At 60.5% G+C, this 57,671-nt stretch carries 46 protein-coding genes and 5 pseudogenes (2 of these 51 cut by a window edge); 37 read left to right on the forward strand and 14 right to left on the reverse strand.

The features are described 5' to 3' along the window. The 3 genes in view from FFS13_RS13615 to FFS13_RS13625 are tightly spaced (at most 16 nt apart) and all read left to right on the forward strand, a layout consistent with a single transcriptional unit that may run on beyond the window. Positions 1–138, forward strand: partial view of a very short patch repair endonuclease gene (locus FFS13_RS13615; protein ID WP_256657895.1) — the 3' portion only. The gene continues 324 nt to the left of window position 1, outside the view; only the last 138 of its 462 coding nucleotides appear in the window; the start codon falls outside the window, past its left edge; its stop codon occupies positions 136–138. 16 nt (positions 139–154) lie between these two features. Further along, positions 155–3,136: an ATP-binding protein gene (locus FFS13_RS13620; RefSeq protein WP_137819624.1), complete on the forward strand. Its 2,982-nt coding sequence runs from the start codon at positions 155–157 to the stop codon at positions 3,134–3,136. 2 nt (positions 3,137–3,138) lie between these two features. Next, positions 3,139–4,869 carry a response regulator receiver domain gene (locus FFS13_RS13625; protein WP_137819625.1) on the forward strand — a complete coding sequence of 577 codons (1,731 nt, stop codon included), beginning with the start codon at positions 3,139–3,141 and terminating at the stop codon, positions 4,867–4,869. Positions 4,870–5,242: 373 nt separating this feature from the next. On the opposite strand, the pseudogene FFS13_RS20140 reads toward FFS13_RS13625, so the two are convergent. The 3 genes and pseudogenes from FFS13_RS20140 to FFS13_RS13645 all read right to left on the reverse strand — a co-directional run. After that, a pseudogene (locus FFS13_RS20140) lies at positions 5,243–5,620 on the reverse strand (site-specific integrase); the annotation flags it as partial. A 29-nt stretch (positions 5,621–5,649) separates the two neighbouring features. Continuing rightward, the gene (locus FFS13_RS13640) at positions 5,650–7,068 is read right to left on the reverse strand and encodes a site-specific integrase (RefSeq protein ID WP_137819626.1); all 1,419 of its coding nucleotides are present in this window, start codon (positions 7,066–7,068) and stop codon (positions 5,650–5,652) included. Positions 7,069–8,017: 949 nt separating this feature from the next. Continuing rightward, positions 8,018–8,494, reverse strand: coding sequence for an NUDIX hydrolase (locus FFS13_RS13645; protein ID WP_137819627.1), 477 nt, complete (start codon positions 8,492–8,494; stop codon positions 8,018–8,020). A gap of 273 nt (positions 8,495–8,767) precedes the next feature. Between FFS13_RS13645 and FFS13_RS13650 the strand changes: the two genes are divergently transcribed. Together FFS13_RS13650 and FFS13_RS13655 are read left to right on the forward strand one after the other, a co-directional pair. Further along, entirely contained in the window at positions 8,768–9,277 is a 510-nt protein-coding gene (locus FFS13_RS13650; RefSeq protein ID WP_137819628.1) for a GrpB family protein, read from the forward strand. Between the two features lie 172 nt (positions 9,278–9,449). Continuing rightward, on the forward strand, positions 9,450–9,851 hold the full coding sequence (locus FFS13_RS13655) for a GFA family protein (RefSeq protein WP_137819629.1): 402 nt from the start codon (positions 9,450–9,452) through the stop codon (positions 9,849–9,851). 46 nt (positions 9,852–9,897) lie between these two features. On the opposite strand, the gene FFS13_RS13660 is transcribed toward FFS13_RS13655, so the two are convergent. From FFS13_RS13660 to FFS13_RS13675, 4 genes are all read right to left on the reverse strand, one after another. Next, positions 9,898–10,458 carry a nucleotidyltransferase family protein gene (locus tag FFS13_RS13660; RefSeq protein WP_137819630.1) on the reverse strand — a complete coding sequence of 187 codons (561 nt, stop codon included), beginning with the start codon at positions 10,456–10,458 and terminating at the stop codon, positions 9,898–9,900. 224 nt (positions 10,459–10,682) lie between these two features. Then, positions 10,683–11,870 carry an NAD(P)/FAD-dependent oxidoreductase gene (locus FFS13_RS13665; protein ID WP_137819631.1) on the reverse strand — a complete coding sequence of 396 codons (1,188 nt, stop codon included), beginning with the start codon at positions 11,868–11,870 and terminating at the stop codon, positions 10,683–10,685. A 67-nt stretch (positions 11,871–11,937) separates the two neighbouring features. Then, positions 11,938–12,099 carry a rubredoxin gene (locus FFS13_RS13670; protein ID WP_137819632.1) on the reverse strand — a complete coding sequence of 54 codons (162 nt, stop codon included), beginning with the start codon at positions 12,097–12,099 and terminating at the stop codon, positions 11,938–11,940. Continuing rightward, positions 12,099–13,016, reverse strand: a complete 918-nt coding sequence (locus FFS13_RS13675) for a fatty acid desaturase (protein WP_137819633.1) — start codon at positions 13,014–13,016, stop codon at positions 12,099–12,101. Before FFS13_RS13675 ends, FFS13_RS13670 begins: the two co-directional genes overlap by 1 nt. A 147-nt stretch (positions 13,017–13,163) precedes the next feature. On the opposite strand from FFS13_RS13675, the gene FFS13_RS13680 reads away from it, so the two are divergent. From FFS13_RS13680 to FFS13_RS13700, 5 genes are all read left to right on the forward strand, one after another. Then, on the forward strand, positions 13,164–14,186 hold the full coding sequence (locus tag FFS13_RS13680) for an AraC family transcriptional regulator (protein ID WP_137819634.1): 1,023 nt from the start codon (positions 13,164–13,166) through the stop codon (positions 14,184–14,186). Positions 14,187–14,387: 201 nt separating this feature from the next. After that, positions 14,388–15,005 carry a TetR/AcrR family transcriptional regulator gene (locus FFS13_RS13685; protein WP_137819635.1) on the forward strand — a complete coding sequence of 206 codons (618 nt, stop codon included), beginning with the start codon at positions 14,388–14,390 and terminating at the stop codon, positions 15,003–15,005. Between the two features lie 81 nt (positions 15,006–15,086). After that, the gene (locus FFS13_RS13690; protein ID WP_137819636.1) at positions 15,087–16,205 is read left to right on the forward strand and encodes an efflux RND transporter periplasmic adaptor subunit; all 1,119 of its coding nucleotides are present in this window, start codon (positions 15,087–15,089) and stop codon (positions 16,203–16,205) included. Beyond that, on the forward strand, positions 16,202–19,288 hold the full coding sequence (locus FFS13_RS13695) for an efflux RND transporter permease subunit (RefSeq protein ID WP_137819637.1): 3,087 nt from the start codon (positions 16,202–16,204) through the stop codon (positions 19,286–19,288). Before FFS13_RS13690 ends, FFS13_RS13695 begins: the two co-directional genes overlap by 4 nt. A gap of 82 nt (positions 19,289–19,370) precedes the next feature. Then, positions 19,371–20,588: a multidrug effflux MFS transporter gene (locus FFS13_RS13700; protein ID WP_371922959.1), complete on the forward strand. Its 1,218-nt coding sequence runs from the start codon at positions 19,371–19,373 to the stop codon at positions 20,586–20,588. Positions 20,589–20,989: 401 nt separating this feature from the next. Here the strand turns inward: FFS13_RS13700 and FFS13_RS13705 are convergent, their stop codons facing one another. Beyond that, positions 20,990–21,505, reverse strand: a complete 516-nt coding sequence (locus tag FFS13_RS13705) for a DUF3732 domain-containing protein (protein WP_171006486.1) — start codon at positions 21,503–21,505, stop codon at positions 20,990–20,992. A gap of 8 nt (positions 21,506–21,513) precedes the next feature. Here FFS13_RS13705 and FFS13_RS13710 point away from each other — a divergent pair. From FFS13_RS13710 to FFS13_RS13735, 6 genes and pseudogenes are all read left to right on the forward strand, one after another. Continuing rightward, positions 21,514–22,023 (forward strand): annotated as a pseudogene (locus tag FFS13_RS13710) (amidase family protein); the annotation flags it as partial. A gap of 258 nt (positions 22,024–22,281) precedes the next feature. Beyond that, positions 22,282–22,448 (forward strand): annotated as a pseudogene (locus FFS13_RS13715) (SDR family NAD(P)-dependent oxidoreductase); the annotation flags it as partial. 607 nt (positions 22,449–23,055) lie between these two features. Further along, positions 23,056–23,886, forward strand: a complete 831-nt coding sequence (locus FFS13_RS13720) for a p-hydroxycinnamoyl CoA hydratase/lyase (RefSeq protein ID WP_137819640.1) — start codon at positions 23,056–23,058, stop codon at positions 23,884–23,886. A gap of 92 nt (positions 23,887–23,978) precedes the next feature. Next, on the forward strand, positions 23,979–25,427 hold the full coding sequence (locus FFS13_RS13725; RefSeq protein WP_137819641.1) for an aldehyde dehydrogenase: 1,449 nt from the start codon (positions 23,979–23,981) through the stop codon (positions 25,425–25,427). A gap of 232 nt (positions 25,428–25,659) precedes the next feature. Next, on the forward strand, positions 25,660–27,519 hold the full coding sequence (locus tag FFS13_RS13730) for a feruloyl-CoA synthase (RefSeq protein ID WP_371922961.1): 1,860 nt from the start codon (positions 25,660–25,662) through the stop codon (positions 27,517–27,519). Positions 27,520–27,521: 2 nt separating this feature from the next. Continuing rightward, a complete protein-coding gene (locus FFS13_RS13735; protein WP_137819642.1) occupies positions 27,522–28,769 on the forward strand; it encodes a thiolase family protein in 1,248 nt (415 codons plus the stop codon). A gap of 110 nt (positions 28,770–28,879) precedes the next feature. Here FFS13_RS13735 and FFS13_RS13740 read toward each other — a convergent pair whose 3' ends face one another. Then, positions 28,880–29,371 (reverse strand): MarR family winged helix-turn-helix transcriptional regulator, encoded by a 492-nt coding sequence (locus FFS13_RS13740; protein WP_137819643.1) that lies wholly within the window; start codon positions 29,369–29,371, stop codon positions 28,880–28,882. Between the two features lie 397 nt (positions 29,372–29,768). Between FFS13_RS13740 and FFS13_RS13745 the strand changes: the two genes are divergently transcribed. The 4 genes from FFS13_RS13745 (at position 29,769) to FFS13_RS13760 (ending at position 33,689) form a co-directional block, all read left to right on the forward strand. Then, positions 29,769–31,211, forward strand: coding sequence for a coniferyl aldehyde dehydrogenase (locus FFS13_RS13745; protein ID WP_137819644.1), 1,443 nt, complete (start codon positions 29,769–29,771; stop codon positions 31,209–31,211). Positions 31,212–31,231: 20 nt separating this feature from the next. After that, positions 31,232–32,167 carry an alpha/beta hydrolase gene (locus tag FFS13_RS13750; RefSeq protein WP_137819645.1) on the forward strand — a complete coding sequence of 312 codons (936 nt, stop codon included), beginning with the start codon at positions 31,232–31,234 and terminating at the stop codon, positions 32,165–32,167. Positions 32,168–32,246: 79 nt separating this feature from the next. After that, on the forward strand, positions 32,247–32,906 hold the full coding sequence (locus FFS13_RS13755) for a TetR/AcrR family transcriptional regulator (protein ID WP_137819646.1): 660 nt from the start codon (positions 32,247–32,249) through the stop codon (positions 32,904–32,906). A gap of 51 nt (positions 32,907–32,957) precedes the next feature. Next, a complete protein-coding gene (locus FFS13_RS13760) occupies positions 32,958–33,689 on the forward strand; it encodes a GntR family transcriptional regulator (RefSeq protein ID WP_137819647.1) in 732 nt (243 codons plus the stop codon). Positions 33,690–33,818: 129 nt separating this feature from the next. On the opposite strand, the gene FFS13_RS13765 is transcribed toward FFS13_RS13760, so the two are convergent. The 3 genes from FFS13_RS13765 to FFS13_RS13775 all read right to left on the reverse strand — a co-directional run bounded on the left by FFS13_RS13765 (position 33,819) and on the right by FFS13_RS13775 (position 38,037). After that, entirely contained in the window at positions 33,819–34,772 is a 954-nt protein-coding gene (locus tag FFS13_RS13765) for a PDR/VanB family oxidoreductase (RefSeq protein WP_137819648.1), read from the reverse strand. Between the two features lie 59 nt (positions 34,773–34,831). Beyond that, positions 34,832–35,893, reverse strand: a complete 1,062-nt coding sequence (locus tag FFS13_RS13770; protein ID WP_137819649.1) for an aromatic ring-hydroxylating dioxygenase subunit alpha — start codon at positions 35,891–35,893, stop codon at positions 34,832–34,834. A 317-nt stretch (positions 35,894–36,210) separates the two neighbouring features. Next, the gene (locus FFS13_RS13775) at positions 36,211–38,037 is read right to left on the reverse strand and encodes a sigma-54-dependent Fis family transcriptional regulator (RefSeq protein ID WP_137819650.1); all 1,827 of its coding nucleotides are present in this window, start codon (positions 38,035–38,037) and stop codon (positions 36,211–36,213) included. Between the two features lie 286 nt (positions 38,038–38,323). Between FFS13_RS13775 and FFS13_RS13780 the strand changes: the two genes are divergently transcribed. The 6 genes from FFS13_RS13780 to FFS13_RS13805 all read left to right on the forward strand — a co-directional run bounded on the left by FFS13_RS13780 (position 38,324) and on the right by FFS13_RS13805 (position 46,855). Beyond that, positions 38,324–39,091, forward strand: coding sequence for a coniferyl-alcohol dehydrogenase (locus tag FFS13_RS13780; protein WP_137819651.1), 768 nt, complete (start codon positions 38,324–38,326; stop codon positions 39,089–39,091). 207 nt (positions 39,092–39,298) lie between these two features. After that, entirely contained in the window at positions 39,299–40,945 is a 1,647-nt protein-coding gene (locus FFS13_RS13785) for a DUF1302 domain-containing protein (protein WP_137819652.1), read from the forward strand. 18 nt (positions 40,946–40,963) lie between these two features. Further along, complete coding sequence (locus tag FFS13_RS13790) at positions 40,964–42,325, forward strand: DUF1329 domain-containing protein (protein ID WP_137819653.1); 1,362 nt, start codon at positions 40,964–40,966, stop codon at positions 42,323–42,325. Between the two features lie 86 nt (positions 42,326–42,411). Beyond that, on the forward strand, positions 42,412–43,503 hold the full coding sequence (locus FFS13_RS13795; RefSeq protein WP_137819654.1) for a YCF48-related protein: 1,092 nt from the start codon (positions 42,412–42,414) through the stop codon (positions 43,501–43,503). Positions 43,504–43,562: 59 nt separating this feature from the next. Next, positions 43,563–45,989 (forward strand): RND family transporter, encoded by a 2,427-nt coding sequence (locus FFS13_RS13800; RefSeq protein ID WP_137819655.1) that lies wholly within the window; start codon positions 43,563–43,565, stop codon positions 45,987–45,989. 125 nt (positions 45,990–46,114) lie between these two features. Continuing rightward, the gene (locus tag FFS13_RS13805) at positions 46,115–46,855 is read left to right on the forward strand and encodes a hypothetical protein (RefSeq protein ID WP_137819656.1); all 741 of its coding nucleotides are present in this window, start codon (positions 46,115–46,117) and stop codon (positions 46,853–46,855) included. A 506-nt stretch (positions 46,856–47,361) separates the two neighbouring features. Here FFS13_RS13805 and FFS13_RS13810 read toward each other — a convergent pair. Beyond that, a complete protein-coding gene (locus tag FFS13_RS13810) occupies positions 47,362–48,243 on the reverse strand; it encodes a helix-turn-helix domain-containing protein (protein WP_137819657.1) in 882 nt (293 codons plus the stop codon). 259 nt (positions 48,244–48,502) lie between these two features. Between FFS13_RS13810 and FFS13_RS13815 the strand changes: the two genes are divergently transcribed. From FFS13_RS13815 to mhpT, 3 genes are all read left to right on the forward strand, one after another. Next, the gene (locus tag FFS13_RS13815) at positions 48,503–48,760 is read left to right on the forward strand and encodes a DUF3237 domain-containing protein (protein ID WP_137819658.1); all 258 of its coding nucleotides are present in this window, start codon (positions 48,503–48,505) and stop codon (positions 48,758–48,760) included. Between the two features lie 74 nt (positions 48,761–48,834). After that, positions 48,835–48,987, forward strand: a complete 153-nt coding sequence (locus FFS13_RS19785) for a hypothetical protein (protein ID WP_171006487.1) — start codon at positions 48,835–48,837, stop codon at positions 48,985–48,987. A gap of 120 nt (positions 48,988–49,107) precedes the next feature. Further along, positions 49,108–50,340 (forward strand): 3-(3-hydroxy-phenyl)propionate transporter MhpT, encoded by a 1,233-nt coding sequence (gene mhpT, locus FFS13_RS13820; protein ID WP_137819659.1) that lies wholly within the window; start codon positions 49,108–49,110, stop codon positions 50,338–50,340. A 299-nt stretch (positions 50,341–50,639) separates the two neighbouring features. Here mhpT and pobA read toward each other — a convergent pair whose 3' ends face one another. Beyond that, positions 50,640–51,824 (reverse strand): 4-hydroxybenzoate 3-monooxygenase, encoded by a 1,185-nt coding sequence (gene pobA / locus FFS13_RS13825; protein WP_137819660.1) that lies wholly within the window; start codon positions 51,822–51,824, stop codon positions 50,640–50,642. Between the two features lie 160 nt (positions 51,825–51,984). On the opposite strand from pobA, the gene FFS13_RS13830 reads away from it, so the two are divergent. From FFS13_RS13830 to FFS13_RS13860, 8 genes and pseudogenes are all read left to right on the forward strand, one after another. Then, on the forward strand, positions 51,985–52,854 hold the full coding sequence (locus FFS13_RS13830) for a helix-turn-helix domain-containing protein (protein WP_137819661.1): 870 nt from the start codon (positions 51,985–51,987) through the stop codon (positions 52,852–52,854). 32 nt (positions 52,855–52,886) lie between these two features. Continuing rightward, positions 52,887–53,816, forward strand: a complete 930-nt coding sequence (pcaQ, locus tag FFS13_RS13835) for a pca operon transcription factor PcaQ (RefSeq protein ID WP_137819662.1) — start codon at positions 52,887–52,889, stop codon at positions 53,814–53,816. Between the two features lie 117 nt (positions 53,817–53,933). Continuing rightward, positions 53,934–54,653 carry a protocatechuate 3,4-dioxygenase subunit beta gene (pcaH, locus tag FFS13_RS13840; protein ID WP_137819663.1) on the forward strand — a complete coding sequence of 240 codons (720 nt, stop codon included), beginning with the start codon at positions 53,934–53,936 and terminating at the stop codon, positions 54,651–54,653. Between the two features lie 12 nt (positions 54,654–54,665). Continuing rightward, on the forward strand, positions 54,666–55,274 hold the full coding sequence (pcaG, locus tag FFS13_RS13845; RefSeq protein WP_137819664.1) for a protocatechuate 3,4-dioxygenase subunit alpha: 609 nt from the start codon (positions 54,666–54,668) through the stop codon (positions 55,272–55,274). Between the two features lie 15 nt (positions 55,275–55,289). Further along, positions 55,290–55,532: pseudogene (zapE, locus tag FFS13_RS20370) on the forward strand (AFG1/ZapE family ATPase); the annotation flags it as partial. A gap of 19 nt (positions 55,533–55,551) precedes the next feature. Then, entirely contained in the window at positions 55,552–55,929 is a 378-nt protein-coding gene (gene zapE / locus FFS13_RS20375; protein ID WP_371922963.1) for an AFG1/ZapE family ATPase, read from the forward strand. A 225-nt stretch (positions 55,930–56,154) separates the two neighbouring features. Continuing rightward, positions 56,155–57,019: pseudogene (locus FFS13_RS13855) on the forward strand (IclR family transcriptional regulator C-terminal domain-containing protein). 308 nt (positions 57,020–57,327) lie between these two features. Further along, positions 57,328–57,671 carry the start of an AraC family transcriptional regulator gene (locus tag FFS13_RS13860; protein ID WP_137819666.1) on the forward strand. Its footprint extends 613 nt past the window's final position, so only the first 344 of its 957 coding nucleotides appear in the window; the start codon lies at positions 57,328–57,330; its stop codon lies off the right edge, out of view.

Consider the following 57,671-nt stretch of genomic DNA (forward strand, 5'->3'; position numbering starts at 1 on the left):
CGGGTAACAGCTGCACTCCGTGATGAGGGATGGACAGTGCTCCGCTTCTGGACACACGAAACACCGGAGTGCATAGCGGTCGCTGTAATGCAGGTGCTAGAACTGCTAAAAAACCAAAAAGAACCAGCTACTCCTTAAAGACCTAGGAGTCTTCATGACACAGCTCAGGGTACGAGCTAGAGCCGTCGACATGCTCGGCCGGCAACAAATTGCGGGGATTCCCACCGCGATCCACGAACTCTTCAAAAACGCACATGATGCCTACGCTGAACGGGTTGAAGTTGACTTCTTCCGGCGTAACCGTGTGCTCGTCCTTCGGGATGATGGCTATGGGATGACCCGGGATGACGTCGAAAATCGTTGGCTAACGTTGGGTACTGAGTCCCGGGTAAATGCCAACCGCGAAAAAATTGAGAAAGAGAAAAAGGAAGAGTGGCGAGGCCCGAAGAACCTCCCGAAACGGGTCATCATGGGGGAAAAGGGTATCGGTCGTTTGGCCATTGCCGTTATAGCCCCCATCACCATTCTGATGACTCGGGCCGTCCGTCCCGATGGCTTACAGGATCTTGTAGTCGCGCTGGTGCATTGGGGGCTTTTCGAGCAGCCTGGGCTGGATATCAGTGCCATCGATATTCCCGTTGAAGAGTTCCCCGGCGGAACGTTGCCAACCCGAGAAGACATCGGCCGTTTAGTGGATCGGGTCGCCAACAACTTGAAAAGCCTTGAACCGGACATCGATCCGAATGCCTTTAAGCAACTTAATGATGATCTTGAACGAGCCCGGGCTATAGGGCCTGACAATCTGGACAAGGCCCTGAATAAGGATCGAGAAAATCCCTTGAGCCTGTCTGGGGAAGGCTATGGCACACATTTCATCGTGCTACCCGTGGCACCTGAGTTGGATGATGACATCGACGGCGGGGCGGACAAAGAGTCCTCCAAGTTGGAGCGGAATCTACTCGGCTTCTCCAACAGTATGGTTACGGATGAGCCTGTGATTAAGACCGAGTTCAGGGATCATCACCTCGGAGCTATTGAAGGCCGTATCGGACCTAAAAGTTTTTTTACGGTGGATGACTTCACGACAACTGACCAGCTTTTTGAGGGCGATTTTAATGAATTCGGTCAGTTTGTTGGCACAGTTACGATTTACGGAAAGCCAAGGCCATTTGTTTGCAACTGGGCTGATGGTAAGGGGCGACAAACCCGATGTGGGAAGTTTTCTTTCCGTTATGGATATGTTCAGGGTGATCAAAAAGAAACAGGTTTGTCCTCAAGTGATTGGACATCAATAATTGAAAAAACCAATAGGCTTGGCGGTGTTTATATCTATAGGGATGGGATAAGGATATTGCCCTATGGAAATTCTGATTATGATTTCCTTGAGATAGAAAAGCGTAGGACAAAATCAGCCCAAGACTGGTTTTTTTCGTACAGACGAGGCTTTGGCTACGTATCTATTTCTCACGCTGAAAATGGTGCGTTAACTGAAAAAGCCGGGCGAGAGGGATTTCGAGAGAATCAGGCTTATCGTGACTTTCGTGCCATATTGATAAATTTCTTCCAACAATTGGCTCTTGAGTTTTTCCGAAGAACGTCTCCTCAAGGAGATGACTATTGGGAGGGGAAAGAGACGTATGCCCTCCAGGCCGAACTGCTAAAGAAGCAGAAGAAAAAGGCTGATGCCCGTAGAGGTGTTCTTGAGGCTGAGTTGGAGCAGTTTTCCTCGCGATATGAGAGTGGTTTTTTTGAGTCGGAGTCGGAGAGAATCTCTGCGCATCTGGAGGAAAAGCTAGAGTGCTTTGTTACGGAGCTTGACCTCGGGGATTTTGCATCACGAATTCGATTGCTTGAATTGGATGTGCGGCAGCAATTCAAGACGCTCTTTAATACAACGATAATTCTGTTGCCTCGTGGATTAGCACTTAACGGGAGTTTGAAAAAACAATGGCCTGTTTATGAGCAGATGTCTGCTCAGATACGGGGCTCGGTGCTAGAGCCACTCCGTCAGCGGATTGATGATGAGCTGCGTCAAGCAACTGAAGGGCGAATCGGAGATGTTGAACGTCGGGCGGTGGCGCTACAGGATATCGAGCGTGAGCGCGACTCTACAGTTAAAGAACTTATAGGTCTGCGTCGTGAGACCTCTCAAGCGTCTGACGAGATGCAGAAGTCTCTGAGGGAGGTACTTCAAGAAGAGTTTTCCAAACTTCGTGCCGATATCGAAGCGCTTGTTGCTGAATTCACTAAGCGTTCGGCAGAGAAGCCGGAAGAGCTTGATCATGTTAGGCATGAAATCGAACAGCGGATTGCCGAGCTGCGTCAGCGAGAGGCTGAGCTTTTCGATTCTTTCAAGCGGCAGATGATTGAGCTAGCTGAAGGGGTGAGGAGTCGGGAGACAATGGATGATCGATTTTCCGCTCTGGAGTCCCGAAACCAGATCCTTGAAGAGCAGATAGAGTTCTATTCTGATTTTGCTCAAATGGGAATGTCCGTCGGTATTCTTCAACATGAGTTCGAGAGCGCAGCTCGAGGTATTCGTGCGGCCATGGCTGAATTGAAACCTTGGGCAGATAGAAATCCTCCCCTTGCCTCCATAAATATAAAGCTACGTGAGCATATTGAACACCTTGATGGCTATTTGAAGGTGCTCGATCCCCTTGGCCGAAGAATGCATAGGTCCACTATTGAAGTATCGGGCGATGAGATTCTTAACGTTCTGCGTAGGGTGTTCAATGAACCACTTGAGTCGTCGTCTATAAAGCTGGAACCGACATATGCCTTCCGAGGTTTGATCGTGAGGTGTAAGTCATCAGCTCTGCTGGGCGCATTCATTAATATTGTGGATAACGCCATTTACTGGCTTAACAGTCGTGCTGAAGATGAAAAGAAAATAATTTTTGACGCCGATGATAAAGGATTCCTGATATCGAATAGCGGCCCAGGAATAGAGGAGAGGATGCGCAATCGCATATTCGACTTCGGTGAAACCCAGAAGCCTGGTGGCCGGGGCATGGGGCTGGCGATTAGCCGAGAAACATTGCGGCGCGAAGGGTTCGATATCGAACTGGTTAAAGCTGGGCTGGATGTGAGTCCGCAATTTCGGATTTCGCCCATGGATGAGCAAGGGGAGTAAGAATGAGTAGTTCTCAGCAAGTAGTAGCTCAAACTCCACAAGAAAGCTGGCTCTACCACATGCAGCGAGCTGTTAGGAGTTTTATTAAAACTGCTGTGGTCATTGATAATGAACCGTGGGTGGATTTGAAAGGGGCGCATGAGCAAGAGCTCACCGCATTCCCGGCGGAAGATTCGGGTCTCGGTGATGCTGTTGGTCCTCTAATTTCTCCCGCGCCTGAAGGTAAAGTGGATGTTGGATTAAATTTTCTGGATATCAGAAAAGTATCAGATACCTTTGCTGAGCAAGGGGTTGCTTGCGCATTCGTATTGCCTGAAGATAAAGATACTGAGATTAACCGAATAAAGTATCGAGTTGTTTGTGCTGCTAAGTCTGCCGATGTCGTCGTTATTGATTGGTATTTGCGCCCAAAAAACTCTTCTTTGACGCTTCAGCTCTTGAGGGAAATTGCAGAGTCTGATTCAAGTGAAAATGGAAGGATGCGATTAATCTGTATTTATACAGGGGAGCCGCTTGATAAAGCCATTTTGGATCAGGCTAAGGAGCAGCTCGCAATCAATGGCGTTGTTTTTGAGGATGCTGATGGGATTGCGCACTTTCCTTTTTGTTCAAAAAGCAGTCACTGCTTGATTGCTCTTGCGAACAAAGACGAAACTAAAGCTGATGTGTTGCCTGGCAGGCTTATTGACTTGTTCTCTCATCTTGCGGATGGGTTAATTCCCGCCTTTGCTTTGGCCGCAATTGGTGCCATCAGAAAAAACACTCATCATATGCTAACCCGATTTAGTAGCTCCCTTGATTCCGCTTATATTGCTAATAGGTTGATTACGAATCCTCCGGGGGATGTTGCAGAGTTAATGCGAGAGCTCCTTGTTGCAGAGTGTGACAACGCTCTTGGCCTTGACAGTGTTGCTGATGATTATCTGGAGCGAGAGTCGATATCTAAATGGCTTGATGTGAAGGAAACAGAATTTTCTCCGACTCAATATAAAGGTAAAGTGAATGGAGCGAATCAGAATATAGATATTAATAAAGCGTTTGTTAATGAGCTCTTATGTTCAGGTGTCGGGGATAGAGAATTTACGGATGGTGCGGGAAGAAAAATAGAGTTTTCTGAGTTTTCAAGGAATAAGGTCTCTGAAGTTTTGGCAGGAGGGCAGGCTCATGCACGTATTGCTGAAAATGAGTTCTCTCGTTTGGTTGCGTTTCGTAGGGAGGCTTTTGGTTCCTCGACATCTCTACTTAATCCAAGTTGGAGACCATCTTTAACAACTGGAACGGTGCTCAGATTCTTGGATGGGGAAAATACTCGATATTTGATGTGCTTTACACCGGCTTGTGATGCTTTGCGAATAGAAGAGCCCAGGCCTTTTGTTTTTCTGGAGGGTAGGGAGTGTACCAAGCCATACAACTTGGTGGTGAAGGAGGACGACGGTCGTTCAGTTGGTCTGTATTTTGATAAAAAATATCCTAGTGTTCTTACTTTCTTATTTTCAGCTGACCAGGAAACGCAGCGTGTGAGAGGCATTAAAAAAGCCTTCGAGGGTGATGGAGTTAACTTTGTTTTTAACTCTGCAGGAGAACTGTCTAAGGAATTTACATGGCTTGGCGAAATTCGTTACAGCCGAGCGGCGAGTGAAATGGCAAGTCTTGCCAATGTTTGGATGCGAATCGGGATAGTTGATTCTGAGTATCTGCGTTTGGCTGGTAAAGGGCGTTTTGACTTTGGCTAAATTTGAAAGGGGACCCTATCTGTGTAGGGTCCCCTTATTTTTATATCCTTCTGCGGGCATACCATCGCCTAGTCACCTCCTTGCTGATCGCTATCCCGCGTTTTGACGGGTCAAGTTTCGGTTGGCTGCATCGTAGTCTGGGCTGGTCTGGCCCATCTTAGGTGCGGCTTCGCCGCTGGCGATCCACCAGCGGTATTGGAGTAGGGGTTATTACGCTCTTTTAACTCAATCCTACTGACTCGAGCCTCTTTGCTGCAAGGCACTGTTTTCCATCGATTCGACCCAGTCGAGGTTTTCCTGAACAAGCTGATCTATGCCTGCCATAGATGCAGTGGTTCTAACACGACTCTAATCTGCACATTTTCGATTAGTACTACAGTGTGTTTTCTGTCCTATCGACAACGGTCAGAGACGCTAAATGTTGTCCAAGAACATGCCAAGATTCAGCCGTCTCTCGGGAATAGCTGTGTCTTTGGTAAATGCACTTAACCTTATTTTCTTCGGTGTGGTTAAGGTATCGCTCGGCAATTTCGGGTAGTACTCCTAGTGCCGTCATCATTGTGGCGCCAGTCCTGCGTAGGTCGTATGGCGTCCATTTACCGCCCAGGAGCAGCAGGGCCTGCGCTTTGGCGCTTCTGTTGCTCATGATCCCTTTGCCAGGTTCCTGCTGGCGATCGCCGAGCTGTTTAGTAACGGTCTTGGAGCAAACAGGGCCTGAGTCGTCCGTATTCGGATAGCACCAAGTGGATTTTCCATTTATCTGCTTGAGACGGTTGTCCGTCACCTTCTGACCTCTAGAAGCAGTGGCACGACGTTACTGGAATTCAGGATCGCCTCGACGCGCTCACCCAATAGCCTCCAGGCTTCGGTTTTCTCTTTTGCATAGTCGTGGTGCAGATAGTGCCGGCGCACCTTGGAACCGCCCAGTAGGTGGTTCTGGCAGCGGTCGATGATCTCCAGGGTGACACCCAGCTCCTGCATCATCGTCGCGCCAGTGCGACGTAGATCGTGCGGTGTCCACTCTCCCTTTGCGCCTTTGCCCAGTACAAGCGAGTCGTCATGATGGCGGCCAGTTAGGGGCTTGCTGCGATTTTTGAAGCAGCACTGTCGATCGCCTATAAGTTTGCTCACGGTCTTGGTGTCGACGTGGCTGCGCTCGTCCTTGCCAGGGAAACAGAAGGCTGTGTGCCCGGTTTCTGCGTGCAGCCGTTTGAATTGCGCCAGCGCGAACGGTGAGAGGAAAACGTGGTGGTCCTGGCGCTTGCCCTTATGCCCCTTGGTCGCTTCAGCCGGGATAAACCAGGTGCCTTTGTCCAGGTCCACATGGCGCCACTCGGCTTTGAGCAGTTCGCCGATGCGACAGAGGGTGCTCAGGCAGATCCACACGGCGCACTGTACGCGCGGGTTGACCGGACGGATGCCGGAGTATTTCTGGCCGGCGGGCAGGGCGTCATAGTCGCTCTCCAAGCGGGCGAATATGTCGCGCAATTCGCGGATTTCGTCAGGGGAGAGCAGGCGGTCGCGCTGTTCTTGGTAGTCGTGGTCGAGCAGTTTCTTCACGTCTACCAGGTCGGCTGGGTTTCCGTCGGCCATCAGGGTGCGCCATGGCTTGCGCTTTTCAGCCCAGCGCAGCATCTGGCCGATGTCTTTGCTGCGGATGACCATAGCGCGGTTCAGTCCACGGGATTTGACAGAGCGAAGGACCGCCAACAGGTCTTTCTCGGTCAGGTTGCGCAGAGGCTTCTTGCCGATGTGAGGCAGGACGTCCTTGGTGAAGCTGCGGCGCAGTTCGGCATTGCCATCTTGGCGCGATACGCCGTCTTGCAGCCACTCTTCGAATAGGTCGGACACTGTCTTGTTTTCTACCGCCTGGCGTTCGGCTTCGGCAATGGTGGCGGCGATGGCGGCTTGAGCCTCGATCTTGGCGGCTTTTCGAGCTGCGGTTGGATCGATGCCTTTGGATGCGGTTGCCTTCACTTCGTCACGTTCGGCACGTATCTGGGCCAGCGATTTCTTGGGCCAGGTGCCTAGTCGTTGGTCGCGCTTGATCCCGTCCAACTTGAACTCATAGCGAAATTGCACCGTGACACCACGAACACCCGCTCGGACTTTGGCAACAATTCCACCATCCTCACGCAGTGTTTTGCCGTCATCGGCAGAGGTGAGCGCTTCCAGTTGCTTTGCGGTTAGCTTCGCCACTTCCTACCCCTTGCATCGTCTGGGTCATCAGAATTTTGCCCCCACTTTTGCCCCACCGAATCGCTTGGCTGTCGGTAGACGCTGGTGGATCGTGTTGGAGGCTAAAATAGCCTGAAAGCCTCGTATTTACTAGGATGTAGGTGTTCCATTGGCGTCCGTGAGAGTCTATGGGAATCCATGAAATAAGCGCATGGGGTGCTAGGGGTCGAGTGTTCGAATCACTCCGTCCCGACCATATTTTTCAATGACTTAGCCCGGTTCGGCAACGACCGGGCTTTGTTGTTTCTGGGGTTTGGTGTTTTTGGTAGTGAATTGGTAGTGAATTGAGATTGGCTGGCGCAGCTACTCCTGATTGTTCAGATCTGCGGTCAGAAGCTGCTCATTCCTTTCTCGGGAATCTATTGGGTGTGCTAAGTGCTTCTGGCTTACAGCGGTAATCCCCACCCAGCTACGAGTCTATGTCGTGCAACAAGCGCCTCAGCTCCGCCAGGGTAAATCGCCAGCCATGGCGGCGGGCCTGTGCATCTTCTTGGGATTCGCCCTTGAGTTGGATGGGGTAGACGTTATATGGCAAGTCTCCCCTGTGGTCCTTGCTCTGGCAGGGGATGGCTGAATTGCGTGAATTTGCGTACCCGGTTTTGTCAGCCTGCCTCTATCTGATTGCCGGGCTTCCGGTTCGGCTATTGATAGTACAGGTTGGGGCGATTCTAGGTGCCTCTCACAGGTCTTGGGTTACCCCAGTACCAGCTTGCGTAATTGCACTAACTTGACCACCCGTTTGCACACCAACTGACCAGTCATTTGCATTCACGCTGACCAGCTGTTTGCAGTTGATCAGTGTCAGCGGGTGCCACTCAGGGGGAGTGCGTCAGCCAGGCACTGAAGGGCAGCAACCGACCCATAGCTGCCGCTCGCCTCTGGCCGCAACCAGCCAGAAACAGACTATTCCTTATCTCGCAGGATCAAGAGTCGCTTTTTCTCTAACTCCTGCTTTTTCAAGCATTTCTATAAGTGATTCTGGCCAAACTGTTTCCCTCGTTGCTTTCAGCGCACAGATAGACCACCAGCGATAATCGGCCATTACCTCGTTTTCGTGTGGTGTCCATTCCAAGCGGGATACTTTTTGACTGCCCGCTCGCACTATGAAATACCGTTCGATGGACATCACCATTTCACCGGAAGGCAAACGCATCGCGAACTCTCGATCTGCTATAGGCTCGCCTACTGAGGAGACAGTTATGCCTGTTTCTTCGCGCAGCTCACGTATCGCAGCGCATTGAAATGTTTCTCCATCTTCGAGTCCCCCACCAGGCGTTGCCCAGTATTCCTCACCCGCTAGCGCTCCATTTCTATGGCTGAACTTGAAAAGAAGCACTTTTTCAGAGGCACTAATAATCAGTAGTCTTGATGACCTTCGCTCGCGCACTTTATATATCCGAGAGGAAACGGGGCGGCATCATATCATCACGACCTTTGCCTGCCGTTAGGAAGCGTCTCGCCTTAAAAGGCTGCGTCCGGCAATAGACTGCTAAAAGAGCCAAAGCTCAGCCAAGTGCCCGGCCTCCCTGCGCACGTAGCAGCCGCGTGTGGGAGGCGCTAACATTCCACTTCGCATAAAGGTTGCCTCGAAGCACCTGTAGCGCGGACGCACAACATCTGCATCTCCGATGCCAAGCCAACGGTACATGGAGCAAGCACCATGGCGCTAACTAGCAAAATCTTGCCCTATGACAGTAGTTGGCCGGCACGCTTCCTTGCTGCCAAGCAGCAGATCGCCATAGCATTTGGCGCTGAGCTTATCGGCATCCACCATGTCGGAAGCACTGCCGTTCCAGGACTCGCAGCCAAACCAGAGATCGACATATTAGTCGAGGTTTCAGAGCACCTAAACGAACCCTCTCGCCAAAATGTCATGGGTGGACTCGGTTACGTACGCGGAAGCGATCTGTCGGAAGGACACCATTTTTATCGTCGAGATGTTGATGGCGTGCGAACACATAAGATCCACATCTGCATCACCGGCCACAGTCAGATCGGAAGAATGCTGCGCTTTCGTGAGCGGCTTAGGAGAGACCCAGCAATCCGCCAGCGTTATCAAGAGTTGAAACTTGAACTGGAAACAAGCAATACCGGCGGCATCGGCGAATACCTCGCTCGTAAGGCCCCTTTCATTGATGAGGTTATGGCGGAATCGACATCAAGCCCCTGAGATGGAGTCGCATTGGCGGTGGTTTTGGATCGTTGATTGAACGCCAAAGGTTCACAGTCAACCCACAAATCCGAAGACTCCCAAGGACTGACTTGATCCGAACGCTGTCGTTAGACAGCGCAGTCAGTCTGCGATTTAAATTGACCCCATGTTTCCAGGATGATCTTCCAAAATGATTGAATACTTTCAGGGCAGCTGCCTTTGCGGTGCCGTCAAATATGAAATCCGATCTCGCCCCAAAGCGCTGAGCCACTGCCATTGCAGCCAATGCCGTAAAGGTCATGGAGCCGCATTCGCCAGCTATGGCAGTGTATTGCGTAGTGACCTACACCTGGTTCAGGGCGCGGATGACGTCAAGTCCTACTCTTCCTCGGCAGCAGTGCTTCGCCAGTTCTGCGCCCACTGTGGGTCGTCGCTGTTTTGGTCTAAAAACCAAGGTGAATACGCCGACTGGATCTCGATAGCGCTCGGTACGCTGGACACTCCATTCGCGACGGAGAAGCAGAGGCACATTCAGGTGAGATCCAAGGCGCCATGGTATGAAATTCAGGATTCTTGGCCACAGTCCGACTGAACGCGCTGGGGCGAAAGCGGGAATGAAACGTCGTAGCCGAAGCGCTTCAGCCTATCGGGATAATCTTCAGGTTCGGCCAGGTTGCGAGCCAGTTCTTTGAGCGAAGGCGGTTCAGATAGATCTGTCGCTTATCTGCCTGGAACTTCGCCGTAGGTCGGACGACAAGGTTAAAGAGATCGTCTAGGCCGAGTGGTGCCGCGACCTCGATCATACCCTCTATTCCAAGCCGTACAGCTACGGCGGTGGCCGTTTCCGGCCAGTGGGTCATGGCATCGACCGCCGAGGTATAAGGTAGGTCAGCGTTGCGGAGGTGCATGCGCGCCTGGTTTTTTACAGACCAGTTGAGAGTACTGTCCATGCCCCGCAGAGTTGCTTCAATCTCAGCATCTACTTTTGCCGTAGCACGCTCGTTATCGAACCAAATGACATCGACATCCGGCGGTAGCGGTGAAGCGTTTCGCTGATGCAGGTGATCCCATATCGCGCTGCGCACGAAGCCCGCAGCAATCCAGCAATCGGGAAGCTCTAGCTCTTGCACCAGACGGAGTATCCGCCAACGTACCGGATCGGCAGCGATGATGGTCTGTACCTGCGAGAGCTGGATCATCGGCGTGGGCCTATATGTTCAAAGTCGGAACGAGAGACTACCAATCCGGCTGCGTTAATGTCCGCTTCTGGCCGTTTTCTGCCCGTTACCGACCCAAAGGGCCTGTGGAATTCGGCTGAAACCGGCCAGAAACAGTCATTGAATATCTACAAGTTTAGGGGCGACTCACACCTCAGTATGTCGTTCAGAAAAAACAGGTCGTCACCCGTTCGCGTTGATTCAACTCACGCCGGTAAACATTCAGTTATTGAAAGGTGGGGCAGGGCTGGCAACCAGTCCTTGATCTGTTTGGCAAGCAAAAGGCGATCTCTTATGGCGGTTTCTCCCATAAGTGCAAAGCCATGAAGCTCACCCCCCGTTGACCGATATTCACCACGCCAGCCATCGGGCAGCGTTTTGTTCAGCCATTGGCCATCGATACCTGAGGCTGGTGGACAGATAACGGTGGGGCAGGCGGGTGTTTTGACGGTCACTGGAAACGCCGGATAGTGCACAGGCGTGGGCTGGCCGCTGAGCGTGGCCGCGAGAGCGCGAGCCTGAGCCATCAGCGGCAACACAAACGGCAGCACCCAACCGTCAATTTGCACAACGTCACCGAGGGCATAAATGTCCGGGTGTGAGGTTTGCAGCATTTGATCGGTGACGATGCCGCGCTGCACTGCAAGGCCAGCAGCGGTGGCGAGTTCAGCCCTCGGCATCAGCCCGACAGCAGACAACACCATGTCAGCGTCCAGGACGCTGGCGTCATCGAGTGTGAGTTTCAATGAAGCTGCGCTTCGGTCGACGCGAGCGATGCTGCTGCCGAAACGAAAGCGCACCCCCGCTTGTTCAAGTTGTTTCTGCAAGGCGGCCCCACCCTCAACCGGGAGCAGGCGCCCCAGAGGGTGGGGCGCACAGTCGACCACCGTCACCGCAAAACCATGTCCCGCCAAATCGTTGGCAAACTCACAGCCGATCAGTCCGGCGCCCAGCAACACAACGCTTCGCTTGCCGATCAGAGCTTCTCTGAACGAGGCATAATCGAGTCTGTTGTTGACCGAGAGCACTTGATCGACAGCATCGCCAGCAAGAGGCAGGCGAACCGGATTTGCTCCGCAGGCCAGGACCAGTTTGCTCCAGGCAAGCGTCTGGCCATCGACCAACAGGGTGTTCGCCTGCGGATCGATCATGGACACACAAACGCCAGTGAGAATGGTTGCATTGAGCTGTTTGGCCATCTCATCGGCCGGCATTTGCAGCAGTTGATCGGCTGACTTGCCGTCCTTAAAGGCGTTCGACAGGCGAGGCTTGGAATAGAACGCGCCATCGTCGTCGGTCAGCAATACCAAAGGCGCATTCGGTTCACGTTTGCGGTACTCGCGCGCCAGGGTATAGCCCGCTAGCCCTGTACCAACAATTATCAGTGGCTTCATCTCAGATTTGCTCCGTACCCATTGTTGGAATGCACTTGGATGCCCTTCACTGATGGGAACTCAGGACTCACAGAAGGACGAAATCGCTTTTGGTGACGCCACAATCCGGGCATACCCAACTGTCCGGCACGTCCTCCCAGCGGGTCCCAGGCGCAATACCCTCTTGTGGCGCGCCCAGCGCTTCGTCATAGATGTGGCCGCAGATTTCACAGAGGTATTGGCGAAACATCAGGACGACTCCGTGGTGCGCAATTGGGCGTCTTCGCTTTCGACGTTGCGTCGGCTGAAAATACCGATCATGGGCGTACCGTGGGCACGCATGGCCGGCTCGATCCGGCGATGCAATGCGTGGTAGCGATAGAACGGCACCCGCGGGAACAGGTGGTGCACGGAGTGCAGGTTCTGGCCGAGCCAGAACCACTCCAACGGTTTCATCCACGTAGGCATGATCATGCTGTTGGTGTTCCGGTAACGAGTGGAGTCCTTGTACGGCAGGTGAGGACGATATGCGAACCAGTACGCGACGAAGAATGCACCGGCCAAGTAGCCGAATACCAGCAGCGCCCAGGTATGTTCTCGCGCAATCAGCGTAATGAACGCGACCCGCCAGCCGATCGCGAACAGCACTTCCGCAATGTAGGCTGCCTTTGCCCGCAGCGGAGCGGTCGGCCAATAGTCGCGGAACAGGAAGGTGTTCTGGATCCACAGAAAACGAAATCCGCAAACCAAGAAGGCGAAAAAACCACCGCGCATGCCGATAAGGACGTAGTCCGGATCCTTGTCTGGCTGGTTGGTGTAGCGATGGTGCGTGAAATGTTCAACCTTGTGAGTAGAGAACGGCACCATGATCAAAGGTGCCACTAGGTACCCGCAGAGATCATTGAGCCACTGCAGTCGATCGTGATCGCCATGAATGTTGCCATGCACGGCCTCATGCAGGGGTGTATAGGACATGTAGGTGACGACGGCATAGATCAGTATTGCAGGTATCAGCGACAACTGGCCTATCGCGAACAGGTAAAAGTCCACGATAAGCGATGCCCACACCAGTAGCACCAGTGCCATTGTCGGCCAGGCTAGCTCACTGGTGTATTCGCGTGCCGTGGCGATGGCCTGTTTATTCAGCTCGTTGAGGTCCGGATGCATGGTCGTCCTCCCGGGACGTTCTTGTTGTTTGTTGGTCGGTTGCGCAACCTTAGCGGGTAGTCGTGTACCCTTAGAAGGATATGGGAGGCCTTTTGCCATGCATTTCTGGCCAGGTCGTATCGCACCGTTGTTTCAGAAGATTTCGGCATGGGCATAGCAAAGCACGCGAGCTTCCAGCACCCCGTCGCCATCAGTCAGGTGATGGTGAACTTCGCTGCGCGCTACGGCGTCGATGTGCAGACCTGCCTGCTAGGTACCGGCATCCTCGAAGCGCAGCTGCGGGATGCGGATGCCCTGATCGCACGCGAGCAGGAGATGCGCCTGATTGAAAACCTGATGCTCGCCTTGCCGGATGTTCCCGCACTGGGCTTCGAGCTTGGCCTGCGCTACAACGTGGCGACCTTCGGCATCTGGGGGTTTGCGCTGCGAACCAGTCGTAACTTGCGCGAGGCCATTCAGTACGCGCTGCGCTATCTGCCGCTGAGCACGGCGTACTGCCGATTGGCGATATTCTGCGATCAGCACGAATACGGCACTAGCCTCGACGCCTCGGCGATCCCGCATCACCTGCGACAGTTCCTACTGGAGCGAGATATGGCGACAAGCATCCGTCTGTTCGACGAGCTTGCGCTGTCGGGACTGCACGTGCTGCGGCTCGAATTCCAGGGCAAGCCGCCGGCGCACGCGGACCGGATCGAAGCACTCAGCGGAATCGCGCCACACTACGAATGTTCGCGCAACGCCATCGTGCTGCGTCGGCAGGATGCGGAGTTGCCTCTGCCGATGTACGACGTACATCTGGTCCGGCTACTGGAAGAGCAGTGCCGCGCGCAACTGGAGAGACGGCAGGTCGGCGGCATCACCGGCCAGGTCCGACAGCTTCTCCTTGGGGCGACGGGACTGGCGGCCCCCTTCGAAGAGGTTGCGAGTCAGCTAGCGATGGCACCGCGCAGCCTGCATCGTAGGCTAACGGAGGAAGGCACCAGCTTCCGCAATCTCGTCGACGCGGAGCGTAAACAACTCGCGGGGCAACTGTTGGAAAACACTGAGATGAAACAGGAAGAGATGGCGTTTCAGCTTGGCTACGGTGATCCTACAGCTTTCGCGCGTGCGTTCCGGCGCTGGTTCGGACAGTCGCCGAGCGAGTATCGGAAAGTCTCAAGGCGGTGAGCGCACACCGTTTCACTGACCATCGAACTGGTTGCGCCGATGCAATGCAGCTCGCTTGCACATTGTTCAATCAGCTCGATCGAATTCAAGTGCAAGAGCCAGAAGGCATCACACCCGACTCTTTGCCTTCACGTTATAGTGACTATTGTCTTTGTGGGTCACTTGTTGTGCCGATTTCCAACTGGCAGTAAGCTGCCGCTCATGAACAAAACACTAACCCCAGCTGTTCCCGTACGCGGCCCCGCAGACCATGACGTGCGCGATCAGATCGTCGTCGCCGCTAAAGAGCATTTCAGCCTGTATGGCTACGAGAAGACCACCGTATCGGACTTGGCCAAAGCCATCGGTTTTTCCAAGGCCTATATCTACAAATTCTTCGAATCCAAGCAGGCCATCGGCGAAATAATCTGCGCCAATTGTCTAAGCCAAATCGAGGCTGAAGTTAGGGCTGCCGTTGCCGAGGTGGACCAGCCGCCAGAGCAGCTGAGGCGCCTGTTCAAGGTCATTGCCGTGGCCAGCCTTCGTTTGTTTTCCGATGACCGCAAGCTTTACGAAATCGCATCTTCAGCGTCCACCGAGCGCTGGCAGGCAACGCTGGCGTATGAAGAACGTATCCGTGAGTTGATCAAAACCATCCTACAAGCAGGGCGACAGAACGGTGACTTTGAGCGCAAAACGCCGCTCGATGAAACCGTGATGGCGATCTATCTGGTTCTCCGCCCGTTCCTTAATCCGCTGCTGTTGCAGCACGGCTTCGACTATATCGATGAGGCGCCGACGCACCTCTCTGGGTTGGTATTGCGTAGCCTCTCGCCTTAACAAAACCGCATTTGTGACTATTGACTAAATTGGTCACTCGATTCAGAGTGTGAGTCCTGATCCTTTCGTGATGAGACTCTCATGCTCTGGCGTCGCCTCGTTTTACCTGCCGTTTTCTGCGTAATGCCCTTTGTGCTCGTCGCGTGCGGCGAACCAACGCCAGCCGATCCACGTAGCGCTGCGCCGTTGGTACGTGTCGCTACTGTGAAAGCGGCGACCACGGCGCCCCGTGCTTTCACCGGAACGGTGGCGGCCCGTGTCGAAAGTGACCTGGGCTTTCGTGTCGCCGGCAAGGTGCTTGAGCGACTGGTAGACACCGGGCAAACCGTCAAACGTGGTCAGGCCCTTATGCGCCTTGACCCTGTCGATCTAAAGCTGGCTGCCAATGCTCAGCGCGAGGCCGTGACCGCTGCGCGAGCACGGGCGCAGCAAGCGGGTGACGATGAAGCCCGTTACCGTAGGTTGCGCGGAACCGGGGCGATATCGGCCTCGGCCTACGACCAGTACAAGGCAGCTGCCGATGCGGCCAAGGCCCAGCTCAGCGCGGCCCGGGCGCAGGCGGAAGTAGCGGTCAATGCCACGACTTACACCGAATTGCTGGCTGACGCCGATGGCGTTGTCATGGACACCCTGGTCGAGCCAGGCCAAGTCGTTAGCGCAGGCCAAGTGGTGGTGCGGGTGGCGCACGCCGGGCCGCGTGAAGCAGTTATTCAATTGCCGGAAACCCTGCGTCCGGTGCTCGGGTCTGCGGCCCAGGCCACGCTTTTTGGTTCACCTGGCGTTGGCGTTGCCACCCAGCTTAGGCAGCTCTCCGATGTGGCCGATCGGCAAACCAGGACGTTCGAAGCGCGCTATGTGCTGGAAGGCGAGCTGGCAAACGCACCGCTGGGCAGCACCATCACCTTGCAGATTGCAGACACGCTTTCGCGGGTGCCAGCAGGCAGCCTGTACGTGCCCATCGGTGCGCTGTACGACGCTGGCAACGGCCCAGGCGTTTGGGTGGTGAGCGGCGAGCCTGCGCAAGTTCATTGGCAAGCGGTGGTGGTGGAGCATCTAGATGATGCCGGCGCGAGCGTGAGTAGCCCGCTGAAGACCGGCGAGCGCATCGTCGCGCTGGGTGCGCACCTGCTGCGTGAAGGTCAGCAGGTGCGCGTGCCCGCTCCAGGTGATATCGCCGCGGTTGCGGGAGCCCGTCCATGAGCGAGGGTCGTTTCAACCTGTCAGCCCTCGCGGTTCGCGAGCACTCGGTCACCCTGTTTATGGTCCTGCTGATTTCACTGGCTGGGCTCATCGCCTTCTTCAAGCTGGGGCGTGCGGAAGACCCCGCCTTTACCGTCAAGGTCATGACCATCGTTACTGCCTGGCCTGGCGCGACGCCGCAGGAGATGCAGGATCAGGTCGCGGAGAAAATCGAGAAACGTCTGCAGGAGCTGCGCTGGTACGACCGCAGCGAAACCTATACCCGCCCTGGCCTGGCCTTCACCACCTTATCTCTGCTCGACACTACGCCGCCTTCGCAAGTGCCGGAGGAGTTCTATCAGGCGCGTAAAAAAGTCGCTGATGAAGCCAAGGAACTGCCGGCCGGCGTGATCGGGCCAATGGTCAACGACGAGTATTCGGATGTCACCTTCGCCCTGTTCGCGCTCAAGGCCAAAGGTGAGCCGCAGCGTGTCCTGGTGCGTGATGCGGAAACCCTGCGGCAACGCTTGCTGCATGTGCCGGGTGTGAAGAAGGTCAACATCATTGGTGAGCAACCTGAGCGCATCTATGTCGAGTTTTCCCATGAGCGCTTGGCCACCCTGGGCATTGGCCCACAAGAGGTGTTCGCCGCACTCAACGGACAAAACGCGCTGACCCCGGCGGGCTCGGTGGAAACCAAAGGCTCGCAGGTGTTCCTGCGACTGGACGGCGCGTTCGATCAACTCGAGAAAATCCGCGATACGCCTATCGTGGCGCAAGGCCGCACGTTGAAGCTGTCGGATGTCGCCACGGTCACCCGTGGCTATGAAGACCCGGCGACCTTTTTGATCCGCAATGGCGGCGAACCCACGCTACTGCTCGGCATCGTTATGCGTGACGGCTGGAACGGTCTGGACCTGGGTAAGGCGCTGGACGGCGAGGTCGGGGCAATCAATAGCGAGCTGCCGCTAGGCATGAACTTGACCAAGGTCACCGATCAGGCGGTCAACATCAGCTCGGCGGTGGACGAGTTCATGGTCAAGTTCTTCGTCGCGCTGCTGGTGGTCATGCTGGTGAGTTTTCTCAGCATGGGCTGGCGCGTGGGTGTGGTAGTCGCGGCGGCGGTGCCACTGACACTGGCAATCGTGTTTGTGGTGATGGCCGCGAGCGGTAAAAACTTCGACCGCATCACCTTGGGCTCGCTGATCTTGGCGCTGGGCTTACTGGTGGATGACGCGATCATCGCCATCGAGATGATGGTGGTGAAAATGGAGGAAGGCTACAGCCGCATCGCCGCGTCGGCTTATGCCTGGAGCCATACTGCCGCACCGATGTTGTCGGGCACTTTAGTGACCGCGGTCGGCTTTATGCCCAACGGCTTTGCCCGTTCCACAGCCGGTGAATACACCAGCAATATGTTCTGGATTGTCGGCACTGCTTTGATTGCCTCATGGTTGGTGGCTGTGGTGTTTACGCCGTATTTCGGCGTCAAGTTGCTGCCCAACGTCAAACCCGTGGAGGGCGGCCACGACACGCTGTACGACACACAGCGCTACAACCGTTTCCGTCATGTGCTGACGCGCATCATCGCTAACAAGTGGCTGGTGGCAGGGGCTGTAATTGGACTGTTTGTGGCAGCCATCGTTGGCATGGGATTCGTCAAAAAACAGTTTTTCCCCATCTCCGATCGCCCCGAAGTGTTGGTCGAAGTGCAGATGCCCTATGGCACCTCAATTGCCCAAACCAGCGCCGCGGCGGAAAAAGTGGAAGCCTGGCTGGCTAAGCAAGACGAAGCCAAGATTGTCACGGCTTATATCGGTCAGGGCGCCCCGCGTTTTTACATGGCAATGAGCCCGGAACTGCCGGACCCATCTTTCGCCAAAATTGTGATCCGCACTGGCAACGAAGCTGAACGCGAAACGCTGAAACACCGGCTACGCCAGGCAATTGCCGAGGGTCTGGCCGGTGAGGCACGTGTGCGAGTCACCCAGCTGGTGTTCGGCCCGTACTCGCCATTCCCGGTCGCCTATCGAGTGGCTGGCCCAGACCAGGACACGCTGCGTGGTATAGCTGACCAGGTGCAGAAGGTGATGGAGGCCAGCCCGATGATGCGCACGGTGAACACCGACTGGGGCTCGCGCACACCCACACTGCACTTCACCTTGCAGCAGGACCGGCTCCAGGCCGTGGGCCTGAGTTCTAGTGCCGTTGCGCAGCAGTTGCAGTTTCTCTTGAGCGGTGTGCCCATTACCGCCGTACGCGAGGACATCCGCACCGTTCAGGTGATTGCGCGTTCAGCCGGAGCCACACGCTTCGATCCTGCCAAGGTCATGGACTTCACCTTGGCAGGCGCCAACGGTCAGCGCATTTCGCTGTCGCAGGTTGGCGAGGTCGACGTGCGCATGGAAGAGCCGATCATGCGCCGGCGCGACCGGGTGCCGACCATTACCGTACGTGGAGACATCGCCGAGGGACTGCAACCGCCAGACGTATCAGCGGCAATCACCCAGAAGTTGCAGCCCCTCATGGAAAAATTGCCGAGCGGCTATCGCATCCAGGAGGCCGGCTCCATCGAAGAGTCCGGCAAGGCGATGGTGGCGATGTTGCCGTTGTTTCCGATCATGCTGGCGCTCACCCTGGTCATCCTGATTTTGCAGGTGCGCTCGATCTCGGCGATGGTCATGGTGTTTCTCACCAGCCCACTTGGGTTGATCGGCGTGGTGCCCACGCTGATTCTTTTCCAGCAGCCATTTGGCATCAACGCATTGGTCGGTCTGATCGCGCTGTCGGGCATCTTGATGCGCAATACGCTGATCTTGATTGGGCAAATACACCATAACGAACAAGCAGGATTGGAGCCGTTTCGGGCGGTGGTCGAAGCCACCGTTCAGCGTGCCAGACCGGTGGTTCTCACTGCATTGGCAGCCATCCTGGCGTTTATCCCGCTGACTCATTCGGTGTTCTGGGGAACGCTCGCTTACACGCTAATCGGCGGCACCTTGGCCGGCACTGTACTGACGCTGGTGTTCCTGCCAGCCATGTACTCCATCTGGTTCAAGATCAAGCCCGATAACCACCGCGCCCAAGAGGCGCAGCCTGCATAACTGGATAGTGCGGCGAAACTATTTCGCCCACTTCACTACAGCCATATCGAGAGAAACCGCTATGTCAAATCGGACAGTTGTTGTGGTCACTGGTGTGTCATCGGGTAGCGGCCACGCCGAAACGTCGCCATTGACGGGTAAGGTCATAGCACTGCTGGCTTGCCTGTCGGCCATCAGTATCCTGTCCACTAACATTATTCTTCCGGCGTTTCCGGCCATTGCAGCCCAGCTCGGTGTGACTTCTCGCGAGCTGGGTCTGACTTTTTCCAGTTTTTTCATTACCTTCGCACTCGCTCAATTGGTAGTTGGGCCTCTGGCAGATAGCTACGGGCGAAAGAAGCTTGTGCTGGGGGGGCTGTCGATATTTGTGGTGGGCACATTCGTGAGTGGTCTCGCCCACTCATTCGAAATGCTGATTACCGGGCGAGTCATACAGGCCTTAGGCATCTGCGCACCGGCCGTCCTAGCTCGCGCTATTGCGCGAGATTTATTTGAAGGCGAAGCGTTAGGACGTGCCTTGTCGCTGATTATGGTTGCCACCGCCGCTGCACCCGGTTTCTCGCCATTGCTTGGCAGTGTTTTGGCGATGACGTTGGGCTGGCGAGCGATATTCGCACTGGTAGCAATGGCCGCCATCGCTGTTGCCGTTTTTTATGTCCAGGGGCTAGGTGAAACCCACCCGGCCTCCCGCCGAGTCTCGCGCTCGGTTGCCGAAGTACTGCGGGCCTATGGCAAGCTGCTGCGGGATCGTCGATTCATCTTGCCCGGGCTGTCGATGAGCCTGCTGATGAGTGGTTTGTTTGCGTCGTTCGGTGCTGCGCCTGCCATTTTGATGAGTGGGATAGGCTTGTCTGCGCTCCAGGCTGGACTGTACTTCGCGGCAACGGTGTTCGTTGTGTTCATGGCCGGCATAGCAGCGCCTAAGCTTGCTCATCGCTTTGGGCCTAGGAGCATCACATTGGCAGGCCTCGGTATCGCGTTACTTGGCGGCAGCGTGTTGCTGTTGGGGCCAGTAGCTCCAGGCTTGGGGTGGTACACCCTGTCAATGGTAGTTTTCCTTCTGGGGATGGGCTTGGCCAATCCGTTGGGGACAGCAATAACCATGGGGCCTTATGGCTCAGAGGCTGGACTGGCCTCGGCAATGCTCGGTTTTCTCACCATGGGTGCGGCAGCAATCACAACGTGGCTAGGAACGGCACTGACGTTCCCCGAAGTCACAACGCTGGGCGGTATTCAGGTAACGGCATGCATCATCGCGCTAGGTCTTTTCATTTTAAGTCGAGAGGGCCGACGAGTTTGATTCATCAATTCAAATCTCAAGTCCGAACTGTATGTTCTGCTTGTAGTGTTGCAGGCCACTTTCGGTAGAGCTGTTGATACTTTTTCCGCGCAGTATATTGATTCAAACCAGCGACCTGTATGCCGACCTGCCCCACAAGGGGTTCATTCTGGTTCGTCGGAGCTGGCCGATAGCGGTAGTCCACGACCGGTTGAATCCACAGCCAAAAGCGGGCACTCAGAAACCACGTCTGGAAACGGACTTCGCAGCAGGAGTAGGTACTAGGCCGTCTGATCTTCGGTGTGTTGCAGGTACCGTTTGGGCGTGGTGTCTGCCCACTCTCAGAATGCCTTCACGAAGTTCGATGCATCGTTGAATACTGTTCGCCTAGCCTGTGCGCAGCTAGGCGGCTCCTGGCGCTATCAAGCTTCGAACCTTGGCGGTACGAGTTTCTCGCCATTGCGCCACTCTTCCGACAAGACCACACCATCAATCCCATCCCAGACCTCACTACCAGCATGGTCGAGGACAATGATTTGCAGGCAGCCCTTCGACCCGTTGACTGCCCTTGCAAGAACGTTGAAGACCTTCCGAACAGCGTCGCGATTTTCGTCGTCCAGGCTAGGCTCTTTTTTCCCATCGGCTTCATCCTCAGCGGTTTGTCTCGTCGCGCGCTTGATTGGAAAGTAAACCTGGCTAGGTTGGTCAAAAATCAGAAGGTGCGGTACCGCATGACTCTCGGACTTCAGGAAATAGAGCTGTAGAGCCAGAAGCATTGCAATGTGATACGCCAGCCAGTTCGCGCCGCTTCCGACTTCCCAAAGGAAATCATCTCTCCCATCGTGGCGAACCTTGATAGCCAGATCTTGAATTGAGAGTGCTATCTGGGCGTCTTCCCACTCAGCGTCCAGATGAATAGCACCTAGTTTTATAGACACATCCGAGCGGCGCCAGTACCCGTCACTACCTGGACATGCTTGGGCAGATACGCGGCGTCCCGGTGCGCGACGAGGAAATCGAGCCACGCACGCGCATCATCCTGCGCCACAAGGGTAACGTCAGCGGCGCCCAATACGCGGCGGCGGTAGAGTGGATCCACGCCCTCGGCCGACGCCTGGCGCTGTTCCTGCAAGATTACGACCTGATCCTCACCCCGACCCTCGCACGCCCACCGGTACCAATCGGCGAGCTCGATCTGCGCGACGACAGCCTGAGCCTCGATGAACTGTTGGAGAGCTACCACAGCTACTCGCCGTTCACCGCGCCGTTCAACGCCAGCGGCCAACCAGCGATGTCCGTGCCGCTGTACTGGAGCACCGACGGCCTGCCCATCGGCGCTCACTTCGTCGCTCGCTTTGGTGGGGAGAGCACACTGCTGGCGCTGGCCGCGCAACTGGAGCGCGCCCAGCCCTGGGCCAGCCGGGTGCCGCCGGTGAGTGCGCGCCGCCGCGCCTGAGCGATTGATCTCTTGCCCTTAGCCATGCTCCGGCGCGGGGCTTTTTTTGCAGTACTCAAGCTTCTGGTCGATAGGCGCCTCCTGGTGTAACGGCGGCCATCGATGCGCTTTCCACCGCAGGGATTTCTTTCCATGAGCACACAAATCGACTGGATCACCGTCGGCGCCCTGGCCGAGGGCTTCGCCCCGCAGCTTTAAGCTTGCCGAGCCTCGCCTATGGGGCATGGGAGTGGTTGGATGAACGTACGATTCGACTTCGGCGGCCGCACCGTGCTGGTCACTTCCTCGGTCACCGGGCCGCGAGTAGCCTACCCGGGGCTGAGCGACTACGCGGCCGCCAAGCTGGGGTCAACGGCTTCATTCGCGGCGCCGCGCTGGAGTTGGCGCGCCACGCTAACGCGCTGATGCAGCATGGAATGCGGCCGACGGGGTGGCGCAGGGCGGCCGGTCGATAGGCCGCCGGGCAAGCTGGCGAGGGTCGGCCCGAGCAGATGCGCCCGCAGATCGCCACCGTACCTAACAGCAGCGTGTGGTCGCCGGGACCATCGACGACAGCGTTGCCAACGTCCGCGTGCTAGCCATGCGCTGCTGCGAGGCGACCACCAGGCAGCCGCTGTCAGCGTCGAGCTGGCTGGCCTTGGTGCGCGCTTGCAAGCCGCAGTCGAGCGCTGCCGCGTCGGTAGCTTGTGCCAGTGGCTTCGTTTGAACACGCCCTGCTGGCATCCCGGAGGTCCTAAATAGCGCTGCGATGGCTGCCTGTCAGCTCGGGCAGGCGACGTCATAGGAGGCAAGGTTAAAAAGATGACGTTTGTTAATCGTTCTGCCTGAGGTTCGGTGCGTCCACGAGACATTGAACGCCAAGATTTGCTCTTTTGTTTTCAATTTTATAGGAAAAGTCCGGCTTATCACGTTCACTGAGCTGCTGGCTTGTCTTCCTTGGAAGGTTTTAAATATAAAAATAGTTAATTGACATAACTAGTTTGTCGGAATAGCTTTGTCTTACCGCAACACACAACAGACTGAGGGTGGGACATGAGCAGCTACGAAGGCCGTTGGCAAACCGTGAAAGTGGAAATCGAGGGCGGTATCGCCTGGGTCATCCTGAATCGTCCGGAAAAGCGCAACGCGATGAGCCCGACGCTCAATCGCGAGATGGTCGACGTACTTGAGACCCTGGAGCAGGATCCGGACGCCCGGGTGCTGGTATTGACCGGTGCCGGCGAGTCCTGGACCGCAGGCATGGACTTGAAAGAGTATTTCCGCGAAGTCGATGCCGGCCCAGAGATCCTGCAGGAGAAGATCCGCCGCGAGGCTTCGCAGTGGCAGTGGAAACTGCTGCGCATGTACACCAAGCCGACCATCGCCATGGTCAATGGCTGGTGCTTCGGTGGCGGCTTCAGCCCGCTGGTGGCCTGCGACCTGGCCATTTGCGCCGACGAGGCGACCTTCGGCCTGTCGGAAATCAACTGGGGCATCCCGCCGGGCAACCTGGTGAGCAAGGCCATGGCCGATACCGTGGGGCATCGCCAGTCGCTGTATTACATCATGACCGGTAAGACCTTCGGCGGTCAGAAAGCCGCCGAGATGGGCCTGGTCAATGAGAGCGTGCCGCTGGCGCAGCTGCGCGAGGTCACCCTCGAACTGGCCGAGAACCTGCTGGAGAAGAACCCGGTGGTGCTGCGTGCCGCGAAGATCGGCTTCAAGCGTTGCCGCGAGCTGACCTGGGAGCAGAACGAGGATTACCTGTACGCCAAGCTCGACCAGTCGCGTTTGCTCGATACGGAAGGTGGGCGTGAGCAAGGCATGAAGCAGTTCCTCGACGACAAAAGCATCAAGCCCGGCCTGCAGGCGTACAAGCGCTGAAGCCAGAAGGTTGGGGTGGCGACTGTTGTCGCCTACGGCCCCGACTGGACTGACCGCAATTCTAGAACAAGCACAATAACGAGGAATTTCCCATGTTCGACGTGCCCTTGCTGATTGGCGGTCAGTCGCGACCGGCTGCCGATGGTCGAGTTTTCGAGCGGCGCAACCCGCTGACCGGTGAAGTCGTCTCGCGGGTCGCCGCCGCTACCCTGGAGGACGCCGATGCTGCCGTGGCTGCGGCGCAAGCGGCGTTTCCCGCCTGGGCCGCGCTGGCACCCAGCGAACGGCGGGCTCGGTTGTTCAAGGCGGCCGAGTTGCTGGAGGATCGCTCTGCCGAGTTCATGACGGCGGCCGGCGAGACAGGCGCGGCAGCCAACTGGTATGGCTTCAATGTCCATCTGGCCTCCGGCATGCTGCGTGAAGCTGCGGCCATGACCACGCAGATCTACGGTGAAGTGATTCCCTCCGATCTGCCGGGCAGTTTCGCCATGGCCCTGCGCCAGCCCTGCGGCGTGGTGCTCGGGATCGCGCCGTGGAACGCGCCGGTGATTCTCGGTGTGCGTGCGCTGGCCATGCCGCTGGCCTGCGGCAATACCGTGGTGCTCAAGTCCTCCGAACTGAGCCCTGCGACCCATCGGCTGATCGGTCAGGTGTTGCAGGACGCCGGTCTCGGTGACGGGGTGGTCAACGTCATCAGCAATGCCCCGCAAGACGCCCCGGCCATAGTCGAACGGCTGATCGCCAACCCGGCGGTGCGCCGGGTCAACTTCACCGGTTCGACCCACGTCGGGCGCATCGTCGGCGAACTGGCGGCGCGGCACCTGAAGCCAGCAGTGCTGGAGTTGGGTGGCAAGGCGCCGTTGCTGGTACTGGACGACGCCGACCTGGACGCGGCGGTGGAGGCGGCGGCCTTCGGCGCCTACTTCAACCAGGGCCAGATCTGCATGTCCACCGAGCGCCTGATCGTCGATGCCAAGGTGGCCGATGCCTTCGTCGACAAACTGGCGAAGAAGGTGGCCAGCCTGCGTGCCGGCGACCCGAACGACGCCGCTTCGGTGCTCGGCTCCTTGATCGATGTTTCGGCGGGGCAGCGGATCAAGGCGCTGGTGGACGACGCGTTGGCCAAGGGCGCGCGCCTGATGGCGGGCGGCCAAGTGGAGGGCAGTATCATGCAGGCCACCCTGCTCGATGGCGTCGATGAATCGATGCGCCTGTACCGCGAGGAGTCCTTCGGCCCGGTGGCCGTGGTGGTGCGCGGCGAGGGTGACGAGGCGCTGCTGCGCCTGGCCAACGACTCCGAGTTTGGTCTGTCGGCGGCGATCTTCAGTCGCGACGTGTCGCGGGCCTTGCTGCTGGCGCAGCGGGTCGAGTCGGGCATCTGCCACATCAACGGCCCGACCGTGCACGACGAGGCGCAGATGCCCTTCGGCGGGGTCAAGGCCAGCGGCTATGGCAGTTTCGGCAGCAAGGCCTCGATCGAGCACTTCACCCAACTGCGCTGGGTGACCATCCAGAATGGGCCGCGCCACTACCCGATCTGAGAACGTGTTCAGGATCTGCTGCGCGTCGGCCATACGGCGTTGAAATTGGACTCGGACTGCTTATGTACAGCTGGTAAATTCCGCGTCCTCGCCCAATTTCGCCTTGTCTGGCTCTAGCTCACGAGATCCTGGCGCAAAACAGCAGTATAAGAACAATCGGCTCGGGCTCGCCCGCGCACCCTGGGGTGGGCGGCCGGAAGGCCCGGGAGCGCTTTGCGGAGGAGTTTCCGAAGTGAATAGTCAATCTCGCAGCCGAGTCAGTCCGGGCTATCGCCAGGTCTCGATCGGCATGCCGGCGGTGCAACTGCGCCGCGCCGGGCAGGCGCTGTATATGGAGGTGTTGGAGCCTCTGCAGGCCTATCCACAACGTCTGCTCGAACGCCTGGTGCGGTGGGCCGACGAGCGCCCCGCGCAGACCTTCATCGCGCGGCGGGGCAAGGATGGTGAGTGGCAGCGCATCGGTTATGCCGAGATGCTGCAGCGGGTGCGCTGTATCGCCCAGCGCCTGATGGATTTCGACCTGTCAGTTGAGCGTCCGCTGTTGATTCTCTCGGGTAACGATCTGGAGCATATGCAATTGGCCTGCGCCGCCATGTATGCGGGGATCCCCTATTGTCCGGTGTCGCCGGCCTATTCGTTGATCGCGCGGGACTACGACAAACTGCAGCACATCTGCACGTTGTTGCAGCCGGGGCTGGTTTTCGCCGCCGATGGCGAAGCCTTCGGGCGCGCCATCGAGGCCGTGGTGCCCAGTACCACGCCACTGGTGCTGACCCGGGGCGAGCTGGCGGGGCGGGAGACGCTATCCTTCGCCAGTCTGTTGTGTGCGGAGGCCTGCGACGAGGCGGATGCGGCCTTCGCGGCTACCGGCCCGGAGAGCATCGCCAAATTCCTCTTCACCAGCGGCTCGACCAAGCTGCCCAAGGCGGTGATCACCACCCAGCGCATGCTCTGCGCCAACCAGCAGATGCTGCTGCAGACCTTCCCGGTGTTCGCCGAGGCGCCGCCGGTGCTGGTCGATTGGCTGCCGTGGAACCACACCTTCGGTGGCAGCCACAACGTCGGCATCGTCCTGTACAACGGCGGCACTCTGTACCTCGACGACGGCAAGCCAACCCCACAGTATTTCGCCGAGACCCTGCGCAACCTGCGGGAGATTTCGCCGACCGCTTACCTCACCGTGCCCAAGGGTTGGGAAGACCTGGTCGCCGCCTTGGAGGTCGATGGCGAGCTGCGCGAAACCTTCTTCGCGCAGATGAAGCTGTTCTTCTTCGCCGGTGCCGGGCTGTCGCAGGCGGTCTGGGATCGTCTCGATGCGGTCGCCGAGGCGCACTGCGGCGAACGCATCCGCATGATGGCGGGGATCGGCATGACCGAGACCTCGCCGTCCTGCACCTTCACCACCGGACCGCTGTCCATGGCTGGCTACGTCGGCCTGCCGGCACCGGGCTGCGAGGTCAAGCTGGTGCCGGTGGACGGCAAGTTCGAGGGGCGCTTTCGCGGCCCGCATGTGATGCCGGGCTATTGGCGTTCACCCGAGCAGAGCGCTGCGGCCTTCGACGAAGAGGGTTATTACTGCTCCGGCGATGCCTTGAAGCTGGCCGATCCCGAGTGCCCGGAGCTGGGCCTGATGTTCGATGGGCGCATCGCCGAGGACTTCAAGCTCAACACCGGGGTATTCGTCAGCGTCGGCCCACTGCGCGCGCGGGTGATCATGGCGGGTGCGCCCTATATCCAGGATGTGGTGGTGACCGCGCCAAACCGCGAGTGCATCGGTTTGCTGGTGTTCCCGCAATTGGCGGCATGCCGCGAGCTGGCCGGGCTGGGGGGCGATGCTGCACCTGAGCAGGTGCTGGCCTCGGCGAAGGTGCGTGACTGGCTGGGCGAGTTGCTCGAGCGGCTCAACCTGCAGGCCACTGGCAGTGCCTCGCGCTTGGCCTGGGCCTGCCTGATGAGCGAGCCGCCGTCGCTGGACAAGGGCGAGGTCACGGACAAGGGCTCGCTCAATCAGCGGGCGATTCTGACCTGCCGCGCCGAGCGGATCGATGCCTTGTACCGTGGCGACGATCCGCAACGGGTGGTGGGGCACTGAGCATGGTCAGCGGTCTCTATTCGGCATTCGACGATGTACTGATCCTCGAGGCCGTGCGCACGCCCTGGTGCGATTATGGCGGGGCCTTGGGCCTGGTGTCGCCGACCGATCTGGGGATCAAGGTCGGCCGCGAAGTGCTGCGCCGCGCCGCCATCGACCCGACGGCCGTGGATTCGGTATTGGCCGGCTGCATGGCCCAGGCGAGTTTCGACGCCTACATGCTGCCGCGGCATATCGGCCTCTACAGCGGCGTGCCGCAGGTGGTGCCGGCGCTTGCGGTGCAGCGCATCTGCGGCACCGGTTTCGAGTTGTTGCGCCAGGCTGGCGAGCAGATCGCTGCGGGGCGTGTCGAGCTGGCGTTGTGCGTGGGCAGCGAGTCGATGTCGCGCAACCCGATCGCCGCCTACACCCATCGCGGCGGTTTCCGGCTCGGTGCGCCGGTGGAGTTCAAGGATTTCCTCTGGGAAGCGCTGTACGACCCGGCTCCCGACGTCGACATGATCGGCACCGCGGAGAACCTGGCGCGGCGCCATGGCATCGGCCGTGAAGAGGTCGATGCCTATGCCTTGCGCAGCTTCCAGTGCGCGCTCGAGGCGCAGCGGCAAGGCGCGTTCGCGGGGGAGATCGTCGCCCTGTGCGATGAAACCTTCGAGCTGGACGGCTATCGGCCGCGCGGCATTGCCTTACCGCGCGGGTTGACCCAGCTCGAGCAGGACAGCCACCCGCGTCCGACCAGCCTCCAGGCCCTGTCACGCTTGCGGGCCATCCATGCCGGTGGCGTGCAGACCGCCGGCAACAGCTGTGCAGTGGTCGACGGTGCGGCGGCGGCCTTGGTCGCGTCCGCTGGCATGCAGTCCGATCGCCCAGCGTTGGCGCGTCTGCTGGCGGCTTCGGCGGTGGGCGTGGCGCCCGAGCTGATGGGTATCGGTCCGGCGCCGGCGATTCGCTTGCTGCTGGCGCGCAGCGGCCTGAGGTTGGATGACATCGACCGTTTCGAGATCAACGAGGCCCAGGCGGCGCAAGTGCTCGCGGTGCAGCGAGAGCTGCAACTCGAGCCGCACCGTCTGAACCAGCAGGGCGGCTCCATCGCGCTTGGTCATCCGCTGGCCGCCACCGGGCTGCGCTTGACCCTGACCCTGGCCCGGCAACTGCGTGCGGCCAACCAGCGCTATGGCATCGCCGCAGCCTGTATCGGCGGCGGTCAGGGCATGGCGCTGCTGATCGAGAACCCTGCATTCCAACCGGGCTGAGCAGGCTGTGCGCCGTCCGGCTTGCTGCCACTCGCCAGGCGATCCAGCGACGCAGTGTGTTGGGGTGGTAGCCCATGAGGCCGAGGAGGCGGGAGAGGGCGCCAGGCCGATCAGCCTGTGGCTTGATCGTCCCGCCGGTAGATTTTGTGCAGCAACTGGAGCAACTGTTGCCGTTCGCCGTCGCTGAGCGCGGCAGTGGCGTCGCGATCGCTGGCAGCGGCGATTTCCTTGAGCTGCTTGAGCAGGGTTTCCCCCGCCTTGCTGAGGAAGATGCCGTAGGAGCGCTTGTCCGGTTTGCAGCGCACGCGCACGGCGAGGCCGAGCTTTTCCAGCTTGTTCAGCAGGGTCACCACCTGCGGCGGCTCGATGGCGAGGATGCCCGCCAGGTCGGTCTGCATCAGCCCGGGGCTGGCCTCGATGATCAGCAGGGCGGAGAACTGCGCGGGGCGCAGATCGAACGGGTTCAGCTGCTCGACCAGGTTCTGCGCGACTTTCAGCTGGGCGCGACGCAGGGCGTAGCCGATCAACTGGCTCAGCAGGGTGTCGTTCGGCTCTGTGGCCGGGCTGTTTGCTTCTGTGGGGGGGGGATTCTTCTTGGCCATTCGCTGGGACCGGGGGCGCTCGCTAAGGGGTTGCCGAGATGACGGGATAACGATCCGTTCTCGCCGCGGGTTCGGGGCGATCCAGGGTCGACAGGATACTGCTTAATTAGCCTAATCAGTTTCGCATCAATGGCTAGGCTTTGGCCAGTTCATTGGCTCCTGGGTGGTGCCCCTTACTGGGTATTTATCCTGCTGGGAGTCTTGCTCGTTTATCCGAAGAGGCGCTCGTTATGGGCGGATAGAGCCTCCCGTCAGAAACTGAATAATAAGGAAACTACATGGTTTCTTTTGTGTGGATTTTCGGCATACTCAGACCATGAGTCGGTACGGGTGCCTGCTCGTCTAGCACTTAGTGCTACCTAATAACAATTCAATCAACCTAGCAGGAAGTCACGCCATGAGCATTCTCGGTAACAACGGTGCCGCGGTCGCCCCCGAACAACTCGCTGCCGCCCTCGCGCGGATGAAGCAGGCCCACCTGGCGGAGGGGCCGGCCAGCCTGGAACTGCGCCGCGACCGCCTCGACCGGGCGATCGCCCTGTTGTTGGACAACCGCGAGGCGATCGTCGCGGCGGTGTCCGCGGACTTCGGCAACCGCAGCCGCGAGCAGACGCTGTTGTCCGATATCGCCGGTTCGGTGGCGAGCCTGAAGCACTGCCGCGAGCACCTGAGCGAGTGGATGCGGCCCGAGTTGCATCCGGCGCCTTTCCCCGGTTGCGAAGCGCGCGTCGACTATCAGCCGCTGGGCGTGGTCGGCGTGATCAGCCCATGGAACTTCCCGATCGTGCTGGCCTTCGGTCCGCTGGCGAGCATTCTCGCGGCCGGTAACCGGGCCATGCTCAAGCCCTCGGAATTGACCCCGCGCACCTCGGCGCTGATCGCCGAGTTGATCGCCCGGCACTTCGACGAGACCGAATTGACCACGGTGCTGGGCAGCGCCGAGGTCGGCGCGCAGTTCAGTGCGCAGCCGTTCGATCACCTGATCTTCACCGGTGGCACTGCGGTGGCGAAGCACATCATGCGTGCGGCTGCGGACAATCTGGTGCCGGTCACCCTGGAGTTGGGCGGCAAGTCGCCGGTGATCGTTTCGCGCAGCGCCGATCTTGCCACCGCCGTGCAGCGGGTGCTGACGGTGAAGACCTTCAACGCCGGGCAGATCTGCCTGGCGCCGGACTATGTGTTGCTGCCGGAGGAGTCGCTGGCGGACTTCGTCGCCGAAGCCGTGCGCTTCGTCGGCGCGATGTATCCCACGCTACGCAGCAACCCCGATTACACCTCGATCATCAACCCGCGCAACTTCGACCGCCTGCAGGGTTACCTCGCCGATGCCCACGACAAGGGTGCGCGCCTGGTCGAGATCAACCCGGCAGAGGAAGATCTGAGCGACCGCGAGATCCGCAAGATCGCCCCGACCCTGGTGCTCGATGCCAGCGCCGAGATGCAGGTGCTGCGCGAGGAGATCTTCGGGCCGCTGTTACCGATCAAGACTTACCGCGACTTCAGCGCGGCGATCGACTACGTCAATAGCCAGCCGCGGCCCCTGGCGGCTTATTACTTCGGCGAGGACGCCGGCGAGCGGCAGCAGGTGCTGGAGCGCACGACCTCGGGCGCGGTGGTGGTGAATGACACCATGACCCATGTGTTGTTCGAGGAGCTGCCGTTTGGCGGCGTCGGCCACTCCGGCATGGGCGCCTACCATGGCATCTATGGCTTCCGCACCTTCAGCCACGCCAAGGCGGTGGTGGTGCAGAGCCCGATCGGCGAGTCCAACCTGGCGATGCGCGCGCCTTACGGCGAGATGATCCACGGTCTGCTGGAACATCTGCTGACTGCCTGCTAATTCTTTCTGGAGCCTGACACATGAACCTGTGGCAAAAACTGACGGCCAAGCTGCTGCGCGCCTTCGCCAAGCGCATGAAGGCGAAGTTCACCTACGATGCTGCGCAGTTTCCGTTGCGCGCCGTCGCCGAGGAAAGCATCCCGACCCCTTGGGGGGCTGCGCGGGCGCTGCTGTACTGGCCCAATCTGCAGACCCCGGTGAAGCTGCCGGTGTATCTGAACCTGCATGGCGGCGGCTTCGTCGCCGGGGTGCCTGAGCACGACGACAGCTATTGCCGCCGGCTGGCCCACAACCTGGGTTGCCTGGTGGTCAACCTGGATTATGCGTTGGCGCCGGAGCAGCCGTTTCCCGCCGGCCTGCGGCAATCCTTCGCGGTGCTCGAATGGCTGGCCGACCAAGCCACGGCGCTGGGCATCGACCCACAGCGGATCGCCGTCGGCGGGCACAGCGCCGGCGGCAACCTGGCCACCGCGGTGGCCAGTCTGGCGCGTGGGCATCAGCGGCTGCGGGTGGTGCATCAACTGATCGACTATGCCGCGCTGGACTTGGCCCAGGATCCCGGCGCGAAGTCATCGACCATCGACAAACCATTGCTCGGTGCAGGCCTGGGGCGCTTCTTCAACCGCTGCTACCTGAGCGATCCGGCCCAGGCCCGCGATCCGCTGGCCTCGCCGTTGCTGGCGACGGTCGACGAGTTGCGCGGCATGCCGGCGGCCACCCTGATCACCGCCGAGTACGATGTCCTGCGCGCTGAAGGCGAAGCCTACGCCAGCAAGCTGCGCCAGGCCGGAGTGCCGGTGAGCGAGCGGATGTTCGCCGGCTGCGACCATATGTTCACCCACCTGGGGCCGGACGACTCGGCAGAGGAGGCCTGGCAGTTGATGGAGGATTCCCTGCGCGAAGCCTTTCAGGTCGCAGGGGAGGCAGATGACGGCGCTCGGGCTCAACGAGGTTAGGGTAGGCGTTCTTGCGCAAGCCTCTGTAAGCTAGGCGCCCCCTAGGACGACAGCGCTATGCCAATCAGCAGGTTCCAGCATGCTTGAAGCTACCCCGCAGCCGCCCAAACGCGGCCGTCCGCCCGTGCGCAGTCGGCAGGAGCAAATGAGCCTGCTGCTGGATGCCGCGGCGGCCGAACTCGGCAGCGGTAATTTCGCCAACTTCACCATGGACGCCATCGCGCGCTCCGCCGGCATCTCGAAGAAGACCCTGTACCTGCTGGTGGCGAGCAAGGAGGAGCTGGTCTCGCAACTGGTGGCCCGCGACCTGTCTACCCTCGAACTGTTGCTGGAAAGCGGCATCGACTGCGCCGAGGACCTGCTCAGCGAGTTGCGCATGTACCTGACGCTGTGGGCGCGCCTGACCCTTTCGCCGTTGGCCCTGGGCATCTACCTGATGGCCGCGCAGGGCCGCGAGAGCGCGCCGGGCATCGCCCGGATCTGGTACCGGGAGGGCGCCGAGCGCTGCCTCAACCTGCTGCGCAGCTGGCTGAGCAAGGCTGCGGCCAAGGGGCTGCTGGCGCATGAGGATGTCGAGCCGGCGGTCGAGCTGATCGATGCGCTGCTGATCTCGCAGCCGCTCAAGCTGTTCACCCTGGGGGTGCAGCAGAGCTGGTCCGACGAGCAGATCGGCCAGCGGGTCGAGGTGGCCCTGGGCCTGTTCGGCAGGTGTTTCATCCGTCGCGTGCCCGCGTCTTGATCGCGCCCTGGCTACGTTATGATGGCCCCATCAGTCCGATGGGGGAGCGCTATGAGTAAGCCGGGTCAGCGCGTCTTGATCGCGCTGCGCAAGATGATCGCCTCCGGGGAGCTGGCGGCGGGCGAGCGGATCGCCGAGATTCCCACCGCGGAGCTGCTCCAGGTGTCGCGTACGCCGGTGCGTATCGCCTTTCGCACGCTGGAGCAGGAAGGCCTGCTGGCCAAGTGCGCCGGTCGTGGCTACACGGTGCGCGCGGTCAGCCCGGTGGAGATCGCCGGCGCGGTCGAGGTGCGCGGGGTGCTCGAGGGCCTGGCCGCGCGCCAGGCGGCGGAGCGGGGAGTCGACTCCGAGGCGCGTCAGGCCCTGCTCGAATGCCTGGAGCAGGGCGATCGGCTGTTCGACAAGGGCTATGTGCGGGAGGAGGACCTGGAGGCCTACCACGACCTGAACATGCGCTTTCATCAGTTAATCATCGAAGCCAGCGGCAACCCGGCCATCGCCGAGGCCCTGGCGCGCAACGACCACCTGCCGTTCGCCTCGGTCAGCTCGCTGGCGGTCGACCTCAACGACATGGTCCGCGAATACCGGCGCTTCAATTTCGCCCACATGCAGCACCATGCGGTGTTCGACGCCCTGGTCAACGGCCAGGGCGCGCGCGCTGAGGCGATCATGCGCGAGCACGCCAATGCGACCCTGCGCTACGCGGAGATCTTCGGTCCGGCCGAGGTCGCCAGCGAAGGGCTCAAGGTGATTCACAAGGGGGCGGCAGAGGAGCGGTCGTAGGCGCGGGGGCGACGCCTAGTCCCATGCCCGCGAAACGGGCAAGGCAAGAGCATCGCGGGCATGGCCCGCTCCTGCAGGTTCTGCGTTCTTGTGCAGCGGCCAACTCAGGCAGGGCTTGCCTGCCCCCCCCTAAAGATCCAGCACCAGCAGCGCACTTTTCGCCCGCGAACAGCAGGGTGTGAACTGGTCGTTGCGCGCCTGTTCGGCCTCACTCAGGTACAGGTCGCGGTGCTCCGGCTCGCCGGCCAGCACCCCGGTCAGGCAAGTGCCGCAGATGCCTTGTTCGCAGGACAGCGGGATCTGGATGCCGCAGGCTTCCAGCGCCTGAGCCACGCTCCGGTCGGCGGGGATCTGGATGATCTGGCCGCTGCTGTTGAGCTGCACGGCGAAGCTGCCGTCGTCCTCGCGAGCGGTTGGCGCGGCGGCGAAATACTCGCGGTGCGCACGCTGGTCGGCCCAGCCCTGGGCCTTGGCCGTGTCCAGTACATGCGCCATGAAGCCGCCCGGCCCGCAGACATACAGGTGCGTGCCGGCGTCGGGATCGGCCAGCAGGGCGGCGGCATCCAGCCGTTGCGCGGCGGGACCGTCGTCGCAGTGCAGCTGCACCCGTGTGGCGAAAGGCGCGGCCTGCAGCCGTTCGACGAAGGCCGCGCGCTCGCTGGAACGGGCGCAATAGTGCAGCTCGAAATCGGCGCCGAGCTGGCTCAGGCGTTCGGCCATGCACAGGATCGGCGTGATGCCGATGCCGCCGGCGAACAGCAGGCTGCGTCGGGCGTCTTCGGCCAGGGGGAACAGGTTGCGTGGTGCGCTTATCTGTAGGCGCTGGCCCACCGTCACCTGTTCGTGCAGGGCTCGGGAGCCGCCGCGCGAGGCGGGATCCTTGAGCACGCCGATCAGGTAGTGCTGGCGCTCCTGGGGGTGGTTGCACAGCGAGTACTGGCGGATCAGGCCGCCGGGCAGGTGCAGGTCAATATGGGCACCGGCGTCGAACGCCGGCAGCGGCGCGCCGTCGGCGCGGGCCAGCTCGAAGCTGCAGATGTCGGTGGCTTCGTTGTGGCGTGCGAGGACTATGACTTCGATCACGGGACGCTCCTTGCTGAGCGGGCAATGGGGGAGGGCGGGCGCGCGGCCCGCACTGGCGTTCAGGTGCTGGCGATCAGCTCGGGCGTCGCGGCGGGCGCGCGTTCCCGGGCGATCAGCCGTTCGAGGATGCGCCGTGACTGCACGCCGCCGGCATCGATATTCAGCTTCAGTAACTGGCGTTGCGGATGGGCCAGCAGGTTGGCCTGCTGCTGTTCGAGCATCTGCAGGTCCTCGCTGAAAATCTTGCCCTGGCCTTCGCGGATGGTTGCGGTGAGCTCCTGGTCCTCAGGCTTGAAGCTGCGCGCCATGCCCCAGAAATACCAGATCGAGGTCTCGGTCTCGGGGGTGATGAAATCGACCACGATGCTCGCGGCCTTGTCGGCCGGGGCGGAGTGGTAATCGCCCTTGCCGGCGTGGGCCACGCCCACCTCGATCAGCACATGGCTAGGCGGGCTGAAACGGCAGATCTGCCAGCGGTCCACCGGCACGTCGTCGGCCAGGTTGTTGCCGCGCAGAGCCATGCGCCAGAACGGCGGGGCCATGATGTTTTCCATATGGCGGCTGGTGACCACGCTGTCGCCCTCGACGGTGGTCACCGGTGCGACCTCGTCGATCTCCTTCTGGCCGATGCTGGAGGCATGCACATAGGTCTCGTGGGTCAGGTCCATCAGGTTGTCGATCATCAGGCGGTAGTCGCACTCGATGTGGAACAGCCCGCCGCCGTAGGCCCAGTCCGGGCTGTCGGCCCATTCGAGGTGATGGATCAGCGCCGGGTCGGCCTGCTGCGCATCGCCCGGCCAGACCCAGATGAAGCCGTAACGCTCCTCCACCGGATAGCTGCGGATGCAGGGAAAGCCGCGCACGCGCTGCCCCGGCATATCGGCGGTCTTGCCGTCGGCACCCATCACCAGGCCGTGATAGCCACAGACCAGTTGGCCGTCCTGGACAAAACCCAGGGACAGCGGAGCACCCCGGTGCGGGCAGAAATCCTCCACCGCCGCGACCTTGCCTTGCGGGCCGCGATAAAAGGCGATTCTCTCCCCGCAGATCTGCCGGCCGAGCGGTTTCTCGGCGATCTCATCCGGCGTGCAGGCTACATACCAAGCATTTTTCGGAAACATGAGGCTCTCCTGATAGGCCTTTGTTTGTTTTTATTGGATCCAATAATTCCTGTGAGCTGGCTTGGTGTCAATTTAAAAAATCCGCGAAAGCGATTTTTATGCCGCTGTCAGGGCGGCGATTTACTGGTGTTTAAGGTTGTTAGTGCCAGATTTAGAGGGTTTTTCCGCTGTAAAGCGGCCCCTGCGCAGTGCTAAGGGGTGGGTTGGCGGTGGCGGGATGTGTTGTTCTGATAATGCGGCTTTTTGTTTAATGGATCCAAATTTGTTAAACGGGTGACGCGCAGAGCCCATTGCGAGCAAGGCCCGCGCCTTTCGTCTTACTCGTTCGATGGGCGTCGCGACAGTCGATAGGACAGCTGTGCACGGGTCAGCCCCAGGCGACGGGCCGCCTCGGAGACATTGCCCTTCACCTCGGCCAGGCTGTGGTCGATCATCGCGTCCTCGATCTCCTGCAGCGACAGCCGACTCGGGTCCTTGCCGCCGAACAGGGTGTGGATCGCTTCGCTCGGCGCGGTTGGCGCCTCGGTCGTCGCGCCGGCGGGCGGCTGGTCGTCCGATGTCGTGGCCAGCACGCCGCGGGTGCCGATGGAGAACATCGGCTGGGCCAGGCGCTCGCCGCTGGTGAACAGGTGCGCCAGGTCGATGGCGCCGCCATCCGGTGCGCTGATCACCCCGCGTTCCACCAGATTCTGCAGCTCGCGGATATTGCCCGGGAAGTCGTAGCCCAGCAGGGTGTCCGCGGTGCGCGGGGTGAAGCCGCTGAGCTGTCTGCCGTGGCGTTGGGTGAAGCGGTGGAGGAAGTGGGTCATCAACAGCGGGATGTCCTCCTTGCGTTCGCGTAGCGGTGGCAGGTGGATCGGGAAGACGTTCAGGCGGAAGAACAGGTCCTCGCGGAACTCCCCGCGCCGCGCGGCTTCGCGCAGGTCGACGTTGGTCGCGGCGACCACTCGCACATCGACCTTCAGTGTCCGGCTGCCGCCGACCCGCTCGATCTCGCCCTCCTGCAGGGCGCGCAGCAGCTTGCCCTGGGCGACCAGGCTGAGGGTGGCGATCTCGTCGAGGAACAGGGTGCCGCCATCGGCGCGCTCGAAGCGTCCGGCGCGCGATTGGGTGGCGCCGGTGAAGGCGCCGCGTTCGACGCCGAACAGTTCGGACTCCATCAGTGTTTCCGGGATGGCGGCGCAGTTGATGGCGACGAAGGGGGCGTCGTGTCGCGGGCTAATGCGGTGCAGCATGCGTGCGAACATTTCCTTGCCCACCCCGGATTCGCCGGTGAACAGCACGGTCGCCTGGGTCGGCGCGACCCGCCGCAACATGTGGCAGGCGGCATTGAAGGATGACGATATGCCGACCATGTCGCTGTCTTGCGACGGCGCCGGATCGGGTTGCGGCGTGCTCGGCAGGGCGCCTTTGTCGCCGCTGTTGCGGGCTGTCGTGCTGCGGGGGCTGCTGCCGACGAAGGGTTCGGCGTTGAGGTCGGCCAGGTCCTCTTCCGCATCGTCCCATTCTTCCGCGGGTTTGCCGATCAGTCGGCAGATATTGGCGCCCATCGAGCGGCATTCGACCTCGCGATAGAGGATCAGCCGGCCGACCATCGCCGAGGTGTAGCCGGTCGCATAGCCGGTCTGCATCCAGCAGGCCGCCTCGGTGCCGATGCCGTATTGGGCGATGTGCTCGTCATCCTCGCTGGAGTGGTGCCAGAGGAATTCGCCGTAGTAGGTGCCCAGGTTCATGTCGAATTCGAAGTGCACCGGTTCGACCTTCACCGCGCCTTCGAGGGCATGGATGATCGGGCCGGCGGCGAACAGCGCCAGGGTGTCGGCCTCGGGGAAGCGTTCCTTGACCAGCGCGGCGTCCCGCGCGCCGCAGTGATAGCCGGTGCGCAGCATGATGCCGCGGGCGCGCGCCAGGCCCATGCTCTCGATCAGTTCGCGGCGCAGTGCGCCAAGGCCACTGCTGTGCATCAGCAGCATGCGCGCGCCGTTCAGCCAGATGCGCCCGTCGCCGGGGCTGAACAGCAGGCATTCGGTCAGATCCTGCAGGGTCGGGGCGGCACCGGGCGGCAATTGCTCGCTGGCGCCGCGGGCGAGGGTTTTCTGCGTGGTGCGGGAGAGCTCGGCCAGGGAGATCAGTTTGTTCGCCATCGGGAAAACCCTTAATCGGATTAATCATATTCCGCATAGTGCAGGATGAAATTGCTGAAATCATCACTTTTATCGAGCCGTTCGTCTCTTCCGTCCGAGGCGCTGCGCTTCCTTTCTCCGCGCTAACCCGCATGTTTGCTGGCTTTCGCTGTTGTTGGCTGGGTATGGCATATCGCTTGCTATAACTAGTTACCGACTTTAACTAATTCGGCAATAACAACATGGCTTGACTGCCCCACAGCGCTCGCGCCGGACAGCACAAGCAAGACTGAATCAGGAAACCTGCATGAACCTGACTAACAAGACGATCGTCGTGACCGGGGTCTCCTCGGGCATCGGCGCCGAAACTGCCCGAATCCTCCGCGTTCACGGCGCCACTGTGATCGGCGTGGACCGCAACGAGCCGAGCCTGACCCTGGATGCCTTCGTCCAGGCCGACCTGAGCCATCCGGATGCCATCGATGCCGCCGTGCAGCAACTGCCGGAGCAGTTCGACGGCCTGTGCAATATCGCCGGGGTGCCCGGCACGGCCGATCCGCAACTGGTGGCGCGGGTCAACTACCTGGGCCTGCGTCATCTGAGCGCGGCGCTGCTGCCGCGCATCCGCGCCGGCGGCGCCATCGTCAACGTCTCCTCGGTACTCGGCGCCGAATGGCCGCAGCGCCTGGCCCTGCATCGCGCCCTGGGCGCGGTCGAGGGTTTCGCCGAGGGCGAGGCCTGGTTGCAGGCGCATCCGGTGGCGGCAGAGACCTGCTACCAGTACTTCAAGGAGGCGCTGATCGTCTGGACCCAGATGCAGGCGCAGCCCTGGTTTCTGCAGACCTCGGTGCGGATGAACTGCGTGGCGCCCGGGCCGGTGTTCACCCCCATCCTCAACGAATTCGTGGCCATGCTCGGCGCGGAGCGGGCGCAGGCCGATGCCCATCGCATGAAGCGTCCGGCCTATGCCGACGAGATCGCCCCGGTGATCGCCTTCCTCTGCGCCGACGAGTCGCGCTGGATCAACGGCGTGAACATTCCGGTGGATGGCGGCCTGGCCTCCACCTATCTCTGACCCGAGCTCCTTAGCCCGTTCGCAACAAGCGTCTGAAGTGTGCCGGAGCTGGTCTGGATTTTATCAAGCAGGCGAACTTTGGGAGACCGAATCAAGCGTTTAAAGAGCTGAGTAAGTCCGTTTCGAATGATCTGAGTTGAACACATCAAGTCTCGGCGGCCGCTTGGCTTGCCGGCATATTTGATAATAAAAACAATGAGGAAGAATATGAAAAACAGTAGAGGTGTTGCCACCTTCAAACGCGCCGTGCTAGCCGCCGCTATTTATGCGGCGCTGCCCCAGTCGAGCGCGAGTGCCATGCAGTTCGACCTGGGCGATTCGGAGTGGAAGGTGCGCTGGGACAATACGCTGAAGTACAGCCTGGCCTATCGCTTGAATGAACAGGATAGCGAGATCACCGACTCGCCGACCGCCGGCGGGCTGTATCCGAATATTCAGAGCCAGGGCGACAACAACTTCGATCGCGGCCTGGTATCCAATCGTCTGGATGTGTTCTCCGAGTTCGATCTCAGCACGCAAAACTATGGCCTGCGCCTCAGTGGCGCCGGCTGGTATGACGATGTTTACAACAAGAACACCGACAGCAGCCTGCAGGAAGACTTCCTCGACGAGACCCGCGAGTTGCACGGGCGCGATGCCGAGGTGCTGGATGCCTTCGTGTTCCTGCGCGGCAACGTCGGCGAGTCGAGCCAAGGCACTCTGCGCCTGGGCCAGCACAGCCTGATCTATGGGGAAAGCCTGTTCTTCGGCGGCAACGGTATCGCCAACGCGCAGGGGCCGATCGACGTGGTCAAGCTGCTCAGCGTGCCGGGCACCCAGTTCAAGGAAATCCTGCGCCCGGTGAATCAGCTTTCCGGCCAGTTGCAGATCAATCCGCAACTGTCGGTCGGGGCCTATTACCAGTTCGAGTGGGACCGCTCGAATGTGCCGGGGGCCGGCAGCTACCTGAGCGACGTCGACGCCATCGGCCACGGTTCGGGCGATCTGCAGCAGGTGTTCGGCAATGCCACCGTTAACGGTGGGGATATGAGCGCCAAGGACTCCGGGCAGGGTGGCATGCAACTGCGCTACAAGCCGGAAGACACCGAGCTGGAACTCGGCTTCTATGCCGCCAAGTACCACGACAAGGCGCCCAGTGCCCTCTATGCCTACCTGGACGGCGCAGCTTTTGCCGCTACCGGGCTGCCGATCCTGAGTTCCTACCGGCAGGTCTACGCGGAAGACATCAAGACCGTCGGCGCCAGTTTCTCCACCGCCTATGGCCCGTTCAACTTCGCCGGTGAGGCCTCCTATCGCTGGGATGCGCCGCTGGTCAGCAACCTGCAGGTGGTCTTGCCCGGCGTCGACGCGGACAACAGCGACGAGGCGCTCTATGCCAAGGGCAAGACCGCCCATATCAACCTGTCGACCATCTACCTGCTCTCGCCTAATGAACTCTGGGATGGTGGCTCGGTCGTCGCCGAACTGGCCTGGAACCGCACCCTGAGCATCACCGATAACCGCACGGCGCTCGATCCCAATACCACCCGCGATGCCACGGCCTTCCGCGTCTTGATGGAGCCGGCCTACTTCCAGGTGGCCGACGGCCTCGATCTGAGCGTGCCAGTGGGTCTGGGCGTGGTGCTCGACGGACGTTCCTCGGCGGTGAGCAAGGCCGGTTTCGGCAACTCCCATGCCGGCGATTGGAGTGTCGGGGTCAAGGCGACTTATTTGCAGACCTGGGACTTCGGCGTCAACTACGTGAACTTCTTCGGCAAGAAGGGCGCGGGGCTGCGCGAGGACGGCGACTTCAGTTACGCGCAGTCGCTGGCCGACCGCGACTTCGTCTCCGTCTACGTTAAAACCACATTCTAATAAAAGGTGTCATTTGCCATGAAAAGCAAACTCTCGCTGCATATCTCGGCCTTGACTATTGCCTTGTTGAGTATCGGCCTGGCGCAGGCGGCGGTCTCTCCAGAAGAAGCCGCGCGACTGAAAACCGACCTCACGCCTCTGGGTGGCGAGCGCGCCGGCAATGCCGACGGCAGTATCCCGGAATGGACCGGCGGCTATACCCAGGTCCCTGCAGGCTACAAGAATGGCGCTAAACGCGCGGATCCTTTCGCCGGCGATAAGCCGCTGTTTTCGGTCAGCGCGAGCAATATGGAGCAGTACGCCGAGCAGTTGGCCGAGGGCACCAAGGCCTTGCTGAAGAAGTATCCGGACTATCGCCTGGATGTGTATCCGACCCAACGTTCCGCCGCGGCGCCGCAGTGGGTGTACGACAACACTCTGCAGAACGCCACGCGCGCCACCCTGGAGGAGGCCAGCGAGAAAGTCAGTGGCGCCTACGGCGGGATTCCCTTCCCGCTGCCTAAGAACGGTGCCGAGGTGCTGTGGAACCAACGCCTGTCCTGGCAGGGCGGCGACACCTTCTACGCGCCGTTCGACACCTGGCTGATGACCGCTGGCGGCAAAAAGTTGCAGGCCACCCGCGCGCGCTTCTGGTATCAAAGCCCTTACTACTTCAAGGAAGGCAGCCTGGAGACCTATGGCGGCAAGTTTCTGATCGGCAAGCTGGCCACCGAACAGCCGTCGTCCAAGGCCGGCGAGGGCCTGATGACCCACTGGGATATGGATCCTGGCAAGCGCGCCGCCTGGCAGTATCTGGTCGGCCAGCGCCGGGTGCGCCGCGCGCCGAATATCGCCTACGACACCCCGGACTTCGTCACCTCAGGCGTCGGCTTCTTCGACGAGGCCTTTATGATTTTCGGCCCGACCGACCGGCACAACCTGAAGATCGTTGGCAAGAAGGAGCTGCTGGTGCCTTACAACAACAACCGGGCGGCCGCGGCGAAGAGCGACGATCTGGTCCAAGCCAAGTTCCTCAATCCGGATCTGGTGCGCTGGGAGAAACACCGCGTCTGGGTAGTGGAGGCCACGCTTAAGGCCGGCAAGCGCCATGTAGTGCCAAAACGCACCTACTACGTGGATGAGGACTCCTGGCAGGTGCTGCTGGTCGATGGCTATGACGCTCAAGGCAAGCTTGGCCGGCATAACTACTCGCTGACCCTGCTCGCGCCGGAAATGCCGGTGCTGACCAACCAAGTCATGTGGGGCAGCTACAACCTGGAAACCGGCGCCTACTTCCTCAACGCCTCGGCCAACGACCTGCAGGTGCAGTACCAGGCCTATCCGCGTCCGTCGGCGTCGTTCTTCACCCCCGATGCCATGGCCAGCGACAGCATGCGCTGAGGGATTGCGCAGCGCGCCGATGCCCTGGCGTTGGCGTGCTGCGCGATCACTGTCTGGATAATTCTTATGCAGTGGTTGGAGCGGACATGATCGGTAATTTTTCAGTCACCCGGGCGATTCCGGTGGGCCTGGTGCTAGCCCTGCTGTTGGCTCCGACTTGGGCAACGGCAGCGCCGGCGGCTACGCCACAGATTCCGCTGCTGAACCAGGCGGCGATGCAGACCGCCAAGGCGCAGCGTTCGGTGCTGCTGGCGGTGACCCGGGCCGGCGAACGGCTGGTGGCGGTCGGCGAGCGCGGCATCATCCTGCTCTCGGACGACTCCGGGGAGACCTGGCGCCAGGCCCGAGTGCCGGTCAGTGTCAGCCTCACGGCGGTGCAGTTTGTGGATGCCGAGCAGGGATGGGCGGTAGGGCATCTGGGCGTCGTCCTGCACAGCGAGGACGGCGGCGAGACCTGGGCCAAACAATTGGATGGCGTCCGCGCCGCGCAGCTGGCGCTCGAGTCGGCCCAGCGCAGCGGTGACGCCAAGCGGCTGAAAGACGCCGAGTGGCTGGTCGCCGACGGCCCGGACAAGCCCTTTCTCGACCTCTATTTCAGCGACCGCCAGCACGGCTATATCGTCGGTGCCTACAACCTGATCCTGCGCACCGCGGATGGCGGCAAGACCTGGCTGCCGTGGATGCAGCAGCTGCAGAACCCCGAGAACCTCAACCTGTACAGCATTCGCGCGGCGGGCGGCTTCCTCTATATCGCCGGCGAGCGCGGTTTGCTGCTGCGCTCCGCCGACGGCGGGCAGAGTTTCCAGGCGCTCGACTCCCCCTATGACGGCAGTTTCTTCGGCCTGCTGAGCAGCGCCACGGGCGAACTGGTCGCCTTCGGCCTGCGCGGTAACGGCTATTGGTCCGGCGACCAGGGCGACAGCTGGAGCCGCATCGAAACCGGCGTCGAGGTGGCCTTTTCCGCCGGCACTCAATTGGCCGACGGCTCCCTGGTCTTGGCCAGCCAGGCCGGCGAACTGCTGATCAGCCACGACCAAGGCCGAACCTTCCAGCAACTGGCGGGGCAGGCCGACGCCTCGATCGCCGGCCTGGTGGCCGCGCCCGACGGCAGCTTGACCAGCGTCGGCCTGAGCGGGTTAGCCCGGCAACCGCGCGGTTTTTCCACGACACAACGCTGAAAAAACTTGGCCAGGCGTCGAGGGCCCATGGCTCTCCATAGCCGGATTCGGAGTCAGATGTGAACAACAATAATTCCTCTCTCGAACAGCAAGTGGTGATCGGCAGGCTGGAAGATTTCGACCAGCGCTCCGGCAATCTGGGTGAACGGGCGATCTTCAACCACCGCCCCTGGGTGATCCTGCTCTGCTTGCTGGTCACCCTGGTGCTGGGCTACCAGGCCAGCAAGATCGGGCTGAACGCCAGCTTCGAGAAGACCATTCCCACCTCCCATCCCTACGTCGCCAACTTCCTCGAACACCGCAGCGAGCTGAGCGGCCTGGGCAACGCGATCCGTATCGCGGTGGAGGCCAAGGACGGCAGCATCTTCGCTAAGGACTATCTGGACACCCTGGCCAAGCTCAACGACGAGATCTACCTGCTGCCGGGCGTCGACAAGCCCTACATGAAGTCCCTGTGGACGCCGACCACGCGCTGGACCGCGGTGACCGAGGAGGGCCTGGACGGCGGCACGGTGATCCCGGATAGCTACGACGGCTCGCCGGCCAGCCTGGAGGAGGTCCGCCGGAACGTCGCCCGTTCCGGCGAGATCGGCCAACTGGTGGCCGGCAACTTCAAGTCCAGCGTGATTTTCGTGCCGCTGCTGGAGATCAACCCGGAGACCGGCAAGGCGCTGGACTACGGCGATTTCTCGCGCCGCTTGGAAACCCTGCGCGGCAAATATCAGAACGAGCGGATCCAGATCCATATCACCGGCTTCACCAAGATCATCGGCGACCTGATCGAGGGGCTGGTGCAGGTCATGCTGTTCTTCGTGGTCGCCGTGCTGGTGACCGTGGTGGTGCTCTACTGGTACACCCGCTGTGTGCGCAGCACCTCGCTGGTGGTGATCTGCTCGCTGGTGGCGGTGCTCTGGCAGATCGGCCTGCTCGCCAGCCTAGGCTACGATCTCGATCCCTACTCGGCGCTGGTGCCTTTCCTGATCTTCGCCATCGGCATGAGCCATGGCGCGCAGAAGATGAACGGCATCATGCAGGACGTCGGCCGCGGCACCCACCGTGTGGTCGCCGCGCGCTACACCTTCCGCCGCCTGTTTGCCGCCGGCATGACCGCGCTGCTGTGCGACGCCGTGGGCTTTGCCGTGCTGATGATGATCGAAATCCGGGTGATCCAGGATCTGGCGATCACCGCCAGCATCGGGGTGGCGGTGTTGATCTTCACCAACCTGATCCTGCTGCCGATCCTGCTCAGCTATATCGGCGTCAGCCCCAAGGCGGCCGAGCGCAGCCTGCGCGCGGAAACCGACGAGCTGACCGCCAACGCCAAGCACCCGTTCTGGAGTTTTCTCGACCTCTTCACTCGCCGTTCCTGGGCGATTGCCGCCTGCCTCGCCGGGCTGGCTCTGGCGGCCTTCGGCTTCGCCGTCAGCCTGCAGCTGAAGGTCGGCGACCTCGACCCCGGCGCCCCCGAGCTTCGCCCGGACTCGCGCTACAACCGCGACGCGGCCTTTATGACGCAGAACTACGCGGCCAGCTCGGACATCTTCGTGGTCATGGTGAAAACCCCGGAAGACCAGTGCACCCGCTACACGACCCTGGCCGCGGTCGATGCCCTGGCCTGGCAGCTGGAGCAACTGCCGGGCGTCGAGTCCACCAACTCCATGGCCGCCCTGAGCAAGATCGCCACGGCCGGCTACAACGAGGGCAACTTCAAGTGGTACGAGCTGGTCCCCAACGACGGCGCCCTCGGCGCGGTGCAGACCCGGGCACCGCGCGAGCTGTTCAACCAGGGCTGCTCCATGCTCTCGCTCTACGTCTACCTGGCCGACCACAAGGCCGACACCCTGGCGCGGGTGGTGGACACCAGCGAAGCCTTTATCGCCCGACAGCAACTGCCGGAGGTGAAGTTCATGCTGGCGGCCGGCAGCGCCGGGATCGAGGCCGCGACCAATATCGTGGTGAAGAAGGCCATGCGCGAGATGCTGTTCTGGGTCTACGGCGCGGTGATCCTGCTCTGCTGGGTGACCTTCCGCTCGTGGCGTGCGGTGCTCGCCGCGGTGCTGCCGCTGGTGCTCACCTCGATCCTCTGCGAGGCCCTGATGGTCGGGCTGGGGATGGGCGTCAAGGTCGCGACCCTGCCGGTGATCGCCCTCGGCGTGGGCATCGGCATCGACTACGCGCTCTATGTGCTGAGCGTGATCCTGGCGCGCATGCGCGCGGGGGATTCGCTGTCCGAGGCCTATTACCGCGCGCTGCTGTTCACCGGCAAGGTGGTGATGCTGACGGGCATCACCCTGGCCATAGCCGTGGCGACCTGGGCCTTCTCGCCGATCAAGTTCCAGGCCGACATGGGCATCCTGCTGGCCTTTATGTTCCTGGTGAACATGCTCGGCGCGCTGATCCTGCTGCCGGCCCTGGCCTACTTCCTGTTGCCGCAGAAGGTCTTCGCCAAAAAGCCTGAAGCGGCCCTGCGCCTGGAACTGGTCTGATCATCGTTTTGCCCGGAATGCCGGCTTAAGGTGGCCGGCGTTCCGGGTCTTTTACTGTCGCCATGGCGAAGTGCGCCATGGGTTGTCGAGAATAAAAATAAAATTCGTAGCACAGGGAGAGTTCCATGCGGTATTTGCCGATGGCGCTGATCGCGCTGAGCCTACTGGTTTCCAGCCTGGTCGCCGCGAGCGAAAGAGCGCAGCGCTACCACGAGTTGCAGAGCCAGGCCTATCTGCTCTGCGCCAATGCGCTGATGTATTTCGAAGCGCAAGGGGGGCCGCCCGATCCGGGCCATCTGGCGGCCTATCAGGGCGCGCTGAGCCGTTTGGATGGGCTGACCCGCCAACTGGGCCAGCCGCCCGAGCTGAGCCAGCCGCTCGACGAAATCTCAGCCCTGCTGAGCGAGCTGGAACAGCTGCCGCGCAGCGAGGCGCCACTCTATCCGGCGCGTTTGATCGCCTTGCTCGGCGCCCATGAGCAACTCGAGTCGCGGGCGGCCCAGCACTATCGCCAGCTAGAGCCGGAGGTTCCGGCGCGCGTGCGGTTGTTGCACCGGCAAAGCCAGGCGCTGGGGCGCTTGCTCCTGCAGGCCCAGGCCCGCAGCGCGCGAGTGCTGGGGGTCTATTCGGTGGCCTTGAGCGCCGCTGAATTCGCCGCCATGGACGAGGGCATCAACCAAGGCTTCGCCAGCTTGCTAGCAGAGCTGCCGGAACACGCGGAGCGCCTGCAGAAGCAGCAACGCAGCTTCCGTTTCGTACGCGGGCAATTGCTCAGCAGCGACTTCGGAAAATCCATCGCCAGCGCGGAACCCTACGTTGCCCGTAGCATGCTGGAGCTCGATCAACTGGCGGCGCAGAGGCGCTGAGACGGGAAATATTGACGGCGCTGTGACGTATGGACGCGTTGAAGATGATTAGGTTGGGGCTGGTTTTTCAAGTGGAAGGCGACTTCCAAAGCGCAATCTAATCGGGCGTACGGCAGTAGTCCGGCTGACGCAGCAGGGATTGATGGACGCTGTGGCCTTGTAGGCTGCAGCGTTTACAGCACGGACTCCGTTGCCTGGAGTTGCCGGCCCGGAGCACGTGAGGGGCATGCTGACTGTCGATCAATCGCGCTAGGCAAACAGAGTTCGCTTAGCGCCCGTTGACTGACTCCCCAGTACTGCCATGGGCATAGAAAGCTCCCGGGGCAATCCTGGTTCCGGGAGCAGAAGGACACTCACTCGATCGGCTCGTAGGGCAGACCGACGCAGGGTGGGTTAACGACAGGACTGTCACTTAGTTGGGCAGAATGGGCGGTGTTGTGCTGACTGCCACTAGGGCGCTGGTGGTAGTTCGCATCGATGCTGCGCGTACCGCTCATTCATGGTTGTCAGGGTCGGCGCTGCAGGGTGCACTTTGGCTGCTCGTTGAATAGCTTCCGGTAGGCCTCGGAAAAACGCCCTAGGTGCCAGAACGACCAGTGCATGGCGACTTCTGCCACTGTGGTTTCTTCCGGCGATGCTCGTTGCAGGTCGCGATGTGCCGCGTTCAAGCGGCGTAGACGCAGCCATGCGGTCGGCGCTAGGCCGGTGAACTGGGTAAAGGACTGCTGCAACTGGCGGACGGATACACCAGCAACCTTGGCGAGCTGGAGGACGTTGAAGTTGTCTTCGGGGTAAGCGTTGGCCAGTTCGAATACCCGGCCGACGATTTTCCTATCTTGAGTTAGTCGCTTCTGTCGCAAGCGATCCTCTGAGCGCGTCGAGCATTCGAGAACGAAGAGGCAATCTTCGACCAGTTGATGCGGCAGGTGGAGCTCTTGCGAGTGCTCTGGCGACTCGGCGAGTTTCCCAAGCAGATTGCTCAGCCATGAGCCGAACAGTTGGCTTTGCTGCGATCTCAATGGAGTGAGGGTCAGTCCTTCCAGTGAATCGGCGTGGCAGTCCTCACCAAGCAGATCGAGATCGACCACTACTGCAACCTCGCGGTAGTTCTCCGGTGTGACCCAGGTGTTCTGGCTTTTGCTGTCGAGTAGATAGAGGGCACCGTCAGCCATGTCGAAACTGAACACCAGGGCATTGTCGGGAGCGTGAAAATGCTGCTCGACGCGGGTGTTCATGCGCTCTTCATAGGCCTCCACGGCGCCGAACTCGGCATGCACGATCCTGCCGTGAAAGCGTCCTGCTGACATCTGCGCGTACTGCTGCTCCCAGCCCGCGATAGCCGTTCGCTGCTGCTCCACATCCGAGGTATCAAGAACCTTGATCGACATAGGGCTAGCTCCCGATTCTGCGTACTTGTTTATATAGTTAATGCTAGTAACTAAATGCACCATATCAGGGCGCTATCGGCTGCGCAAGGTGGATAGAGTCTGGTAGGTAAATCGGATGATGATGGCGGTAGGTGGGGATTCATGATCGCTTTATTGGCCTCATGTACAGATTCCGCATCGAGATATTGATAATAGTGATAACAAAAATTGTAAGAACAGCTTTTCTGCCATTCCAATGATAAAAACGGAGCGGAACCGCATGAGAAAGAGTGGATTATGTTTAGCTGGTGGGCTGCTGCTGAGCCTTGCGCTGCCAGCCAGCGCCATCGACCTGAATGAAAATTTTGCCCTGAACGTCACGCTGACGGCATTGAGTGACTACCGCACGGGCGGCAAGTTCGGCCCGGAGGAGGGCATGGGCAAGAGTGCCGATGGCCATCGCATCAATTATCCGATCGTCGGCGGTACTTTCACCGGCAGGGCACTGTCATTCCTGGTGGGACGGACATGTCGGTAGCGCGCAACAATCAATGACGTGACGATGCTACTACCGCAGAAGGTCTCGCCAAGCAGGCGAAGGGTGTCGAGTTGGTGGAGAGCGATTGCTACGGCCGTACAGTCCCTTCATTCAAGACCCAGCCGGGGAAACACGCCTGGCGAAGTGACTACATTTTCGTCGGCACCATCGACGACGTGAGTTCGGATGAGGTGCTGATCGGCGTCTACAAGGTGGACGGTAATTAGCTGCTGATCTCGGAATCGCAACCGGTCGCCTCTGTTAAGTCGTGGCGTCTTGTCACGGTGTTCGGATCTTCTGTCTTTGCGTTTTGCTTTACGACTACAAGAACAATAACCGAGGTTCATATGTCCAGTTCATCAGCCCCTCAGCGCAATTCGCTGCGCACGATAGGGCTCTGTTTTTTCGTTGCACTGCTTGAAGGCTTGGATCTTCAGGCCACTGGTATTGCCGCGCCATACATATCGAGAGAGTTTGCCCTGACCCCGGCCACGCTCGGCTGGGTGTTCAGCGCTGGCCTCATCGGCCTATTGCCGGGTGCAGTGGTTGGTGGTTGGCTGGCGGATCGCTTCGGTCGCAAGTTCGTCCTGATCACAGCAACTATCCTGTTTGGTCTGTTCTCGCTGCTCACTGCGCACAGTGCCACTTACGAAGACCTGCTGGTGGCCAGGTTGGTGACCGGCCTTGGCCTGGGAGCTGCGCTGCCGATTCTGATCGCCCTTTCCTCTGAAGCCGCTGATGACCATTTACGCAATACGGCGGTGAGTCTGACCTACTGCGGGGTGCCGCTGGGCGGTGCGATAGCTGCGTTGATAGGCATGCTTTCGGTGTCTGGTGACTGGCGCTTGGTGTTCTACGTTGGCGGTATTACCCCGCTGCTGATTGCGCTATTGCTTGCCCTCTGGTTGCCGGAGTCCCGCGTCTATCAGGGACGATCCGCTGCCGGCTCTTCGATTCATCTGCGCAATGCGGCGGGTTCCCTGTTCAGTCAGAGGCGCGGGCGGGGCACTCTTCTGCTCTGGTCTAGCTGCTTTTTCACCCTGACGATTCTCTACATGCTGTTGAACTGGCTACCGTCCTTACTGCTTGAGCGAGGCCTGGGCCGCCTTGACGTAGCGGTAATCCAGGTACTGTTCAATGTCGGGGGTGTTGCTGGGTCGCTGTTGGCAGGGCAGCTGATGGATCGGCATAGACCTCTTCTGGCGGTAGTTCTCGCCTATCTGGGTATGCTCGTTTCATTGGCAGCGCTAGGAACGGTTGATCAATTGCACTGGCTATTGCTGGCGGGATTGGCGGCTGGGGGCTGTGCCGTAGGTGGGCAGCTGATTCTCTACGCTCTAGCGCCACGAATGTATCCGGCCGATATCCGCGCCACTGGTGTGGGCGTTGCAGTCGCCGTGGGGCGACTTGGCTCGATGGCTGGGCCTCTGATAGCAGGCCAGTTGTTGGCAGCGGGCACTGGTGTCGGCGGCCTGCTGCTTGCTGCTTCCCCAGTAGTGGTGCTCGCTGCGGTTACTGCCGCCGGACTCATCAATCGCAATGCAGATGAGCTCGAAGTCGGTGCCCTGCCAAAGTCTTAAACAGGGTGTATGTCCATTTTCATTCCTTGTTTGCTCCGGGATGAGAATGTCTTTTCCGCGTAACTGTTGCTGCCACGGGGAGTGCAGCGGCAGTTACGCGGACTCCCTATGGGACGTGCATGAATTCCCCATCTCCGCTCAGAGGAGGCGCCGAGATTGGGTAAAGCGCCATAGGAGACGGTTCAGGTGGTGCAGTGAGGCCTAGGAAAGAGAGTTTAATCTGCGCCCACTGAGCCTCACGGCCGGTCCGTCTGCTGTAAAAACTCCCAGGGCAGTCCTGCCGCCGGGAGCCGGAGAAACTATTCAATTGGCTCGTAGGGCAGGCCGACGTAGTTTTCGGCGATGGTCTTGCGCCCGGCTTCCGAGCCGACGAAGTAGTCCAGTTCGGTCTGCTGCATGCGTTGGCTGAAGGCATCGGTGTCCGGGAAGCGGTGCAGCACCGAGGTCATCCACCAGGAGAAGCGCTCGGCTTTCCAGATGCGCCGCAGGCAGATTGCCGAATACTTCTCCAGCAACTCGTGGCGGCCTTCGCGGTAGACCTTGAGCAGGATGCGGAACAGCGTGTTGACGTCGCTGGCGGCCAGGTTCAGCCCTTTGGCGCCGGTGGGCGGGACTATGTGGGCGGCGTCGCCGAGGAGGAACAGGCGGCCGTACTGCATGGGTTCCACCACGAAGCTGCGCAGCGGGGCGATGCTCTTCTCGATGGCGGGACCGGTCACCAGCCGGGCTGCGACCTCGGCAGGCAGGCGGCTCTTGAGTTCTTCCCAGAAGCGTTCATCCGACCAGTCTTCGACTTGCTCCTCGGCGCCCACCTGCACGTAGTAGCGGGTGCGGGTGGCGGAACGCATGCTGCACAGGGCAAAGCCGCGCTCGTGGTTGGCATAGATCAGTTCGTCGTTGACCGGCGGGGTGTCGGCCAGCACGCCCAGCCAGCCGAACGGATAGACCCGCTCGAACTCGGTGAGCACGCCCTGCGGAATCGACTTGCGCGCCACCCCATGGAAGCCGTCGCAGCCGGCGATGTGGTCGCAGTCCAGGCGCACGGTCTCGCCGTTGAGGGTGAAGGTCAGGTAGGGTTTCTCGCCCTTGAATTCGTGCAGTTGCACGTCCGGCACGCTGTACAAGGTGGTGGCGCCGCTGGTTTGGCGGGCCTCCATCAGGTCGCGAGTGACCTCGGTCTGGCCGTAGACCATCACAGTCTTGCCGCCGGTCAGCCCCTTCAGGTCGATATGTTCGCAGCGCCCGTCGAAAGCCAGTTCGAAACCGTCATGCACCAGACCCTCACGGTCCATGCGCTGACTGGCATCCGCCTCGCGCAGCAGGTCGACCATGCCCTGTTCCAGCACGCCGGCACGGATACGGCCCAGCACGTATTCGGGGCTCTGGCGTTCGACGATGATGTTGTCGATGCCGGCGTTGTGCAGCAGCTGGCCGAGCAGCAGTCCCGAGGGGCCGGCGCCGATGATGGCGACTTGAGTCTTCATTGTTGTTGTCCTCGATAATGGGCTGCTGAGGATGGGGAGGTAGTCCGGCTCAGCAGCCTGGTTGGCTCTCTTGTATTTTTTGTGGATAGCTGCGCGCTTTGAAGGCAATATCCAACAAGTTTCATGGACTTTTCGCGGGTTTGTCTGTTTGGGAGGACGCATGCTCAAGTCGGCTGGAACCCCGGTTCCGGTGTTCAAACTCTATGGCGAGACCGCGGCCTGGCCGACGCCGGACCTGATTCATTGCGAGTCGATTCCCGAGCGTAGCCGCCTGCATGAGTGGGAGATCAAGCCCCATCGCCACGGTGATCTGGTGCAACTGCTGTATGTGCAGGCGGGCAAGGCGGTGCTGGAAGTGGAGGGGGTGGTGAACCGGGTCGAGTCGCCCTCGCTGCAGGTGGTTCCCGCCCTCAGCGTGCATGGTTTCAGGTTCTCCGAGGACATCGAAGGCCATGTGCTGAGCCTGGCCTTGCCCCTGGTGGAACGGCTCAGCGGCCCGCTGGACAGCCAGGTGCTAATGAACGCCGGGTGTTATCTGGTCGGTAGCGAGCGGCGTCATCTCGATGCGCTGTTCGAGTCGATCAGCCAGGAGTACAGCCACCAGGAGCCGGGGCGCGATCTGATGTTGCAGTCGCTGATCAGCGTGCTGCTGGTCTGGATCAGCCGCCGCTCGCTGGCGCTCGCCATGTCCGAAGCCCAGCAGCGCGACCGTGGGCGGGAGCATCTGCAGGAGTTCACCCGGCTGCTGGAACTGCAATTTCGCCAGCACCTGCCCATCGAGCGTTATGCCGCCAGCCTGGGTATCAGTGCCGCGCACCTGAATGCGCTGTGCCGGCGTCTCGCCGGGCAGTCGGCGTTGCAGATGATCAACCAGAGATTGCTGCTGGAAGCCAAGCGCTGCCTGGTCTACACCGCCATGACCATCAATCAGGTGTCGGACAGCCTGGGCTTTTCCGAGCCGGCCTATTTTTCCCGGTTCTTCAAGCGCGGCACTGGCCAATCGCCGAAGCAATTCCGCATACAGCGCTAGCTGTGTCCGGCAACGCACGCAAAGGAAATCCGGTGAACATCGATACCCGTATCAAATTCCGCCACCTCGTGTGTTTTCTCGAAGTGGCGCGGCAGGGGACTCTGGCGAAGGCGGCGGACAAGCTGGCGGTGAGTCAGCCGGCGATCTCGAAGACCCTCAAGGAGCTGGAGGAGCTTCTCGCTGCCAGCCTGTTCGAGCGCAGCAAGAGTGGCGTCAGCCTGACCGAGGCCGGGGTGGCCTTCCTGCGTTATGCCGGGCCCTGCGTGCAGGCGCTGCGCGATGGGGTCAACAGCCTGCGGGCGGGCGAGTACGAGTCGGGTGTGGTCAGGCTCGGGGTGCTGTCCACGGTGGAAAGCCTGCTGGTGCCGGAGGTCGTGCGCCGCCTGCACGAGCGCCACCCGGCGCTGGTCGTCAGCGTGGTGACCGGGCCGAGCGCGTACCTGCTCTCGCAGTTGCGCGTGGGCGATCTCGATCTGGTGGCAGGCCGCATGACCGATAGCCCGCAGATCCAGGGGCTGACTTTCGAACACCTGTACAGCGAATCCATGACCCTGGTGGTACGCGCCGGTCACCCGCTGCTGGCCGGGCCGCTCGATCGCAGCCGGCTGGAAGACTTCCCGCTGGTTCTGCCGCTGGCCGGCACCACCATTCGCAAGTTCGCCGACAGCCTGATCGTGCAGTGCGGTATCAGCCCGCCACGGCAACGCCTGGAGACGCTGTCCGTGGCCCTCAGCCGGCGTTATGTGCTGTGCAGCGATGCGATTTGGATCGCCCCGTTCGATGCGGTTCGTCTGGATCTGCGCCGGGGCGAGCTGGCTGAAATCGAGCTTGGCATCCAGGAGCCGGGTGGGTCGGTGGGCATTTGCAGTAACGCCACGCTGCCGCTCTCGCTCGCGGCGCACTGGTGCCTCGAGGTGCTGCGCGAGGTGGGGCAGGACTACCGAGAGGGGATCTATCCATAACCATTTGGTTATGTTTGACGGGCATTTTTTCAGTTTTCGCCCTCCGACTGTTGTTCGAGACTGCAGACCCAGGCCGTTGCTCAGGCCACTCGATCAATCAAACAAGAGGAGACCGATATGTCTGATGCGGACCACAGCCGCTTCGTCATTCGTGACCGCAACTGGCACCCCAAAGCCTTCACACCCGACTACAAGACCTCGGTCGCGCGTTCGCCGCGCCAGGCTCTGGTGAGCATTCCGCAGTCGGTTTCCGAAACCAGCGGTCCGGACTTCTCGCACCTGAAGATGGGCCAGTACGACAACGACCTGCTGCTGAACTTCAACAACGGCGGCCTGCCGGTAGGCGAGCGGATCATCGTTTCCGGTCGAGTCTTCGATCAGTACGGCAAGCCGATCCCGCACACCTTGGTGGAGATGTGGCAGGCCAACGCCGGCGGCCGCTACCGCCACAAGAACGACCGCTACCTGGCGCCGCTGGACCCGAACTTCGCTGGCGTCGGCCGTGCCCTCACCGACAGCGAGGGTAACTACAGCTTCCGTACCATCAAGCCCGGCCCCTATCCCTGGCGCAACGGCCCGAACGACTGGCGTCCGGCGCATATCCACTTCTCCATTAGCGGGCCGTCGATCTCTACCCGCCTGATCACCCAGTTGTATTTCGAAGGCGATCCGCTGATCCCGATGTGCCCGATCGTCAAGTCGATCGCCAACCCGGATGCGGTGCAGAGCCTGATCGCCAGGCTCGATATGAGCATGGCCAATCCGATGGATTGCCTGGCCTACCGCTTCGACATCGTCCTGCGCGGCCAGCGCAAGACTCACTTCGAAAACTGCTGAGGAGGCGTGAGTATGCCTATCGAACTGCTGCCGGAAACCCCTTCGCAAACCGCCGGCCCCTACGTGCATATCGGTCTGGCCCTGGCAGCCGCCGGCAACCCGAGCCGCGACCAGGAAATCTGGAACGAAATGGCCAAGCCTGGCGCGCCCGGCGAACACCTGATCCTGATCGGCAATGTCTACGACGGTAACGGTCATCTGGTGCGCGACTCTTTCCTGGAGTTCTGGCAGGCCAACCATGAGGGTGTCTATGACGACGCCTTCGATCTGGAGAAACCCTTCAACGGCTTCGGCCGTACCGCCACCAACTTCGATGCCGGTAGCGAGTGGACCATCCACACCGTCAAGCCGGGCGTGGTGCAAAACGCAGCCGGCGTGCCGATGGCGCCGCATATCAATGTCAGCCTGTTCGCCCGCGGCATCAATATCCACCTGCAGACCCGCCTGTACTTCGACGACGAAGCCGAGGCCAACGGCAGGGATCCGGTGCTCAACCTGATCGAGCAGCCGCAACGTCGCGAGACCCTGGTGGCCAAGCGTTGCGAGGTGGACGGCAAGCCGGCCTACCGCTTCGATATCCGCATCCAGGGAGAAGGGGAAACGGTTTTCTTTGACTTCTGAACTACGGGAACCTGATTGGGACAAGCTCGCCGAACCGGTCGCCGACCGCGTTCGGCGACATTTCAATCAGGTGCTGGAGGCTCGCGGTTATCGGGCCGACGGCGCGCAACAGACCGCCATCGAGCTGCTCGGCGGCTGGCTGGGCGAGCACCTGGCCGGCCGCAAGGGCTGGCTGCCTGGGTTTACCTCTGGGGTGGTGTGGGGCGCGGCAAGAGTTTCGTCATGGACGCCTTCTTCGCCGCCGCGCCCGTGGCGGCCAAGCGGCGGGTGCATTTTCATGCCTTCCTGCAGGAACTGCAGGAGCGGATGCTCTCTTTCAGCGCTCCTTGGTCGCCAGCTCAAGGCACTGGAGGAGGGCGTGGGGCTGGATTTCAGCGAGATGTTCGAGCGACCGCGATCGGCCAGCGACTACCTGTGGTTGATCGAGCGTTTCCCGCGCATGGCTGTGGGTGGGCTGGGCCGACTTGGCGGCTATCCGGCGGATGTGAGCCAGCGTTTTCTCAAGTTCATCGACATCGCCTATGACAGCCGCCTGCGCCTGCAACTGTTCTGCGCCGTACCGCCGAAGCAGCTTGCCGAGGGCGGTGCTGCGGTGGATTTTGCGCGCAGCTTGAGTCGCTTGCGGCAATTGCGTCTGCTGCGATTGCCGGGCTGAAAAACCAGTCCCGAACGTGCTTATGGCACGCCGGGAGTCTGGCACCTGACGTGGGGGGCGTGCGGTTTCACCTCGTGAGCGAAGCCGAGCCGGGCGCCCCTTGAATACCTGACCAGTGGCTTGAGCATGGGGCGCCAGAGGCAGCGCCAAGGTAGAAGCCCTGTCAGCCGAGGTCAATTGCGATTATCGAACTTTGGTTCGATAATCGACCGACACTTCGGCTCCATTGCCTGCCAGGACAAGAACAATGAGCGACGACTCCCGCGTAAGCCTGCCACCACTAGCGCCTCCGATCATTGCCTCGCCGGCCAAGCGCATCGAGGCATTCGCCGGTGATCCGAACTTCATGACCTCCCTGGCCAGGGGGCTCGCCGTCATCCACGCGTTTCAGGAGCGCAAGCGCCACCTGACCATCGCGCAGATCAGCCACCGTACCGAGATTCCCCGCGCGGCGGTGCGCCGCTGCCTGTATACCCTGATGAAGCTGGGTTACGTCACCACCGACGGGCGCACCTACTCGCTGCTGCCCAAGGTGTTGACCCTGGGCCACGCCTACCTGTCCTCGACCCCGCTGGCGGTCACCGCCCAGCCGATCCTCGACCGCCTCAGCGAGCAACTGCACGAAGCCTGCTCCATCGCCACCCTGGAGGGCGACGAGATTCTCTATCTGGCGCGCTCGGCCACGCCGCAGCGGTTGATCTCGGTCGATCTGAGTGTCGGCAGTCGCCTGCCGGCCTATTGCACGTCCATGGGGCGGATTCTGCTCGCGGCCCTGGATGACGCGGCACTGAGCGACTACCTCGGACATGCCGATCTGCAGGTGAAGACCTCGCGCACCGTACACACCCCCGAAGCACTGCGGGCCAGCATCGAGGAGATCCGCCGGCAGGGCTGGGTGGTGATCGACCAGGAGCTTGAGGTCGGCCTGCGTTCGGTGGCGGTGCCGGTCAGGGATTCGGCCGGGCAGGTGCTGGCGGCCCTCAACGTCGGCACCCATGCCGGTCGAGTGACCCGCAAGGAGCTGGAGTCGCGCTTTCTGCCGGCGTTGCTGGAGGCCAGCAAGGAACTCAGTGCGCGGTTATTCCCTTAGCCGGTTAGCCGCTATTTGCCGGTAAAGCCGTTCGATTATCGGCTGGTAGGTCGATGATCGAATTGTGCGGGTGGGCAGCACGCCTTACTGTTCAGCTTGCAGCACTCCATCTGGCGTGCGCCCAGATGAAAACAATGAGACGTTGCCGTGGCTATGCTTTTGTAGGAGCGAGCTCCTACATGTACGGGCTCGCCCGCCGGTCAGTTGTCTGACAATCTGCGGTAGGGAATCCAGTAGATTAGCGGTAGCACTTGGCGTGGATGCCTGTGCCGCGAGAGCCGAGTAATGACATTAAGAGCGTCTTGCGTATGAATAGCCGCCTGCTGAGTGAACGCAGCATGGTGTTTGAGCGTGGCGACCCCTACGAGGTGTCTGGCTACGTCAATCAGCATGTGGGCACCCATTGCATTCGCCTGCCCGCTACCGGCCATCCGCTGTCCAGCCTCAGCCACCGCAAGTTCGCCAGCCTGGATCTTTGCCAGATCAGCTATGGCGGCAAAGTGCGGGTTACTTCCCCGGCCCTGGAGAGCATCTTTCACCTGCAGATCCTGTTGAAGGGGCATTGCCTGTGGAAGGGCCGCGAGCAGGAAAAATTCCTCGCTCCCGGCGAGCTGTTGCTGATCAATCCGGATGATCCGGTCGATCTGACCTA

Source organism: Pseudomonas sp. 2FG (assembly GCF_005502935.1).
Lineage (GTDB): Bacteria > Pseudomonadota > Gammaproteobacteria > Pseudomonadales > Pseudomonadaceae > Aquipseudomonas.

What these genes read in the sequence shown, in the direction of transcription:
- FFS13_RS13620 (WP_137819624.1), top strand. Translation starts at nt 155, where the DNA reads ATGACACAGCTCAGGGTACGAGCTAGAGCCGTCGACATGCTCGGCCGG.
- FFS13_RS13625 (WP_137819625.1), top strand. Translation starts at nt 3,139, where the DNA reads ATGAGTAGTTCTCAGCAAGTAGTAGCTCAAACTCCACAAGAAAGCTGG.
- FFS13_RS13650 (WP_137819628.1), top strand. Translation starts at nt 8,768, where the DNA reads ATGGCGCTAACTAGCAAAATCTTGCCCTATGACAGTAGTTGGCCGGCA.
- FFS13_RS13655 (WP_137819629.1), top strand. Translation starts at nt 9,450, where the DNA reads ATGATTGAATACTTTCAGGGCAGCTGCCTTTGCGGTGCCGTCAAATAT.
- FFS13_RS13660 (WP_137819630.1), bottom strand. Translation starts at nt 10,458, where the DNA reads ATGATCCAGCTCTCGCAGGTACAGACCATCATCGCTGCCGATCCGGTA.
- FFS13_RS13665 (WP_137819631.1), bottom strand. Translation starts at nt 11,870, where the DNA reads ATGAAGCCACTGATAATTGTTGGTACAGGGCTAGCGGGCTATACCCTG.
- FFS13_RS13670 (WP_137819632.1), bottom strand. Translation starts at nt 12,099, where the DNA reads ATGTTTCGCCAATACCTCTGTGAAATCTGCGGCCACATCTATGACGAA.
- FFS13_RS13675 (WP_137819633.1), bottom strand. Translation starts at nt 13,016, where the DNA reads ATGCATCCGGACCTCAACGAGCTGAATAAACAGGCCATCGCCACGGCA.
- FFS13_RS13680 (WP_137819634.1), top strand. Translation starts at nt 13,164, where the DNA reads ATGGGCATAGCAAAGCACGCGAGCTTCCAGCACCCCGTCGCCATCAGT.
- FFS13_RS13685 (WP_137819635.1), top strand. Translation starts at nt 14,388, where the DNA reads ATGAACAAAACACTAACCCCAGCTGTTCCCGTACGCGGCCCCGCAGAC.
- FFS13_RS13690 (WP_137819636.1), top strand. Translation starts at nt 15,087, where the DNA reads ATGCTCTGGCGTCGCCTCGTTTTACCTGCCGTTTTCTGCGTAATGCCC.
- FFS13_RS13695 (WP_137819637.1), top strand. Translation starts at nt 16,202, where the DNA reads ATGAGCGAGGGTCGTTTCAACCTGTCAGCCCTCGCGGTTCGCGAGCAC.
- FFS13_RS13720 (WP_137819640.1), top strand. Translation starts at nt 23,056, where the DNA reads ATGAGCAGCTACGAAGGCCGTTGGCAAACCGTGAAAGTGGAAATCGAG.
- FFS13_RS13725 (WP_137819641.1), top strand. Translation starts at nt 23,979, where the DNA reads ATGTTCGACGTGCCCTTGCTGATTGGCGGTCAGTCGCGACCGGCTGCC.
- FFS13_RS13735 (WP_137819642.1), top strand. Translation starts at nt 27,522, where the DNA reads ATGGTCAGCGGTCTCTATTCGGCATTCGACGATGTACTGATCCTCGAG.
- FFS13_RS13740 (WP_137819643.1), bottom strand. Translation starts at nt 29,371, where the DNA reads ATGGCCAAGAAGAATCCCCCCCCCACAGAAGCAAACAGCCCGGCCACA.
- FFS13_RS13745 (WP_137819644.1), top strand. Translation starts at nt 29,769, where the DNA reads ATGAGCATTCTCGGTAACAACGGTGCCGCGGTCGCCCCCGAACAACTC.
- FFS13_RS13750 (WP_137819645.1), top strand. Translation starts at nt 31,232, where the DNA reads ATGAACCTGTGGCAAAAACTGACGGCCAAGCTGCTGCGCGCCTTCGCC.
- FFS13_RS13755 (WP_137819646.1), top strand. Translation starts at nt 32,247, where the DNA reads ATGCTTGAAGCTACCCCGCAGCCGCCCAAACGCGGCCGTCCGCCCGTG.
- FFS13_RS13760 (WP_137819647.1), top strand. Translation starts at nt 32,958, where the DNA reads ATGAGTAAGCCGGGTCAGCGCGTCTTGATCGCGCTGCGCAAGATGATC.
- FFS13_RS13770 (WP_137819649.1), bottom strand. Translation starts at nt 35,893, where the DNA reads ATGTTTCCGAAAAATGCTTGGTATGTAGCCTGCACGCCGGATGAGATC.
- FFS13_RS13775 (WP_137819650.1), bottom strand. Translation starts at nt 38,037, where the DNA reads ATGGCGAACAAACTGATCTCCCTGGCCGAGCTCTCCCGCACCACGCAG.
- FFS13_RS13780 (WP_137819651.1), top strand. Translation starts at nt 38,324, where the DNA reads ATGAACCTGACTAACAAGACGATCGTCGTGACCGGGGTCTCCTCGGGC.
- FFS13_RS13785 (WP_137819652.1), top strand. Translation starts at nt 39,299, where the DNA reads ATGAAAAACAGTAGAGGTGTTGCCACCTTCAAACGCGCCGTGCTAGCC.
- FFS13_RS13790 (WP_137819653.1), top strand. Translation starts at nt 40,964, where the DNA reads ATGAAAAGCAAACTCTCGCTGCATATCTCGGCCTTGACTATTGCCTTG.
- FFS13_RS13795 (WP_137819654.1), top strand. Translation starts at nt 42,412, where the DNA reads ATGATCGGTAATTTTTCAGTCACCCGGGCGATTCCGGTGGGCCTGGTG.
- FFS13_RS13805 (WP_137819656.1), top strand. Translation starts at nt 46,115, where the DNA reads ATGCGGTATTTGCCGATGGCGCTGATCGCGCTGAGCCTACTGGTTTCC.
- FFS13_RS13810 (WP_137819657.1), bottom strand. Translation starts at nt 48,243, where the DNA reads ATGTCGATCAAGGTTCTTGATACCTCGGATGTGGAGCAGCAGCGAACG.
- FFS13_RS13815 (WP_137819658.1), top strand. Translation starts at nt 48,503, where the DNA reads ATGAGAAAGAGTGGATTATGTTTAGCTGGTGGGCTGCTGCTGAGCCTT.
- mhpT (WP_137819659.1), top strand. Translation starts at nt 49,108, where the DNA reads ATGTCCAGTTCATCAGCCCCTCAGCGCAATTCGCTGCGCACGATAGGG.
- pobA (WP_137819660.1), bottom strand. Translation starts at nt 51,824, where the DNA reads ATGAAGACTCAAGTCGCCATCATCGGCGCCGGCCCCTCGGGACTGCTG.
- FFS13_RS13830 (WP_137819661.1), top strand. Translation starts at nt 51,985, where the DNA reads ATGCTCAAGTCGGCTGGAACCCCGGTTCCGGTGTTCAAACTCTATGGC.
- pcaH (WP_137819663.1), top strand. Translation starts at nt 53,934, where the DNA reads ATGTCTGATGCGGACCACAGCCGCTTCGTCATTCGTGACCGCAACTGG.
- pcaG (WP_137819664.1), top strand. Translation starts at nt 54,666, where the DNA reads ATGCCTATCGAACTGCTGCCGGAAACCCCTTCGCAAACCGCCGGCCCC.
- zapE (WP_371922963.1), top strand. Translation starts at nt 55,552, where the DNA reads ATGCCTTCCTGCAGGAACTGCAGGAGCGGATGCTCTCTTTCAGCGCTC.